This window comes from Coprococcus sp. AM97-35, from assembly GCF_027697525.1.
In the GTDB taxonomy this organism is placed as follows: domain Bacteria; phylum Bacillota; class Clostridia; order Lachnospirales; family Lachnospiraceae; genus Allocoprococcus; species Allocoprococcus comes.
In genome coordinates, this window is the sequence record NZ_JAQESL010000002.1 from 92,165 (window position 1) to 149,835 (window position 57,671).

General features: G+C 38.4%; 51 protein-coding genes (1 of these 51 cut by a window edge). 43 read left to right on the forward strand and 8 right to left on the reverse strand.

The features are described from left to right. The 3 genes from PG840_RS02230 to PG840_RS02240 all read left to right on the forward strand — a co-directional run. Positions 1-976 (forward strand): N-acetylmuramoyl-L-alanine amidase family protein (locus PG840_RS02230; protein WP_270613341.1); only part of this gene is annotated, 976 nt, incomplete at its 5' end. Between the two features lie 197 nt (positions 977-1,173). Further along, entirely contained in the window at positions 1,174-2,136 is a 963-nt protein-coding gene (locus PG840_RS02235) for a glycosyltransferase family 2 protein (RefSeq protein WP_118199104.1), read from the forward strand. Positions 2,137-2,283: 147 nt separating this feature from the next. Next, positions 2,284-3,873 carry a hypothetical protein gene (locus PG840_RS02240; protein ID WP_270613342.1) on the forward strand — a complete coding sequence of 530 codons (1,590 nt, stop codon included), beginning with the start codon at positions 2,284-2,286 and terminating at the stop codon, positions 3,871-3,873. A gap of 193 nt (positions 3,874-4,066) precedes the next feature. Here the strand turns inward: PG840_RS02240 and PG840_RS02245 are convergent, their stop codons facing one another. Then, positions 4,067-5,368, reverse strand: a complete 1,302-nt coding sequence (locus PG840_RS02245) for a transposase (protein ID WP_270205981.1) — start codon at positions 5,366-5,368, stop codon at positions 4,067-4,069. Positions 5,369-5,508: 140 nt separating this feature from the next. Here PG840_RS02245 and PG840_RS02250 point away from each other — a divergent pair, with 140 nt between their 5' ends. The 11 genes from PG840_RS02250 (at position 5,509) to PG840_RS02300 (ending at position 19,122) form a co-directional block, all read left to right on the forward strand. Continuing rightward, positions 5,509-7,464: a polysaccharide biosynthesis protein gene (locus tag PG840_RS02250; RefSeq protein WP_118199106.1), complete on the forward strand. Its 1,956-nt coding sequence runs from the start codon at positions 5,509-5,511 to the stop codon at positions 7,462-7,464. A gap of 28 nt (positions 7,465-7,492) precedes the next feature. Then, positions 7,493-8,431, forward strand: coding sequence for a glycosyltransferase family 2 protein (locus PG840_RS02255; protein ID WP_270613343.1), 939 nt, complete (start codon positions 7,493-7,495; stop codon positions 8,429-8,431). Between the two features lie 7 nt (positions 8,432-8,438). After that, positions 8,439-10,130: a hypothetical protein gene (locus tag PG840_RS02260; RefSeq protein ID WP_270613344.1), complete on the forward strand. Its 1,692-nt coding sequence runs from the start codon at positions 8,439-8,441 to the stop codon at positions 10,128-10,130. Between the two features lie 51 nt (positions 10,131-10,181). Then, on the forward strand, positions 10,182-11,213 hold the full coding sequence (locus PG840_RS02265) for an acyltransferase family protein (RefSeq protein ID WP_270613345.1): 1,032 nt from the start codon (positions 10,182-10,184) through the stop codon (positions 11,211-11,213). A 210-nt stretch (positions 11,214-11,423) separates the two neighbouring features. Beyond that, on the forward strand, positions 11,424-12,428 hold the full coding sequence (locus PG840_RS02270; protein WP_195602193.1) for a glycosyltransferase family 2 protein: 1,005 nt from the start codon (positions 11,424-11,426) through the stop codon (positions 12,426-12,428). 14 nt (positions 12,429-12,442) lie between these two features. Beyond that, on the forward strand, positions 12,443-13,231 hold the full coding sequence (locus PG840_RS02275) for an ABC transporter permease (RefSeq protein WP_195602192.1): 789 nt from the start codon (positions 12,443-12,445) through the stop codon (positions 13,229-13,231). An 11-nt stretch (positions 13,232-13,242) separates the two neighbouring features. Further along, positions 13,243-13,977, forward strand: coding sequence for an ABC transporter ATP-binding protein (locus PG840_RS02280; RefSeq protein ID WP_195602191.1), 735 nt, complete (start codon positions 13,243-13,245; stop codon positions 13,975-13,977). Between the two features lie 15 nt (positions 13,978-13,992). After that, positions 13,993-15,798 carry a glycosyltransferase gene (locus PG840_RS02285; RefSeq protein ID WP_195602189.1) on the forward strand — a complete coding sequence of 602 codons (1,806 nt, stop codon included), beginning with the start codon at positions 13,993-13,995 and terminating at the stop codon, positions 15,796-15,798. A gap of 10 nt (positions 15,799-15,808) precedes the next feature. Beyond that, a complete protein-coding gene (locus PG840_RS02290; RefSeq protein ID WP_195602188.1) occupies positions 15,809-17,008 on the forward strand; it encodes a glycosyltransferase in 1,200 nt (399 codons plus the stop codon). Further along, positions 16,981-17,940, forward strand: coding sequence for a glycosyltransferase family 2 protein (locus PG840_RS02295; RefSeq protein WP_270613346.1), 960 nt, complete (start codon positions 16,981-16,983; stop codon positions 17,938-17,940). The genes PG840_RS02290 and PG840_RS02295 overlap by 28 nt, the downstream gene beginning before the upstream one ends. A 27-nt stretch (positions 17,941-17,967) precedes the next feature. After that, entirely contained in the window at positions 17,968-19,122 is a 1,155-nt protein-coding gene (locus tag PG840_RS02300; protein ID WP_270613347.1) for a LicD family protein, read from the forward strand. A 52-nt stretch (positions 19,123-19,174) separates the two neighbouring features. Here the strand turns inward: PG840_RS02300 and PG840_RS02305 are convergent, their stop codons facing one another. From PG840_RS02305 to PG840_RS02320, 4 genes are read right to left on the reverse strand one after another with little or no spacing between them, the layout of a single operon-like run. Continuing rightward, on the reverse strand, positions 19,175-20,524 hold the full coding sequence (locus PG840_RS02305; RefSeq protein ID WP_195602248.1) for a Gfo/Idh/MocA family oxidoreductase: 1,350 nt from the start codon (positions 20,522-20,524) through the stop codon (positions 19,175-19,177). Positions 20,525-20,540: 16 nt separating this feature from the next. Continuing rightward, a complete protein-coding gene (locus PG840_RS02310; protein WP_270203971.1) occupies positions 20,541-21,605 on the reverse strand; it encodes a pyridoxal phosphate-dependent aminotransferase in 1,065 nt (354 codons plus the stop codon). Between the two features lie 12 nt (positions 21,606-21,617). Further along, complete coding sequence (locus tag PG840_RS02315; RefSeq protein WP_195602019.1) at positions 21,618-22,841, reverse strand: Coenzyme F420 hydrogenase/dehydrogenase, beta subunit C-terminal domain; 1,224 nt, start codon at positions 22,839-22,841, stop codon at positions 21,618-21,620. A gap of 2 nt (positions 22,842-22,843) precedes the next feature. Further along, on the reverse strand, positions 22,844-23,983 hold the full coding sequence (locus PG840_RS02320; protein WP_270613348.1) for a polysaccharide pyruvyl transferase family protein: 1,140 nt from the start codon (positions 23,981-23,983) through the stop codon (positions 22,844-22,846). Between the two features lie 173 nt (positions 23,984-24,156). On the opposite strand from PG840_RS02320, the gene PG840_RS02325 reads away from it, so the two are divergent. The 14 genes from PG840_RS02325 (at position 24,157) to PG840_RS02390 (ending at position 38,738) form a co-directional block, all read left to right on the forward strand. Then, the gene (locus PG840_RS02325; protein WP_044999221.1) at positions 24,157-24,615 is read left to right on the forward strand and encodes a GtrA family protein; all 459 of its coding nucleotides are present in this window, start codon (positions 24,157-24,159) and stop codon (positions 24,613-24,615) included. Positions 24,616-24,748: 133 nt separating this feature from the next. After that, positions 24,749-25,942, forward strand: a complete 1,194-nt coding sequence (locus tag PG840_RS02330; RefSeq protein ID WP_270613361.1) for a DegT/DnrJ/EryC1/StrS family aminotransferase — start codon at positions 24,749-24,751, stop codon at positions 25,940-25,942. Between the two features lie 9 nt (positions 25,943-25,951). Continuing rightward, the gene (locus PG840_RS02335; RefSeq protein ID WP_270613349.1) at positions 25,952-26,632 is read left to right on the forward strand and encodes a sugar transferase; all 681 of its coding nucleotides are present in this window, start codon (positions 25,952-25,954) and stop codon (positions 26,630-26,632) included. Positions 26,633-26,655: 23 nt separating this feature from the next. Continuing rightward, positions 26,656-27,654 (forward strand): glycosyltransferase family 2 protein, encoded by a 999-nt coding sequence (locus PG840_RS02340; RefSeq protein WP_270613350.1) that lies wholly within the window; start codon positions 26,656-26,658, stop codon positions 27,652-27,654. A gap of 18 nt (positions 27,655-27,672) precedes the next feature. Beyond that, a complete protein-coding gene (glf, locus tag PG840_RS02345; protein ID WP_270613351.1) occupies positions 27,673-28,770 on the forward strand; it encodes a UDP-galactopyranose mutase in 1,098 nt (365 codons plus the stop codon). A gap of 272 nt (positions 28,771-29,042) precedes the next feature. Then, positions 29,043-29,744, forward strand: a complete 702-nt coding sequence (locus PG840_RS02350) for a hypothetical protein (RefSeq protein ID WP_270613352.1) — start codon at positions 29,043-29,045, stop codon at positions 29,742-29,744. Next, positions 29,711-30,088, forward strand: coding sequence for a hypothetical protein (locus PG840_RS02355; protein WP_270613353.1), 378 nt, complete (start codon positions 29,711-29,713; stop codon positions 30,086-30,088). The genes PG840_RS02350 and PG840_RS02355 overlap by 34 nt, the downstream gene beginning before the upstream one ends. A gap of 142 nt (positions 30,089-30,230) precedes the next feature. Further along, positions 30,231-32,213 (forward strand): LTA synthase family protein, encoded by a 1,983-nt coding sequence (locus PG840_RS02360; RefSeq protein ID WP_270613354.1) that lies wholly within the window; start codon positions 30,231-30,233, stop codon positions 32,211-32,213. Positions 32,214-32,392: 179 nt separating this feature from the next. Further along, positions 32,393-33,850, forward strand: coding sequence for a hypothetical protein (locus PG840_RS02365; RefSeq protein ID WP_270613355.1), 1,458 nt, complete (start codon positions 32,393-32,395; stop codon positions 33,848-33,850). Between the two features lie 123 nt (positions 33,851-33,973). After that, the gene (glmS, locus tag PG840_RS02370) at positions 33,974-35,812 is read left to right on the forward strand and encodes a glutamine--fructose-6-phosphate transaminase (isomerizing) (protein ID WP_270613356.1); all 1,839 of its coding nucleotides are present in this window, start codon (positions 33,974-33,976) and stop codon (positions 35,810-35,812) included. Positions 35,813-35,972: 160 nt separating this feature from the next. Then, on the forward strand, positions 35,973-37,256 hold the full coding sequence (locus tag PG840_RS02375; RefSeq protein ID WP_118217309.1) for a S1C family serine protease: 1,284 nt from the start codon (positions 35,973-35,975) through the stop codon (positions 37,254-37,256). A 262-nt stretch (positions 37,257-37,518) separates the two neighbouring features. Beyond that, positions 37,519-37,836, forward strand: coding sequence for a spore coat associated protein CotJA (locus PG840_RS02380; protein ID WP_243002763.1), 318 nt, complete (start codon positions 37,519-37,521; stop codon positions 37,834-37,836). 5 nt (positions 37,837-37,841) lie between these two features. Beyond that, positions 37,842-38,114: a spore coat protein CotJB gene (locus PG840_RS02385; RefSeq protein WP_270205277.1), complete on the forward strand. Its 273-nt coding sequence runs from the start codon at positions 37,842-37,844 to the stop codon at positions 38,112-38,114. A gap of 3 nt (positions 38,115-38,117) precedes the next feature. Next, positions 38,118-38,738, forward strand: a complete 621-nt coding sequence (locus PG840_RS02390; protein ID WP_117556337.1) for a manganese catalase family protein — start codon at positions 38,118-38,120, stop codon at positions 38,736-38,738. A gap of 176 nt (positions 38,739-38,914) precedes the next feature. On the opposite strand, the gene PG840_RS02395 is transcribed toward PG840_RS02390, so the two are convergent. Beyond that, positions 38,915-39,250 (reverse strand): sporulation initiation factor Spo0A C-terminal domain-containing protein, encoded by a 336-nt coding sequence (locus PG840_RS02395; protein WP_117556335.1) that lies wholly within the window; start codon positions 39,248-39,250, stop codon positions 38,915-38,917. A 203-nt stretch (positions 39,251-39,453) separates the two neighbouring features. Here PG840_RS02395 and PG840_RS02400 point away from each other — a divergent pair, with 203 nt between their 5' ends. From PG840_RS02400 to PG840_RS02410, 3 genes are read left to right on the forward strand one after another with little or no spacing between them, the layout of a single operon-like run. Further along, a complete protein-coding gene (locus PG840_RS02400; protein ID WP_270205184.1) occupies positions 39,454-40,443 on the forward strand; it encodes a leucine-rich repeat protein in 990 nt (329 codons plus the stop codon). A gap of 24 nt (positions 40,444-40,467) precedes the next feature. Then, positions 40,468-41,772, forward strand: coding sequence for a vWA domain-containing protein (locus PG840_RS02405; RefSeq protein ID WP_117835315.1), 1,305 nt, complete (start codon positions 40,468-40,470; stop codon positions 41,770-41,772). Beyond that, positions 41,769-43,277 (forward strand): ATP-binding protein, encoded by a 1,509-nt coding sequence (locus PG840_RS02410; protein ID WP_270205185.1) that lies wholly within the window; start codon positions 41,769-41,771, stop codon positions 43,275-43,277. The genes PG840_RS02405 and PG840_RS02410 overlap by 4 nt, the downstream gene beginning before the upstream one ends. Before the next feature lie 519 nt (positions 43,278-43,796). On the opposite strand, the gene PG840_RS02415 is transcribed toward PG840_RS02410, so the two are convergent. Next, entirely contained in the window at positions 43,797-45,017 is a 1,221-nt protein-coding gene (locus tag PG840_RS02415) for an argininosuccinate synthase (protein ID WP_008374664.1), read from the reverse strand. Between the two features lie 816 nt (positions 45,018-45,833). On the opposite strand from PG840_RS02415, the gene PG840_RS02420 reads away from it, so the two are divergent. Together PG840_RS02420 and PG840_RS02425 are read left to right on the forward strand one after the other, a co-directional pair. Continuing rightward, a complete protein-coding gene (locus PG840_RS02420; protein ID WP_173685029.1) occupies positions 45,834-46,019 on the forward strand; it encodes a hypothetical protein in 186 nt (61 codons plus the stop codon). Positions 46,020-46,288: 269 nt separating this feature from the next. Continuing rightward, positions 46,289-46,795 (forward strand): methylated-DNA--[protein]-cysteine S-methyltransferase, encoded by a 507-nt coding sequence (locus PG840_RS02425; RefSeq protein ID WP_270205186.1) that lies wholly within the window; start codon positions 46,289-46,291, stop codon positions 46,793-46,795. 81 nt (positions 46,796-46,876) lie between these two features. Here the strand turns inward: PG840_RS02425 and PG840_RS02430 are convergent, their stop codons facing one another. After that, on the reverse strand, positions 46,877-48,208 hold the full coding sequence (locus PG840_RS02430) for an MATE family efflux transporter (RefSeq protein WP_270205187.1): 1,332 nt from the start codon (positions 48,206-48,208) through the stop codon (positions 46,877-46,879). A gap of 584 nt (positions 48,209-48,792) precedes the next feature. Here PG840_RS02430 and argC point away from each other — a divergent pair. The 10 genes from argC to PG840_RS02480 all read left to right on the forward strand — a co-directional run. After that, entirely contained in the window at positions 48,793-49,833 is a 1,041-nt protein-coding gene (gene argC, locus PG840_RS02435) for an N-acetyl-gamma-glutamyl-phosphate reductase (RefSeq protein ID WP_022220715.1), read from the forward strand. 43 nt (positions 49,834-49,876) lie between these two features. Further along, positions 49,877-50,326, forward strand: a complete 450-nt coding sequence (locus tag PG840_RS02440; protein ID WP_044999341.1) for a GNAT family N-acetyltransferase — start codon at positions 49,877-49,879, stop codon at positions 50,324-50,326. A gap of 15 nt (positions 50,327-50,341) precedes the next feature. After that, complete coding sequence (argJ, locus tag PG840_RS02445) at positions 50,342-51,565, forward strand: bifunctional glutamate N-acetyltransferase/amino-acid acetyltransferase ArgJ (RefSeq protein ID WP_173686423.1); 1,224 nt, start codon at positions 50,342-50,344, stop codon at positions 51,563-51,565. A gap of 12 nt (positions 51,566-51,577) precedes the next feature. Continuing rightward, positions 51,578-52,465, forward strand: coding sequence for an acetylglutamate kinase (argB, locus tag PG840_RS02450; protein WP_270205188.1), 888 nt, complete (start codon positions 51,578-51,580; stop codon positions 52,463-52,465). 29 nt (positions 52,466-52,494) lie between these two features. Then, positions 52,495-53,676, forward strand: a complete 1,182-nt coding sequence (locus PG840_RS02455) for an aspartate aminotransferase family protein (RefSeq protein ID WP_118217300.1) — start codon at positions 52,495-52,497, stop codon at positions 53,674-53,676. Between the two features lie 78 nt (positions 53,677-53,754). Then, the gene (locus PG840_RS02460) at positions 53,755-54,186 is read left to right on the forward strand and encodes a DMT family transporter (RefSeq protein WP_008374687.1); all 432 of its coding nucleotides are present in this window, start codon (positions 53,755-53,757) and stop codon (positions 54,184-54,186) included. A gap of 81 nt (positions 54,187-54,267) precedes the next feature. Then, on the forward strand, positions 54,268-54,930 hold the full coding sequence (locus PG840_RS02465) for a helix-hairpin-helix domain-containing protein (protein ID WP_022220712.1): 663 nt from the start codon (positions 54,268-54,270) through the stop codon (positions 54,928-54,930). 13 nt (positions 54,931-54,943) lie between these two features. Further along, positions 54,944-55,633 carry a response regulator transcription factor gene (locus PG840_RS02470; RefSeq protein WP_008374691.1) on the forward strand — a complete coding sequence of 230 codons (690 nt, stop codon included), beginning with the start codon at positions 54,944-54,946 and terminating at the stop codon, positions 55,631-55,633. Further along, positions 55,578-57,059, forward strand: a complete 1,482-nt coding sequence (locus tag PG840_RS02475) for a sensor histidine kinase (RefSeq protein WP_270205189.1) — start codon at positions 55,578-55,580, stop codon at positions 57,057-57,059. The genes PG840_RS02470 and PG840_RS02475 overlap by 56 nt, the downstream gene beginning before the upstream one ends. 5 nt (positions 57,060-57,064) lie before the next feature. Further along, positions 57,065-57,671, forward strand: the 5' portion of a protein-coding gene (locus PG840_RS02480) for a GerMN domain-containing protein (protein ID WP_270205190.1). Its footprint extends 320 nt past the window's final position; only the first 607 of its 927 coding nucleotides appear in the window; the start codon lies at positions 57,065-57,067; its stop codon lies beyond the right edge, outside the window.

Here is a 57,671-nt window from a genome sequence, read left to right on the forward strand (position 1 = left end):
AGTAAACGGAAAAACAAGGTATTATCAAAGTAATGGACAAAGTAAGATCGGCGAATATTGTGAAAACGGAAGATGGTATTATTTTGATAAGAATGGAGTCATGCAGAAGGGATTCGTCCAGTTACCAGGAAAGACTGTGTACTATAATGGAAGTGGTGTCATGCAGTATGGAGAACAGAAGATCAGTGATGCATGGTACTATTTTGATACGATAACTGGAAAGATGGCGACGGGATTCTATAATTTGCCGGGAAAAACTGTATATTATGGAACGGATGGAAAAATGCTCTATAAAGAACAGAAAATAGGAAATTACTATTATTATTTTGATGCTGTGACAGGTGCAATGGTAAAAAATACTACCATAAATGGACATTATTATGATAATACAGGTAAAAGAGTAGAAAAACAGCAAGAAGCAAGCCATCTGATTGTAAATACATCTACCACAAATGTGACGCAGATGGTACAGTTTTATAAAAATACAGGCGAAACGTATCCAACTGAAAAATTAAAAAAAGGTGGAGCGGAAAGTATAGAAAAATTTGCCAGTATTTATTATGAAGAAGCAACAGCGGAAGGTGTAGATCCAGCGGTTGCATGGTGCCAGAGTATGAAGGAAACAGGATGGTTACAATTTGGCGGACAGGTGAAAATAGAACAGTTCAATTTCGCTGGTTTAGGAGCTACTGATAACGGAGCTTCCGGAGCTGATTTTAGTAAATATGGAGAGAATGGTGTAAGAATGGGCGTCAGAGCTCAGATTCAGCATCTTAAAGCATATGCAGTTTCAGGTTTAACAGAGAAAGATTTAAAATATACATGTGTTGATCCTAGATTTCGTTTAGTAAACAAAGGCTCAGCAAAATACGTGGAATGGCTTGGCACCCATGAAAATCCGATAGGAGCTGGTTGGGCAACAGGAGTAGAGTATGGCCAGGGGATTATTAAATTAATGAACCAGCTTGAAAAGTAAGTACATATTGTAAAAGGTGAAAAATGAAGAAGCTCTTTGGAATCTTGGTGAAAATCGGGATTTCAAAGGGTTTTTCTAGATAATTGAACTAAAAAGTATAAAAATTTATTTTTAGGGTATCAGCAGAAGATTGTAAAATATACCTCAAAGTGTTAGAATAGTTGAGTAATTACAGTAAGATTGAAAGGATAAAAATAATGAGAAAAGTACCAATTTTATATATTGTTATTCCTTGCTACAATGAAGAAGAAGTGTTACCTATTACAGCGCCGCTTTTTTTGGAAAAAATTCATCAGTTAGTCAATGAAGGAAAGATTCTTGATGAAAGCCGTATTTTATTTGTTAATGATGGAAGCAAAGATGGTACATGGGAATTAATTAAAAAATTATCAAAGGAAGAATATCATTATAAAGGGATTGCACAGAGCAGAAATCGTGGACACCAAAATGCTGTTCTGGCTGGATTGATGACAGCTAAAGAAGCAGCGGATATTACAATTTCGATTGATTGCGATGGACAGGATGATATTAATGCAATGGATGCGATGGTAGATGCATATATGGCAGGGGCTGAAGTTGTTTACGGAGTACGAAGCAAGAGAGAAACAGACACATTTTTTAAGCGATTTACAGCAGAATCTTTTTATCATTTGTTAAATTGGATGGGAGCAGAAGTTGTATTTAATCATGCAGATTACAGACTGATTTCTTCAAAAGTATTAGATGCATTTTCTGATTTTAAAGAAGTAAATATCTTCTTACGTGGATTGATTCCGTTAGTTGGTTTTAACAGTACTTCAGTATATTATGAACGGCATGAACGAATTGCGGGTGAAAGTCATTATCCGTTGAAAAAAATGTTGGCACTTGCATTTGATGGTATTACCAGTTTGAGCATTAAACCTATCCGAATGATTACAGCAGCTGGAACAATTATTTCATGTCTTGGATTTTGTGCTATTATATGGGCAATTATTATGCAGGTTATGGGAAATACGGTTGCTGGCTGGGCAAGTATGGTTTGCATAGTAGCGTTTCTCGGAGGGATTCAGTTACTTTCGCTTGGTGTTATTGGGGAATATATTGGGAAAATATATTTGGAAACAAAGGCAAGACCAAGATATATTATTAGTGAAACTACAGATGATGTTCAGGATTAAATATGTATGTTGAAAAATCCTTTTCCGTTAAGAGACAATAAGAATTTACTTAAATGTAGACTTGAGTAGTGGAAATATTGCGATATTATGTGAAACATGTTATATTACATAAGGCGTATGCTGTGATAAATATTGGAGGAATCATTTATGGAAAGGGTTGAAAATAAAAGAAAAGTCTATAATTTTAGAAAACTTATTGTGAATATTGCGGGAGATATTATAAAAATTGTATTAGGAATAATATTATTTATATTATCGATAGCTTCAATTGTATATACTTGCAAGTTATGTGATACGGACACTTTATGGGAATTTACTTTTTACAATAAAGATAATATTTTTAAGTATGTGATTATCATAATAGGAATGATAGTTATGTATAAAATATATATTGTTTTGAAAAGGAACAATAAAATTATTAAATATAAATCTCAATATGGGAAAAAAATAGACATATATAAACTTTTAATCTGCATGCATTGCATATTAGGAATAGGATGGGTTGTTTGTACGCAATTGACACCTAGAGCAGATCAAGGATTTTGTTCAGCAATAGCAGCTAATCTTTTTTCAGAAACGTATGATAAAGCAGATTTTCTTAAGGGTGGATATTTGAATCAATACCCATTTCAATCAGGAATTATTTTAGTATTTAAGATAATATATAGCCTTTTTGGTATAAATAATTATATGGCATTTCAAATTTTGAATGTTGTTTCTGTAGTATTGATTGACATATATTTAATGAAAGTTTTGAAAAAAATCACAGCAGTTCATGCGGAAAAAATAGGAATTCTTTTTTTGATATTATTTTTTCCGATGGTATTTTATACATCTTTTTTGTATGGAAATTTAATGGGATGTGCGTTTTCAACGATGGCTATGTATTATGAATTTGAGTATTTTGAAAATCATAAAGTCTGCAATATGATATTAAGTACGGTATTTATTGGAATAGCTCTAATGATTAAGTCAAATTATTTGATTGTGTTATTGGCAATGTTGATTTTTTTGGGCATAGATTGGATTATATCTTTAAAAAAGAAAAATATTATTTTTGCAGTAATTGTAATCTGTTCCTATATAATAGCAACATCTGGTCCGGTTAAATTGTTGAGTATTCAGGAAAATGTGTATTTAGGAAAAGGAATTCCTAAAATTGCTTGGATTGCTATGGGAATGCAAGAAACAGGTATGGCACCAGGCTGGTATAATGGATATAATGCAGACACATACTTAAATAATGATTGTGATTCTGAAAAAACAGCTGAAGAGGCTCAGAAATATATTAGGGAAAGAATGACATATTTTGCTGAAAATCCTATATATACAATAAAGTTTTATACAAAGAAAATGCTGTCTCAATGGTGTGAACCTACATTTGGAGGAATTTGGATTAACCAGTTTGAAAAGAATGTTACTATTTCTCGATATTTGGATAGCATATTAAATGGTGGAAAACTACAAAAAATAGTAATTGAAGTACTGGATGTTTTGCAGTCGTTTGTATATTGGCTGGCATTTTTGTATGTGATTACTAATAGAAAACGAAAAAATATATTTATTTGGTTTCCAGGAACAGTCTTTATTGGTGGATTTTTGTTTCATATGATATGGGAAGGTAAAGGGCAATATGCATTTACATATTTCTTACTTCTGATTCCATATGCTGCGATTGAAGCGAAAATGATTGTAGATTATTTGACAAATAAAGCGGATGAAAAATATGGAAAATAATTTTGATAAATTATAATATAAATTTCAAATTTAGATTTGAAATTTATATTATTAGAGATGAGCAAAACACATTAATTCAAAAGTAGGACGTGGCAGTTAGTTTCCATAAAGTTTGAGGTTACGATTTTATGGCATAGCAAAGCTAACGTAAGTCCAAAACTTACGAAATCATAAGACTATGAGAATTTTTTAATCAAGCAATTCGTTTTATTGTTTTTAGTTTGCGATAAGACTGACCGGAATGTCTAGTGATTGCGGCAACGGCAACTGCCAGTAAACTGATATGGGCAAGTGTGTTTAAGTTTGTAACAGACGCTTTATTTCTCACCCACATCCGCTCCTGACCAGTATTTTTAAAACGCGAATTATAGCGTTCACATTCTGTGCGGAGTGAATAATTACTTTCAAAATATTTGCTGTCCCTATCAATGGAAAGTCTTAAATCATCAGGAATGGTGAGATATTTCGTACAGCCACGATGCTTTTTACCATTATAGAAATTTTTGTGGTGGCATGGGCAAACGGTATCTTTACTTGATTTTAGAGGACAACAAAACTTTTGACGGGTACGACCACAATCGGAAAACTTACCATCCTTCCACATGGCAAGCCCTGCTTCGCAAATGGGATTCCCTTGAGGAAGAAGTTTCGGATTTTTGGAATTACGTTTGTTTAATGGAATGATACATTCTCCATTGTAAAGATCCTTAACCTGATTGTAGATATTTTTGACATCGTAACCTTTGTCGGCAAGGAATGTGCAGTCCGTTATTGGTTGAAAGGAATGGGTAGCAGCAAGGATATCTAAAGCGACGATAGCATCATGAACTTCCGCGGTTGTGGTCATTTCATAAATAGGAAGACCTGAAATACAGTCTACAAGGACATGATTTTTATAGCCCCAATAGAATTCATATTTTTTCTCGTTCGTTTGATTGGATGCAGTGTGGACGCCGAGTCTACAATCCGAATCCGCCCTTGGTTGATTTCCGGGGTTAAACTTATTTGAGAGAAAAGATTTCGGATTATTCTGTGAAGTATTTGCAGAGACAGGGGTTGAATCTAAGCCAATAAAAGAAGTGTCTACAATACCTTCTTTAGAAAGGAATAACACCTGAGTTTTCATGATTTCAGAGAGAACTTTGTTATCGAAATTTTTCAGGAAGCGATCAAAAGTCCAATAAGAAGGAAGTGGACGAGAAATATCAAAGCCACAAAAATGCGCAATCAGAAGATTATTGTGAAGATAATCGACAAGATCGGAAATCATGGAGAAACCTTCGCATTTCATGACAATAAAGGAACAAATCATAGCGTGATTTGAAAAGCCTTTCCTTCCTGTCTTGGGGAATTCCGGAACAAAGGATAAATCAAGATTCAGAAAAAGAGAATCATAAAACTTTGCAACTGGTTGTGAAGTGAAAAGACGAATGTCTTTCAAAATTTCTTGACGATAGATAACAATCAGCTCCTTTCGGTGAATTGATTTTGACAACTTAATTATACCATTTGGAGCTGATTGTTACTATAAATTTGAAGTGATTAATGAGGTTGCCATGCCTCGCAAACCCGCATAAATACTGAATGTGTGGAGTTTTGCTCATGGCTATTATATTATAAAAATGGAGGTTAGATATGAAAAAAGGATGGGGACTTCAAAATTCCAGAAGCAGAATGATTGCTTTGTTTATCGTGGACATGCTTACTGTGGTTTTGGATTCTTATTTAGCGATTATATTGCGCTTTAAATTGGATAACATCTGGGTACCAGAGGAGTACATGAGCAGTGTAGAACACTACATGATTATAAATGTGATTACGACGGTAATTATCTTTTTACTGTTGAATCTGTATAATCGTGTCTGGTCTTATGCCAGTTTATATGAGATGCTATTGATTGTGTGTGCCGCAATGCTTTCGACAGCATTTCAGGCTTTTGGATTCAGTTTATTATATTTGCCGATTCCAAGAAGTTATTATTTCTTCTACTTTATTTTGCTTAGTATTACTACGTTGATCACTCGTTTTTCATATCGGATTTTGCACACGATGCAGAATGGAATCAAAAAATCAGCGAAGCATTCCCGTAATACGATCGTAATCGGAGCTGGTGAAGCGGGAAATATGATCATTAAAGAACTGAAAAGCAGTAAGTATCTGAATCAAAAGGTTGTATGTGTTATTGACGATAATCCGTCGAAAAAGGGAAAATATATTCATGGAATTCGGATTATCGGTGGAAGAGATATGATTCAGGAAGCAGCAAAAAAATATGATGCAGAAGAAATTATCCTTGCAATTCCGTCAGCAGGAAATAAGGCTACCCGTGATATCTTAAGAATTTGTAATCTTACAGATTGTAAACTTAAAATTTTACCGGGCATGTATCAGCTTATCAATGATGAAGTTGGAGTATCAAATCTGAGAGAAGTATCGATTGAGGATCTACTTGGCAGAGATGCAATAAACATTGATATGGAAAGTGTTGGACAGTATGTAAGTAATAAACGAGTACTGGTTACTGGTGGAGGGGGATCAATAGGCAGTGAGCTTTGCCGTCAGATTGCTGCGCATAATCCGAAGCTTCTGATTATATTTGATATTTATGAGAATAATGCATATGAGATTCAGCAGGAACTGATCCGAAAATATCCAAATCTGAAGTTGGAAGTATTAATTGGATCTGTCCGTAATACGAGTCGAATTGAAAGTGTAATGGAATATTATCGCCCGGAAGTTGTATTTCATGCAGCGGCCCATAAGCATGTACCGCTTATGGAAGACAGTCCGAATGAGGCGATTAAAAATAATGTGTTTGGAACATACAAGACTGCAAGAGCAGCGGACAAGTATGGAGTAAAGAAATTCGTACTTATTTCTACTGACAAGGCTGTAAACCCTACTAATATCATGGGAGCTTCAAAGCGTATGTGTGAGATGATCGTGCAGACATTTAGTAAGTATTCCAGAACAGAATATGTAATTGTACGATTTGGAAATGTACTTGGAAGTAATGGTAGTGTAATACCACTTTTCAAGAAGCAGATGGAAGCAGGTGGACCAGTTACGGTTACACATCCAGATATTATTCGTTATTTTATGACGATTCCTGAAGCTGTATCACTGGTGTTACAAGCAGGAGCCTACGCACATGGTGGAGAAATCTTTGTGTTGGATATGGGAGAACCGGTAAAGATTGCCGATCTTGCAAAGAATTTGATCCGGCTTTCCGGCTATACACTTGGTGTGAATATGGAAATTAAATATACTGGTTTAAGACCGGGTGAAAAGTTGTATGAAGAATTGCTGACAAAAGAAGAAGGACTTCAAAAAACAGCGAATGACTTGATCTTTATTGGGAAACCATTGGAGTTTGATGAGGTACATTTCTTAAGCCAGTTAAGAGAGCTTGAAAAAGCGGCGATGGAAGAAAGTCCGGATATTAAAGAAAAAGTTGCTGAAATTATTTCAACGTATCATATCAGGCCGGAAGACAAGAAGAGAGATAGTGAGGCTTTTCAAGAACTAGTGAGTCTGGGAAGAATCAGTCATGAAGGGCCAAGCGTAGAAAAAGAACATACAACTATTTAACAACAGTAGTAGTTTGGAGAACAGAATTATGAAAATGTCATTGGTAGTACCTTGTTACAATGAAGAAGAAGCAATTCCTATTTTTTACAGAGAAGCTTTGAAAGTAATAGAACAGTTGAAAGATGAGTTTGAATTTGAGTTTTGTTTTGTAGACGATGGGAGTAAAGATGGAACATTGCAGTGCTTCAAAGATCTGCGGGCAAAGGATGAAAGAGTTCATTATGTTTCATTTTCAAGAAACTTTGGAAAAGAATCTGCATTATATGCCGGATTACAGCTTTCAACAGGGGATTATGTTGCAACATTGGATGTGGATCTGCAGGATCCACCGTCACTGCTGCCGGAAATGTGGAAAACAATTAAAGAGTCAGAAGGTAAAGAAGATTATGATTGCGTTGCTACGAGAAGAGTTAACCGGGCAGGGGAACCGCCTATCAGGTCTTTTTTTGCGAGAATGTTTTATAAGATAATCAATAAAATGTCATCAACAGAAATTGTAGATGGCGCAAGAGATTTCCGATTAATGAAACGAAAAATGGTGGATGCTATTTTGAGAGATGCAGAATATAATAGATTCACAAAAGGAATTTACAGTTGGGTGGGATTTCATACAAAGTGGATTGCCTTTGAAAATGTGGAAAGAAGCGCAGGAGAGACAAAATGGTCTTTTTGGAAACTGTTTTTGTACTCAATTGAAGGGATTTTAGCATATTCTACAGCACCTTTAGCGATTGCATCTGTGTTTGGAATTGTATTTTGCGGAGTTTCATTTATTTCTATGTTAGTAATTATTATTAGAGCATTAGCGTTCGGAGATCCAGTTGCGGGATGGCCGTCATTGGTAACAATAATATTCTTTTTAGGTGGAATCCAGTTGCTATGTCTTGGAATTATAGGATTGTATTTATCGAAGACGTATTTGGAAACGAAAAAGAGACCTATATATATTGTGAGAGAAAGTGAGTAAAAAATAAATGCAGATAAAGAAGGGATTAAATAAGCTTGTAGATAGAGTTGAAAAGACAAATATATATATCATATTTGTAGTGATTTTATGCATTCAAGTTTTGTTTATGCTATATTATTGCAATATGAAAAAAGGATATTTTGTGGATGAAATATGGTCATATGGATTATCGAATAGTTATTATCATGCTCAATTAGAGGATAATAATTCATTGGAAAATGTGAAAATATCTTCAGAATTATTCAAAAAATATTTAACTGTTGATGAAGGGAAAAATTTTAAATTTGGCTCAGTGGTGAATAATCAAATGCATGATGCACATCCACCTTTATTTTATATGGTATTGCATAGCGTTTCGTCACTTTTTACAGGGACTTTTAGTAAGTGGTTTGGCTTAATACCTAATATTATATATTTTGTAATTGTGATGTTTTTGCTGTTGAAGATATCGCAATGTGTATCTGATAATAATATTTTCTTTATTGCAGTACAAGTGTTATATGGATTTAGTATAGGAGCAATTAATTCAGTAACATATATTAGAATGTATATGTTACTGACTTTATGGTGTTTATTATTTTTGTTAGAAAATATCTATTTATACCAAAAAGAAAAACTGAAATTAAGCAATTATATTTTGTTGGGGATAGCAACTTTGGGTGGAATGTATACACATTTTTTCTTCATAATATTTGCTTGTCCTGTAGTTTTACTAAATTTATTATATTTGTATAAAGAAAAATCGGGAAAAGGTTTATTGAAGTATATATTGACAGGAGCTATAGGTGGAATAAGTGCGATTCTCTTATTCCCGACATATATACAGAAAATAAGTGGAAACGACGGAAATTCTAATAGTGCACAGACACATGCAAACATGAGAAATTTTAGTGATTGGTCAAATCGATTAAAAGCGTATTGGGCTGATGTGAGTTCAGAATTGTTTGGAAGCGTGTGGGGAGTTATAATAGGTATATGTGTTATTATTATTATCAGCTATATATTTTCAAGAATGATTTTTAATATTAAATTAAAGAAAACTGAAAAAGGTTTAATTTGTATTATTATTGAAAAAAATGACTTTGAAAAAAAGGAAATAGTAATTAGAAAAAATGTTTTTATTATTGTAGGAATATTGTTTATCTGCGCATTTTACTATATATTGGTATGTAAAATAACACTTTTCATTTCAAATAGATTTATGATGTGCATTTATCCGTTACTTGTTTTGCTAATGTGTTTATTACTAGAAATAACTGTGAAAGTTTGCACTAAAAAAAAGGTAAAACGAGCTTTTGCAATGGGAATTATTTCCATTCTTATAATAGGTGTAACATTTTATGCAAACGATCCAGAATATATTTATGAAGAAAAAGGAGTGATTGCAACTGAATTAGAAAATTATACAGATGTTCCGTGTTTATATGTTTATACGGCCCCATACAGAATGCTGAATAATGCATTAAACCTTATGAACACAAAAACTATTTATCAGTCTAATTTGGATAATTTGAAAAAAAATATAAATTCAGTAGACAATTCTTCTGAACAACTAATTTTATATGTGGATACATTAGTGTCTGATCAAGGAATGGAAATGGATGATTGTGTTGAATATATAAAATCTAGTCTGAATTATAATAAAGTTAAATGGTTGGGGACGGATGATATGAGTGTCATATATTGTTTGGAACGGTGATAATAATTAGATTGAGTAAATGAAAAGAACATACGAGGGGATGAGATTGGTATGCAAGAAAAAATATTAGATAATAAAAGACTACAATATATAGATATTGCTAAAGGAATTGCAATGATTTGTATTATTCTGGGACATATGGGAAATGCAAATATTAACCGAGTAGTATTTACATTTCACGTACCAATTTTTTTCTTTATAACAGGGTATTTTATTAGTGATAAATGTGAAGTTAATATTTTTGTTAGAAATAAAGTAAGAACGTTGATTATTCCGTATTTAATAACGTGTTTTGCAATAGTTATAATTGCAACGTTACAAGGAGCAATTTGTGGTGATGCTATTGTGGAAATAAAAAAATGGAGTTATGCTTCGGTATATGGTGCAGGTGATTCATATACTAATCCGTTTTATATTCCGGGAATCGGAGCAATATGGTTTTTGTTGGCGACGTTCTGGGGAAGTATTTTTTTGAGGATATCTCTAAATTTTAATAAATATATTAGATTGTTTTCTATTGCTGTGATATTTGCGATAGGTTATTATTCTAGGAAATTGTTTTGGTTTCCGTTGAGTATACAAGCAGGGGCATGTGCAACATTATTTATGTATATGGGAAATCTTTTGAACTTAACAAAAGATATACTAAAAGAAATTCCGAACGAAGTGAAAAAATTTGGAATTGGATTTGCAATGGTTACATGGTACTTTTTTATTAAAGATTTTCAGTCATTCTGGTTAGTCCATTGTGATATAGGAAGAGGAATTGTGGATATCTTTGGTAGTATGTGTGCATGTGCAATGGTTATTTTAATATCAAGGACTATAGAAATTAAAACGAAAAAGATTAGTAATGTGCTTGCATACTTTGGGAGATATAGTTTGTTAATATTGTGTGTGCATGTTATAGAACTTAATTTAGTTCAATGGTGGAAGATAACAGATAAAATTATTATAATGGGAGGAACTGAAGAAGTTCGGTTGGTGGTAATAATTATTTGCAAGCTGATATTGGATTTGGGAATTACATATATTTTGTCTAAAATTACTTTTGTAAGAAGAATATTTGGGTATAAAAATTAAATACTTTGTTATAATAGACATTTTGTAAAGATATAAGAATAATAGAAGTTTGACAAAAAAACAAGCATTTGATATAATCTTTCCATCTAAAGAAAAGTGTAGTATAATAATCAAGTAATCAAAATAAAAGTTGGTGATTCAGATAGAACTAAATATCTGTAAAACCAACTTTTTTTGAGAAAAATATTATTTATATAAGTTAGGAGAACAATGGACGAGAAGATATTAACAGTAACGATACCAAGTTACAATGTAGAAGCATATCTGGAAGACTGTCTGGAATCTTTTGTGAATTCCGAGGTTATGGATGATATTGAAGTATTGATCGTGAACGATGGTTCAAGTGATAATACTGTCAAGATTGCACAACGATATGTAGACAAGTACGAAAATACATTCCGGTTGATCAATAAAGAGAATGGGGGACATGGTTCTACGATTAACACGGGTGTCCGTGAAGCAAAAGGAAAATATTTCAAAGTGGTTGATGGAGATGACTGGGTAGATACAAGAAGTTTTATTCATCTTGTGAAAGTGTTAAAAGAGAGCGATGCAGATATTGTGGCGTCTAATTATACCTGGATCAATCATACAACGAGAATGCCAGAGAAGAGGCAGGAACATCCGTTTGAAAAAATAGAGTATAATAAGCTGTATCAGTTTGAAGAGATTGTCGGTAAAACGATTATTGATATGCATGCGACAACTGTGAAGACGGAATTGTTCAGAAAGGCTGATGAACAGATTGACGAACACACTTTTTATGTGGATGTGGAATTTATTGCATTTCCGATTCCGTATGTGCGGACAGTGTATTTCATAGAAGAGCCGGTTTATCAGTATCGCCTGGGACTTCCGGGACAGAGTATGTCTATTCAGAAGATGCAGAAGAATCTGAAGAATCATTTACGTGTGCTTATGCGGCTGAACAGCTATTGCAAGAAAGCAGAAAAGATTGCTCCGGTAGCGAATCTGGAGTATATCCGTGAGCTGACAGCAACAATTCTTACCAGTCAGATGAAGATTTATATAAGTTTTCCTCTTAAGAATGGTATGAGAAAAGAAGCAATGAAATTGGATGCATATTTTTATCATAAGAACCGGAAAGTCTATGACAGAGTAAAGAATCCGGCTGTTCTGGTTTTGAGGAAAACTCGATATGCTGCATTCCCGTTAGCGGTTCTTGCTTTTAAGGGACGAAGAAATTCATATTAAGATGGAGAAGAAAAATGAGTGTGACAAGAGATAGGATAAATACATTTTTTAGGTATAAGGATTTATTAAGAGAACTGGTAGTCAGAGATGTGAAATTAAAATACAGAAGAAGTTTCCTGGGATATGTATGGAGCATTTTGAATCCGTTGCTGATTATGTTAGTAATGACGCTTGTATTTTCACAGATGTTTCAGCGTGGAATAGAAAACTTTCCAGTTTATCTGCTTACTGGACAGGCACTGTTTGATTTTATGAATAATGCAACCCATATGTCCATGTATTCAGTATTGGATAATGGAGCACTGATTAAGAAAATTTATGTACCAAAATATATTTTTACATTGTCGAAAGTAACAAGCTCATTGATTGATCTTATTTTTTCAATGGGTGCATTGATTTTGGTGATGCTGATTACAAGAACACCATTTTCACCATATTTTTTATTATTTCCGCTGGTAGTTATACCGCTTTATATTTTTGTGTGTGGAATGGGATTCTTCTTGTCAGCAGCAAATGTTTTCTTTAGAGACATTCAGTATATTTATAATGCAATTACTGTAGCATGGATGTATGTGACACCAATGTTTTATCCAATTGATCTTCTTCCGGACGGGCTGAGAAAACTGGTAGAATACTGCAATCCGATGTATTATTATATCCAGTTTTTCAGAGATCTTGTTTTATACAGACATTTTACAACACCTAGAATTTTTATTGGCTGCTGGGTGATGGCATTTATTATGCTGGCAATTGGACTTGGTGTGTTTAAGAAAACACAGGATAACTTCATTTTGTATATCTAGGAGAAAAGATAATGAGCGAAGAATATATTGTTGATGTTGACCATCTTACGATTCGGTTCAACATGGCATCTGAAAAGGTGGATAATTTAAAAGAATATGTGATTAAGTTGATTAAGCATGAATTGATGTTTCAGGAGTTTCTGGCGTTAAAAGATGTAAATCTGAAAGTAAAGAAGGGAGAAGCGTGGGGACTTATTGGAACAAATGGTTCTGGAAAATCCACTCTTTTAAAAGCATGTTGTGGGATTTTAAAACCGTATAAGGGAACTGTTACAACGAAAGGTACAATTGCTCCATTGATTGAGCTGGGTGCTGGATTTGATATGAATATGACAGCAAGAGAAAATGTGTTTTTAAATGGGACAGTACTGGGACATTCCAGAAAATTCATGGAAGAGCATTTTGATGAGATTATTGAGTTTGCGGAACTTTGGGATTTCCTGGATGTACCGATTAAGAATTTTTCATCAGGTATGCAGGCTCGACTTGGATTTGCGATTGCTACGATGGTAAGGCCTGATATTCTGGTTGTTGATGAAATCTTGTCTGTAGGAGATTATCAGTTTCAGGAAAAATGTTATAAGCGAATGGAAGATATGCTCAGTGGAGGAACAACACTTTTATATGTATCGCATGATGTCAAATCTGTAAGAAAGCTGTGCGATCATGCAATTTGGATTGATAAAGGTGTGGTAAGAAAAAGCGGTCTGGTTGAAGAAGTAACCAATGAGTATATGAATGAATAGTTTGATGGGAGAAATATGATACTACAAAAATTTGCTTTATATCCGTATTCAGAAGAGACGACTCAGCTTTATATGAAAACAACTGATAATGTTGTGACCGACAAGGAAAAAGTTGAGTTAAAGACTTTGGCAAAAGTAAATCTGGAAACATATTTTAATTTATTTTCATGCCTGAAGTGGAAAAAATATGTTGGAGTTGAGTCTGTTTATCTTAGATTAAAGCTGAATGGAATTGTAAAAGTAAAAATAGATCATCTTCAGGTGAAAGATGGAGATGTAGAAAGACATGGTGTACTGGACGAGGAAATCCAGTCGGATGCTTCGGGATATGTAACTTCAAATGAATTTACGCTTCCTGAGAAAGGAATGCTTGGAGTTATAATTGAGGCAGTGTCAGAGTCAGTGCTTTATGAGGTTGATTTTTCAACAGATCAGACGGGTATGGAAGAGAATGATATTTGTATAGGAATCGGAATCTGTACGTTCAAGAGAGAAAAATATGTAGAGCGTAATATGAATCTCCTGAAAGAGGGAATCTTGAATAATCCGGCTGCAGAAGCGTATGATCATATTAAAATTTGTATTTCGGACAATGCGGGTACGTTAGAACCAGAGAAAATCGAAAATCCAGAAATCCATGTCGTAAAAAATAAAAATTTGGGTGGAGTAGGCGGGTTTACCCGCACCATGCTGGAATATTTAAATGGCGAAGAAAAAATAAGTCACGTTCTGTTAATGGATGATGATGCAATTATATTACCGGAAACAATTGAAAGAAATTATCTTTTCTTAAAACATTTAAAGAAGAAATATTATAATTATGTAATTGGTGGAGCTCTGATGCGACTGGATCATCCAAGTATCCAGTATGAAAGCGGAGCATTATGGAACAATGGAGATATGATTGCACATAATCATGATTTTGATATGACTTCATTGGCAGAATGCATTACAAATGAAGTCGAGATTGAACATGATTATGTTGGATGGTGGTATTCCTGCATACCAGTCACATTTATTAACAAAAATAAATTACCGCTTCCGTTATTTATTCATCGTGATGATATTGAATATGGATTACGTGCAAATGGAGAATTTATTTTATTAAATGGAATTTGTGTATGGCATGAAGCGTTTGAAAATAAATGTCCGGGAACAAATGAATATTATGATATTCGAAATCTGGCAATACTGAATGCGATTCATGATGAAAAGTTTACGGCTAAACAATTTAAAAAGGTTTTATTTAAAGAGATTAGCAGCAATATAGGAAAGTATCGCTACAAGTATGTGGACTTAAATCTACTCGGAACACTTGATTTCTTAAAAGGAGCAAAATGGTTCAGCGAGCAGGATGGAATAGAGATTCACAAAAAACTGGCGGCATATAACTATGAAATGAAATCAAAAGAAGATTTTATCGGTTACAAAGGTTTGACGGAAGAAGATCTTAGTCCATATGGAAAAGAACAAAGAGAGCATGTTCCATTTATAGAAAAAAGCTGGAAAATGGCTACGATGAATGGACATTTTTTACCGGCAAGACATGGAAAGCCAAAAGCAGAAATTCCCTATCCGAATATTTATGATTTGTATCGATACAAAGAAGTGTTGTATATAGACAGTACAGATCATGTATTAGATGCAAAAAGAAGTGTTATTGCAATGATAGCATCTTATATTAAATTTTTTAAAGTATGTAAACATATTGACCAGAGATATGATAAAGTATGTGAACAGTACCGAGATATGTTTGGTACCTTTACGTCAAAGGATTTTTGGAATCATTATCTGGAATTAGATAAAAACATGGATTTATAAGGAGGAGCATATGGGATCACCAAAAGTAACAGTAGTAGTACCAATTTATAACGTAGAAAAATATCTTCGCCAGTGTCTGGACAGTATTGTGAATCAGACATTAAAAGATATTGAAATTATTTGTGTAGATGATGGCTCAACGGATTCATCACCGCAGATTATCCAGGAATATATGGACAAGGATTCACGTGTAAAGGTAATTACAAAGCCAAACAGTGGTTATGGAAATTCCATGAACCGTGGATTTGATATGGCAGAGGGTGAATATATCGGTATTGTTGAGTCGGATGATTATGCGGATCCGGAGATGTTTGAAGAAATGTATAATGTAGCTTCAAGCAATCAGTTGGATGTGGTGAAATCAGGATTTTACTATTATTATTCGATTCCGAAAGAAAGAAATGAAAAAGAAGAAATTGTATCTAAAGTACGTGCAAGAAAAACATTCTGTCCGGCTACAGATTTTAATGCACCGATGGAAATGGTAGAATTTTTTAATTTGAAGCCGACGATTTGGTCTGCTATTTATAGAAAAGATTTTATTCGAGAAAATAAAATCCGTTTTAATGAAACACCAGGAGCATCGTTTCAGGATACGAGTTTTAGCTTTAAAGTAATGTGTCTTGCTAAACGTGTTCAGCTGTTACAGGAAGCATATTTGCATTATCGTCAGGATAATGAGAATTCTTCAGTAAATTCTCCGAAGAAAGTTTTTTGTGTATGTGATGAATATGAAGAGATGCATAAATTCTTGGAAACGAATCCTTTACATCGTGGAGTATTAGAATGTGTATGTAATCGAATAAAATATGATACTTATATGTGGAATTTGGGGAGACTTAGTCCTAAATTTAAGTATATCTTTTTAGAAAGAGCAGCTCAGGAATTTAAAGAATGCTTTGAAAAAGGTACAATGGATTCACGATATTTTGAAGAATATAAGTGGGAAGGTGTAAAAAAAATGGTTGAAGATCCTATAGGTTTTTATAATGAGTATGCACTCAATCAACCGGGATATTCAATGAAAGAATTAAAGGAAATTAAAGAATCCTATTCGTATCGCATAGGAAGACTTATTACATTTCTCCCAAGAAAGATTTTGGGTGGAATTCAAAGTGTTAAAGATGATGGGGTTGTATATACTTTTAAATTAGGTTGTAAGAAGATTATTGGAGGTATATCATGGTTAAAGGACCGAAGATCTCGGTAGTTATACCGGTATATAATGTGGCGGATTATTTGAGTAGATGTTTGGAAAGTTTGAGACGTCAAACTCTTTTGGATATTGAAATCGTATGTGTTAATGATGGATCAACAGATAACTCAGATGAAATAATTCGGGAACAGATGAAGATAGATTCGCGCATTCAACTTATTGATAAACAGAATGCTGGGGTTGCGGCAGCAAGAAATACTGGAATTGATGCGGCAACAGGGGATATGATTGTATTTTTAGATCCGGATGATTATTTAACAACTAATGCGTGTGAGAGAATTTATGAAGAGAGAATTAATCATTATGCAGACATTATTGTATATGGATCGAAACCGTTTCCTGAAATACCAGAGCCGGACGCCTGGGTTGCATGGAAATTAAATAGTAGAGATATATATTATCCAGAACCGAATGAAAAATCTTTATTTGGCGAAACTAATAGTGAACCCTTTATTTGGAATCATGCGTATTCTCGAGATTTTTTAAATGATAATCAGTTACGATTTATTGAATCGATTAAATTTGGAGAGGATATTGTATTTTTGTTTCAAACAGTTCCTATGGCAAAACGAGTACAGTATATTTCAGATCAACTGCACTATTATCAATGCTATAGAAGCGGGTCGTTTATGCAACAATATAATGATGAAACGGAAAAACGTTTAGTTCAGCATGTGAAAAATCTTAGAACAATAACAGCATTTTGGAATGAAAAAGGATTTCTAAATAAATGGGGGCGAGCTTATTTTGAATGGTTTATTAATTTTATTGTTCCGGATTTGATTCAGTTTAATCCGAAAAATAAAAAGAAATTAGCATTAGAAACAGTTAAAATTATAGAAAAATTTAATTTGAAAACATTTTATAAGCATTCAAAACTTGAAGTAAAAGAAAAAACAAAGAGATTATATAAAATGGCTAGATAGATAATAGTTCTAAGGGGAAGGAAAGAAATGAGAAGAGTATGGGAATATATTTACTGGCGTCTGCCAGTAGGAAAAAGGCAATTTTTTGATAAGGCAAATGATTTAGTAAAAAAAGCAGATTCATTAAGACAAATTTTAGAATCGGGAATTAAAAATAGTTATAATCATCAAAACGAGCTTTATAATCAGATGAGTGGAAAAATAGATGGATTATCAAATGAAGTGAGACATCTGCATGAGGAAAATGCTCGTTTGGAAAGAATTATTACACATTATCATAAGCAGGATATGCAGATGTTTTGGGAAGAGTATCGAAAAGATGGAGAGTCTACAGCAGATGCTCAAAAAAGATTTTTTCTTGCATTACCTAAAGCGAAGGGAGTAAGCAGAAATTTGCAACTTCTGGAGAAAGATTTACTAAGAGCTTTTGCTAGAATTTGTGAGGAGAATAAGTTATCTTATTGGCTTTATGCAGGTACTTTGTTAGGAGCAGTGAGACATAAGGGATTTATTCCATGGGATGATGATGTAGATACTTGTATGGCAAGAGAGGATATTGAAAAATTAAGAGAAATATTAAAGGATCATCAAGAATATAGACTTACAGTAAGATATGATGCAGGGGGATTTTGTAAGCAGATTCGTTTTACTTATAAAGATACGACTATTCCTGTTTTTATTGATATATTTCCGTTTGACTGGATTAGTGAGGCATCATATGAAAAATGGGAAGAAAATCAGAAAATTAGAAAAGAGTTAAAAACAGAAATTACAGATGAAGGAAATCCATTGATTCAGGAATTTCGTAGGGCAGGATGTGTTGATGATGATTCGGCTATTGGAATTCAGATTGCAGAGATTTTTAATAAATATTATAAGAAACTTTATGATAAAAATATTATTTGTGCTAAAGAAGATGCAAAAGGGTGCTTATACAGTTTTGATAGTTGGAGTTATTGTAATGATAATAATTTAATATCAAAAGAGATTTTTTATCCATTACAGAAAATCGAATTTGAAGGCGATGAATATTATGTGCCAAATAAGTATATTTACGTTTTAAAAGAAGTGTACGGTGAAGATTTCTATACATTCCCATGTGGAGAGCCTCATTTTATTCATGCAGATTGGAAAAAAAATGAAAAGCTTCTTGAAGAAGAGGTAAAGAAAAGAGTTAAATAGAGAAAAGCAGACAAAACAATTATAGAAGGATAATTGTAGTTGTCTGCTTTTTTTAAGAAGGTGAAAGATGTACGACTTTAGAATCAGTTTCCCAAATGTTTATAACTTTTGAAATATTTGCAGAAATTTGCATCGGAATATTATTTGGTAACTGATTGGTTTTTATGGCTCTTAAGAATGCAACTAATTCATAACGAATCCCTTCTCCTTCAAGTGGATAAAAGTATCTTCGATTATCATTTTGATTTTCAAACCTAACTTCAAAATATTCAGTTTTCCACCAGGGTGCGGGTACATAAATATAGCCTTTTGTGCCAGAAATAACTAACTCACCTTCTGATTTTACTCCTTTACCCACTTTTAATGAAGCAACAGCATTTTTGTAAGTAAAATTTATTTTTGTAAATAAATCAAAAGTAGGAATTTTGTCTAACATAAGAGAGGTAATATTTATATCTATCCAATGTGTACCTAAGATATGAAAGATAGGTAACATAGCTGTAGGACCCCATGCACAAATACTGTTCCAATAATGAGTTGCTTTTTTTGTTGTATCAATTTTGATGTTTTTAAGACTTGTACAAGTTGATTCAACAGAAAGTACTTGACCGATTTTCCCGGAATTTAAAAGTAAAAGCAAGCGGTTATAAGCTGTAGAATAAGCTGTTTTAATGGCATCCATTAAGATTAAGTTTTTACTGTTTGCCAGCTGATAAAGCTCATTACATTCAGCTTCAGAAAGTGCAATCGGTGATTCACATAAAACGTGTTTACCAGCAAGTAAAGCCTGTTTGACATGATTATAATGTTTAGTAGGGTGTGAAGCAATGTATACAGCATCTATTGAAGAGAGAAGATCTGTATAACTGTTGGTTAATAACAGACTGTTATCAGCTTTTATTTGTGCAGAAGTTGAGGAAGAAGAAACGGCTATTACTTCTGCACCATTCACAAATTTGCTTTCACGAAAATATTTTGCTACAAGGGTAGAATTGCCTATTAATCCAAGCTTTAAATTACTGTCTTTTGCACGAAGCTCGGAACTGGATATACCTTCTGTACGGTCTAAGTAGATGACGTTGCAATATTTTTTCAGATAGTCAAAATGACCAATCCAATCAGAGCCAACAGTAAAAATATCGACATTATAATGCTGGATGTCATCAATTTTTTGCCCTTCATATTCTTCGATAATTATTTTGTCAGCAAGTCCGGTAGATCGGACGTTTTCGATACGTTCCATTAGAGACTGTTGTACATTTATTTTTCCACGTGTTTTATCAAAATCATCTGAGGTTACCCCGACAATCAAATAGTCCCCAAGAGCTTTTGCTCTTTCTAGTAATCTGATATGACCGTAGTGGAGTAGATCATAAGTTCCATATGTTATAACTTTTATCATTTAAAAAGCGACTCCTTTAATTGGTATTGTCTAATTCAAATAAAGCATCTAAAAAACGTTCCATATATTGTTTGGCACCAATGGTAACGCGTAGGCAGGTGCCAAAATTTCCGACATTAGAATAAGATTTTATTAAAATTTGTTTTTGCGATTTCATTTTTTCAACAATGGTTAGCGCATTTGTTTTAGGCTTTATAAAAATGAAATTTCCTGCATCCCCCTTATGCAAATACTTATGGGAATTTAATTCTTTTATCAAATAATCACGTCCAAGAGTGTAGTCTTCAATTAAAGAAGATAAAATACCAGGCGTTTCCAAAATTTTTTGAGCTACTAACATGGCGAATGCGTTTGTATTATGTGGTGTGCATAATTTCTGTACCATTTTTATCTCATCAGGATGTCCAACCACATATCCAAGTCGACAACCGGCCATTGAAAATAGCTTGGAAAAGGTTCTTGTAACAAGGATATGTTTGGAGGTCAAAGCATATTTGATGAATGTTTTTGGATAAAAATAATGATAGGCTTCATCAACAAGGATAGTGATTTCAAGTTGTTCACATACTTTAATGATTTCTTGAAATTCGGTTTCTGAATATACATTTCCCATCGGGTTATTTGGGTTAAGTAATATAAGTAATTGTGTATCAGGCGTTAAGGTGGAAATAATATTTTGAATATCCATTGAAAGGTCATCATTATATGGAACCTTTACAAAAGATCGGCCATACATTTCAGAATATACTTGAAACATGAAATAGGATGGAACTACTCCAACAATTTTTCCGCTTTCTGAGGTAAAAGCCTGAATAATATAGCGAATTCCCTCAGCGGATCCATTTACAAGGCAAAGGTGTTCTGGTGTAGTATTCAGATGTTTTGCAAGGACTTCCGAAAAGTGATGGGTTTCTGGATACTGTGCAATTAATTGAGGAGTTATTTCAGGCAGAATAGAATCAATGAAATCTTGAGGAAGCCCTCCAGGGTTTTCATTTAAGTCAAGTCGTAAATAATTTTTGCGTTCATTTTGATCAAAAATGCGAACTAAATCTTTTAGATTATTATTTAAGTAATACATAGTGAATCTCCTTTATTGAATATGATAAAATCCTTTAGTTAATTTCCAAAATAATATTTTTTGTCTGTTTCCCCAAACATATTTTTGCCATAGCAATTTTATTGTTGGAGGAGAGGACCATTTTTTACAAAGAGCTGTATAAGGCATAGTTTTTAGATCTTGTATAAATGATGCACGGTTTGGATTTGAATTAATATGATTCTTTAGAGGCCCCTGATATTTTAGAGCCTCTTCATAATTAAGTTCATGTCCGATAAAAATATCTTTGGTACTTAGAAAAGCCTTTTTGCCTTTGATAGAATTACATATAACCAGAGAAGCACCTTTATTGTGATTATATAATTCAGGACAATATAAATGAACACCCCACAAATCTCCGAGTGAAATATCAGCAAAACGTTCTTTGGTTGCATATGGACATTGATAACAGGATGGTCGACTCATTAAATGACTGATCCAAATTGACCAGAACGGGTTAAACCATCTGTCAGTTTTAAGCTTTCTGCTGTTTTTTAAAGAAAGCTGCATAACTTCAAAATCCCATCGCCCAATAGAATGGTTAAAATAGGATTTGAAATCTTTGTAACGATAATCAATTGATTTAATACGTGAATGATATTTTGTAGTAATATACTTATTATAACTTTTTAAATAAAGAGGAGTAGGAACACCTTCGCAAATAACCTCGACTGTCAGCAGATTTGTTTGATTGCAATTAAGGAGAAAAGATTTTAAACCGGCAATTTGGCAAGGCGTACCGGAAAATAAAACTTTTTTTCCATCCTGTAAAAACTTTTTTGCATCAGCATAGGAAGTTCCAATATTACTTTGTGTATATTTTGATTTTCTGAATTTATCTAAATATTTTTTGTCAAAAATATGATCATGATATACATTTAAACCATCTGATACAGCTCCGAAAATTACATAATTTTTATCGCACCATGCATCAACGATTGCAGAGAAAGCTCCACCAGAGGTGCTTTCTGATAAAACTTTTTGATTTTTTATATGTCCTCCAAAAGTATAATTCATTCCGGAACATTTTTGAGGAGATAAATTATAAGGACAAACTTTACGGCATAATCCGCAATTCGTGCATAAATCTATATTGATTTTTGGATAGCGAAATTCTTCTGAATCAGGAATCATACAGATAGCTTTGTGTGGGCAAATATTTGCGCAGGCTTCGCAGCCGGAACAGGTAATTTTATCATTTGTATCAAGGTAACACATGCTTAATGATCTCCATTCAATAAATTAAGTTCTTTCGTGAGAAAGTCCAGAGAAGTTTCTCTTGCAGTATTTATACGTGCATGCACAGCATCGTAATCGTGGATTTGTGGAATTACTGAAGGTGCTTTTGTGAGAAGGCATTCTTTTAAATCAAATAACTCCAGAACTTCGGCAATTTTATTGTCACCGGATTCTCTGGAAAATACTGCCAGTTGTTTTCGGTATTGTACAGCAAAAATCAAACCATGGAAAGAGTTCGTTATAACGTATTCTGAATATTTTACCAGAGAAAGAAATTCTTCCACACCTGCTTCATAAAACATTTTATGTCCTTTGGCTGAGTTTGTACTGCGTAAGCTGATTTCAACAATTGTCCATCCGTTATCACGGGCTATTTTTTCTGCAAAAGCTTCCATTTCTTTGTTGTATCGTCGTGCATATAATAATAAATATTTCTCAGTTATAATACGAGATGCGGCTATGGTATCATAATCTTCAGTGGTTAGCAAAAGAGTTGGATCGATTGTTCTAAAAACTTGAATTCCATTAGAATTAATATGTTCTTTTAGATAAGGTATAAATTTATTTTCCCGTAAACCAATTGCTAAAAAGTTTTGAAGCCGGTTATTTAATATCTGGTAGCTATCTGTGTCAAAATGGGCATCACCAAAACTTGCAGCATAAGATACAGAATTTCCTTTCATTACATCGTAGTTGGCAAAATAACCATCATCAAATCCGTTGAATTCATTAATACAGAAAATGGTATCACTGCCACATACAAAATGGTTAATATCATCAAAATGGGCAATAGAATTAAAGTTTTCTGAAGTATATTTTTGAGAAGTTAAACCAAAGTATGTGTGATAAAAATGATCAAATTTCTGATAATTAATACGAATGGCAGGAAGAGACAATTCACACATTTTTCTGGATTCTGGGTCCTGATCCCACATATTGGAAAAAGGATTTAAAGGATCTTTGTCAGAGAGAGAATCCGGGCAATAGTCAACTAAAACTGGTTGATACAAATCCGGAGAAATACGCTTTATAGATTGGTAAAGTGCCCAGGATTGTAGAGCAGATCCATAGTTTGTAAAATTGCAATATATATTATAACTGACTATACCTATTCGAATCATAAAAATACTCCTTGAAATTATATAAAATAAGTTGTTAAATATACTAATCATGTTATCATGGATTTTAGGAGACAACAAGTGATATTGTAAAGAAAACGTTGTTATATAAACAAAAATATAGTATAATAGCACGGTTTGAAGAAGAGAGATTATTTTACGAAAGGATAACAGAAATGAAAAAAGAAAAAGATATATTTGATCGTATCATGGAATTTCCGGTTTTAAGGATTTTTAATCCATTTTACAAAAAAAACAAAGAAATATTATTGTATTTATTTTTTGGTGGTTTAACTTTTTTAGTCAGTATCATCTCGTATGCATTTTTGAATATTCAGATAGGATGGAATGCATTAATAGCGAATATTGGTTCATGGATTTTGGCTGTTTCATTTGCTTATGTAACAAACAGAGTCTGGGTATTTGATTCCAACGCTGAAACTACGGCTGATTTTATCAAAGAAATCACCAGTTTTATAGGCGGCCGAGTAGCAACGCTGGTAATTGAGGAACTGATCTTATTCATTTTCATCACGAATCTGGGAATGAACAGTATGCTGGTTAAGATAGTGGCACAGGTGATCGTAATTGTGCTTAATTATGTGATCAGCAAGCTGATTGTGTTCAAAAAATAGCAGAAAAGTAGTTAAGAAATAGTTTTAATTGTATTTTATGGAGTTTTTTGGTAGTATATACTATGTAATAATTTTGTAATAATTGTTACATAGTATATTTTATTTTAAAGAAAGAAGATTTTTTATGGAGAATATGCATATCGCTTTTTCTCCTCCGGATATCACGGAAGAGGAAATAGCAGAGGTTGTAGATACGTTAAGAAGTGGCTGGATCACAACAGGACCAAAGACGAAGCTTTTTGAAAAGAAACTGGCAGAATATATGGAAACAAACAGGGTGGTCTGTCTGAATTCAGCAACAGCCTGCCTGGAGATGACACTGCGTCTTCTGGGAATTGGACCGGGAGATGAAGTAATTACAACTGCCTATACTTATACTGCATCAGCCAGTGTAGTAGAGCATGTAGGTGCAAAACTGATTCTGGTGGATGTGGCAAAAGATTCTTATGAGATGGATTATGAGAAGCTGGCAGATGCGATCACAGAGAAAACGAAAGCGGTTATCCCGGTAGATCTTGCCGGAATTATGTGTGACTATGATAAGATATTTGAAATTGTAGAAGCAAAGAAATCACTTTTCCATCCGGCAAATGAACTTCAGGAGAAGTTTGGCAGAGTGATTGTGGTGGCAGATGCAGCGCATGCATTTGGCGCAGAGCGAAAAGGAAAGAAATGTGGACAGGCTGCAGATTTCACAAGTTTTTCCTTCCATGCAGTAAAGAATCTTACCACAGCGGAAGGAGGAGCAGTCACATGGCGTCCGATCGAAGGTGTGGATGATGATGAGATTTATAAAAAATATATGCTTTTTTCACTGCACGGTCAATCCAAAGATGCGCTAGCAAAGACGCAGCTTGGCGCATGGGAGTATGATGTTGTGGCACCTTATTTCAAATGCAATATGACCGATATCATGGCTTCTATTGGATTGGTACAGTTAAAGCGCTATGATGCATTATTAGCACGGCGCCGGGAAATCATAGGAATGTATGATAAAGCACTGGAAAGTTTTCCTGTGAATGTACTGAATCATTTTGATACAGATCATAAGTCCAGCGGACATTTGTATCTGATCCGTGTTCAGGGAAAAACACGGGAAGAATGTAATGAGATCATTACGAAGATGGCAGAGCATGGCGTAGCAACGAATGTGCATTACAAACCGTTACCGTTGTTATCTGCATACAAAAATATGGGATTTGATATCAAAGATTATCCAAATGCTTATGCATTATTTGAAAATGCAATTACATTACCGCTTCATACGAAACTCACCGATGAAGAGGTAAAATACGTGACAGATGTATTGAAGGAATGCATCGGATAGGAATGCTGTATGAGAAAATGGGACGAACTTCCGAAGTTTATGAGAACAGACGAAGTAAAACAATACTATGATATTCTGATCAAACACGAAAAAGAATTAAGATTAAAGAGATATTTTGACATTCTGCTTTCGATGATTTTACTTATCATTTTATCACCGATCATGTTAGTCATCAGTATTGCAATCAAGCTGGATTCACCGGGACCTGTGATTTACAAGCAGGTGCGTGTGACACAGTATGGAAAGAAATTTCACATTCTGAAATTCCGTACTATGGTGCAGAACGCTGATAAGATGGGAACACAGGTTACAATCAGTCAGGATTCCAGACTGACACGGGTTGGAAAAGTGATCCGTGGCTGCAGGATTGATGAATTTCCGCAGCTTATCAATGTTCTTCGCGGAGAGATGAGTTTTGTTGGAACCAGACCGGAAGTTGTGAAGTATGTAAAAGGATATACGAAAGAAATGTATGCGACTCTTTTGTTACCGGCAGGAATCACTTCCAGAGCCAGCGTATGCTACAAAGATGAGGGTGAAATGCTGGAGCATGTAGAAGATGTGGATTATGCTTATATTCATGAAGTGCTTCCGGAGAAGATGAGTTATAATCTGGAAGATCTGCGCAAATACAGTCTGTGGAGAGATTTTATGACCATGTTTATGACGGTATTTGCAGTATTACGATAAGAACTACAGTATAGGAGAAATGTATGTTAGTATCAGTTTGCACGATTGCGCGCAATGAAGAAGAATATCTTCCACACTTGCTGGAGGATATCACAAAACAGGATTACCCGGCAGAGCAGATCGAAGTTGTGATGGTGGACAGCAGTTCAACAGATGGAACCAGACGGATTATGGAACGTTTTGCCGAAGAAAATCCGCAGTATCATAACTGCTTTGTTACGGAAAATCCGGGGAACAATCAGGCCTCCGGATGGAATCAGGCAATCCGTAGTTCAACCGGAGATATTATTATCCGTCTGGACGCACATGGGCGCATTCCGGAGGATTTTGTTTCCAAGAACGTAGAATGCATGGAAAGCGGAGAATATGTCACTGGTGGACCAAGACCGAATCTTCCGGAGAAGGACACACCGTGGCAGAGACTTCTACTGAGTGCGGAAAGTTCGATGTTCGGAAGCGGAATCGCAGGTTTCCGGAGAGAGAATGAAAAGAAATATGTAAAGTCCATGTTCCATGCAGCGTATCGGAGAGAAGTATTTGAAAAGGTTGGACTTTTCAATGAAAATCTGGGAAGAACGGAAGATAATGAGATGCATTACCGGATCCGGCAGGCAGGATACCGCTTATGCTACGATCCGCAGATTCATTCCTGGCAATATGTGAGAAGTTCGATTCCGGGAATGATGAAGCAGAAATACGGCAATGGAGACTGGGTAGCAAGAACTGTTGGCGTATGTCCTGGATGTCTCAGCATTTATCATTTTGTGCCGTTTGCTTTTGTGATTGCGATTCTTGTGACATCCATTTTGGTAGCACTAAAGAAGCCATTTCTGGCGATTGCCATGTGGATCACTTATTGGTGTGGCGCAATCGGAATGGCAATTCTGTCTGTAAAAAATGAGGCGAAGCATATATGTCAGCTTTTGCTTCCGGGAATCTTCTTTTTACTTCATTTAAGTTATGGAGTGGGAAGTGTCGTCGGAATGGGAAAGATGATAAAAGATAAAATTACAAAGAAATAAAAGAGAGGATTTAGTATTATGAAGTATGATTATTTAGTAGTAGGATCAGGATTATATGGGGCAGTATTTGCTCACGAAGCAAAGAAAAAAGGAAAAACCTGTCTGGTAATTGACAAGCGTCCGCATATCGGTGGAAATATTTACTGTGAAAATATTGAAGGAATCAATGTTCACAAATATGGTGCACATATTTTCCACACATCCAACAAACAGGTTTGGGATTACATCAACCAGTTCGCAGAGTTCAACAATTACATCAATTCACCGGTAGCAATTTACAAGGATGAGCTTTACAATCTGCCGTTCAACATGAATACATTCAGCAAAATGTGGAATATCAAGACACCACAGGAAGCAAAAGATATGATCGCAAAACAGGTTGCAGAGACTGGAATCACAGAGCCGAAGAACCTGGAAGAACAGGGATTATCTCTTGTAGGAAAAGATGTATTTGAGAAATTGGTAAAAGGTTATACCGAAAAACAGTGGGGACGTGCCTGCAAAGACCTTCCGGCATTCATCATCAAACGTTTACCGGTAAGATTTACATTTGACAACAACTATTTCAATGACAGATATCAGGGAATCCCGATCGGAGGATATACAAAGATCATTGAAAAGATGCTGGACGGAATTGAAGTAAAGACAGATACCGATTACTTTGAATTTATCAAAGAAAATCCGGATATCGCAGAGAAGACACTGTTTACCGGAATGATTGATGAATACTTCGGATACAAGCTTGGAGCACTGGAATATCGTTCGGTAAGATTTGAGACAGAAGTACTTAATACAGACAATTATCAGGGGAATGCAGTTGTAAACTATACAGAAAGAGAAGTTCCGTACACACGTATCATTGAACATAAGCATTTTGAATTTGGAAAGCAGGAAAAGACTGTCATTTCCAAAGAGTATTCCTCAGAATGGAAAGTAGGAATGGAACCATATTATCCGGTAAATAACGAACAGAACAATAAGCTGTTTGAAGAATACAGAAAGCTTGCAGACCAGGAGAAGAATGTGATCTTTGGTGGACGTCTTGGAAATTATAAGTATTATGATATGGATAAGGTAATTGAAGCGGCACTGGAGATGGTGGCTGAGGAATTATAGGAAAATATAGCATAAAAAACAGGGTATGAATGAGGATATCCTGTTTTTTATGTAATATGTATGGGAAGAAGTTGAAGATGGAGAAAATAATTGAAATAAGAAATAAGATCGAAATGAAATGGGAATCTATTCCGTATGAAAAAATGTGATATGTCGGAAAAAATTTTTTGTGTGCATTAAGTGTATGGATAATCTATGCGTTTAATTGGATAACGATGTTTCATATACAGTGACCTGAACATTTATATTTTTATATACAGGTTTTTGTTGGTATGGCAGTGTTGTTTAGATACACGGTGCTGAGTTCTGAGAATATAGATGCTTTGGTTTTAGCTCTTATAGTTTTAGCTGTATTTGTAATTTCAAAAGATAGAAATGGAACAGGATTATTACTTGAAACAGGATTGTTTATTATCGGAGCTAGAAAAATTGATTATAAAAAGATTTTAAAAGTATATCTTGCAATTGAAATTCCGTTAACGCTTATCACTTTAATGGCTGCACGTTTGGGAATAATTGAAAATTTAGTATATCACCGTGGAGAACAAGTGAGAATGACCTTTGGATTTGTATATCCTATAAATTTTGTGTCGTATCTTATGTTTATAATTGCTGCATGGATTGCAATAAAAGAGGTAAAATGCATATTTTTAGAGTTAGGTATGATTACGATACTTGTAGTTTTCCTGGACAAGTATTGTGATGCAAGGTGTGGAGAAATATGTATTATTCTTATTGTGCTTTGTACTGCATATTTAAAATGCAGAATGTATTTTGCAGAGAAAAAAGGGAAAAAGTATAAGACATCTAAGCTCTTAAATTTTTTATGTTTATGTGTGCCGTTTTTAGGTGCAGGAATAATGATTCTTTTGTCCAGATTTTATGATCCAAGTAAAGGCTGGATGGAAAAACTGAATAGTATTACGTCAACAAGACTTTTTTGGGAAAGAAAACTTTTGATTTGTATGATGTGAAGTTGTGGGGACAGTATATTGAAATGCATGGAGACGGTGGAACGACAGATCCTGTCCCAGATTACTTTTTTATTGATTGTTCGTATTTAAATATACTAATGAGATTTGGATTTGCTGTTTTTGTGATAGTAATGTTGTTATTAAGTATTATGATTATTAAGAGCTTTAATAAACCGTATTTGATGGCGATGATAGTTGTAATATGTATACATTCGGTAATAGAGCAACATTTGTTTGAATTGCATTATAATATATTTTTAATGTTAGCATTTGAAAATTTTAATGTACAAGATAATAGGAAAAAGGCGTTTATAAAAAACAAGAATAATAACGGTCTAGAATGAATCAGGATATGGGATAAAAACATATCCTGATTTTTACATTTTGATGATTTTGTAGTTGTTGTCAATCTTGCATTTTTCCAATATTTATGCTTTACTATACTATGTATGTTTGTAAATACTAAGTAAAGGAAATGAAAGGAAAATGAAAAAACCAAAGATAAAGAGTATCGGATATGGATTCTATTGTATTCTAATGATCATAATATCGGTTCTTGGATTTATTCTTTATAATCTGGGAAACTGGGTATTAGACACGTGGGGGCTGTTGTCTATCGATGAAATTATTTTTCATCTGAAAGTACCGCTTGATGGGACAAACTCAGACGTAGTACTTGATGGGATCAATGCATGCGTACCATTGGCAGTATTAGTATTATTTTTATCTATTTTCCTGATTATAGGATTAAGGAATAAGCATGGAAAATGTATGATTGCGTTATTTCTTGTAGCTGTGATTGCCTGTGGAAGCGCAGGAAGGGCGGCTTATGAAGTATATGATGAATTGGATGTAAAAGAATATTTGGTAAGTCAGAAGAAAGAATCGCATTTTATTGAACAGAATTATGTGGATCCACGTACAACGAAGATTACATTTCCGGAACAAAAAAGAAATCTGATTTATATTTATCTGGAGTCAATGGAATCCACCTTTGCGTCAAAAGAAGATGGAGGAGGACTGGATTTTAACTGCATTCCGGAACTGACAAAGCTTGCAGAAGAAAATACTAATTTTTCTAATACGGATAAATTGGGTGGTGGATATCCTGCTTATGGAGGAACCTGGACAATGGCAGGTATTTTTTCACAGACTTCAGGAATACCGATCAAGAATTCGGAACAGACGGATGATGTAAATGCAACACTTGCAGAACAGTCTTCTTTCTCTTCGCAGGCAAGAAACTTAGAGGATATTTTTGCAGATGAAGGATATAACCAGTGTTTTATGATTGGCTCTGATGCGACTTTTGGAGGAAGAAGAGCTTACTTTGAGAGTCATGGAAAAGGACAAACAGAAATCTGTGATTATAATACGGCAAAAGAAAACGGACAGATACCAGAAGATTATTATGTATGGTGGGGATATGAGGATCAGAAGCTGTTTGCAAATGCGCAGGAAAAACTGACCGAATTAAGTTCAAAAGATGAACCGTTTAATTTTACTATGCTGACGGTAGATACCCATTTTGAAGATGGATATGTATGTGAACAGTGTCAGAATGAATTTGGTGATAACCAGTATGCAAATGTAATGGCATGTTCGAGCAGGCAGGTAGATGCATTTGTAAAATGGATTCAACAACAGCCATTTTATGAAAATACAACGATTGTAATAAGTGGGGATCATTTGACGATGGATTCTGATTTCTGTAATGATGTCAGTGAAGATTATGAACGTAGTGTATACAATGTATTTATCAATCTTCCAGAAGGTCTGGACACTTCATTTGAAAAAACACATAGCAGAGAGTTTGCAACACTGGATATGTTCCCGACCACGTTGGCTGCGATGGGAGTAACAATTGAAGGAGACAGGTTAGCACTTGGAGTGAATCTGTTTTCTGATGAGCAGACACTTACCGAGCAATATGGAAGAAAAGGCCTTGATAAAGAGCTGATGAAAAAATCAAAATTCTATGATATGCTGATCAATGATGTGGATATTGATGCACTACAGAAAAAGCGAAAGGAAGAGGCCGAAAAACAGCAGGAGGAAAATGCAGATAATCAGGAAAATACAGATAATCAAGAGCAGCAGACGAATCAGCCAGATGCAGGTGTAGATACAAGTGGTATTGAAACGCCGGATGCATGGCAGGGGTATACGCAGGATAATTATCAGTATAATTATAATGACGGATCGAATGATTACTGGTATGACGGAGGAAATTCCTGGGACAATTCATGGAATGGAGGATATGATGATAATACTTATGTAGAACCAACTCCAACGCCGGAACCGACTCCAGCTCCAACGCCGGAACCAACACCAGATCCAACGCCGGTACCGGATCCAGCGCCAGAGCCGACACCAACACCAGATCCGGCACCGGATTCAACACCAACTCCGGATCCCGGTGGAGGCGCAGAAAGCAATGCAGGCGGAACAACAGAAAATGTAAATTAGAGAAGAACTCCGGTTTATGCCGGGGTTTTTCTTCGGATAAATAAAGTAGAACGGAGTTGTCCGTAAATTGATACAATGAGAAATTCTACAAACAAGTAGACATTTCCCCATAAAAAGTGTAAGATAGAGTCTAAGAGTATTTATACTTACAATTAATATGGTTAGAAAGAGGAAAGTACATGAAGATGAAGTTTACGAAAAAAATAGCGACAATTCTTTTGTCTGTATGTCTGATCGTACCATGTTTTTCTGTGATGGCGCTAGCTGCAAATGGTGTGATATTCTTTTCTGATCTTGAGACAAGTGTCGGGGATGAATTTACGATCACAGGTACAGCAGTTGTCAGCGGAGATGTAATCGGAGACGCAACGATTCATATGACTTACGATCCTTCTTATATGCGATTTGAAGAGGGAGACGGAGTGAATGCAGACACGGATGGTAATCTGACATTTAAAGGTTCAGGTGACGGAAGTAGTGACCGGATTGAGTTTACAATGAAATTCCAGGCTCTCCAGGAAGGAAGTACAAGACTTGAACAGGGAGATGCGACGGTTACAGACAGCGCTGGATCAAGTGTGGCATGTGAAGAAGGATATGCGGATGTTACGATCGGAGCAGGAGATCCGAGCAAGATCAAGGATGTTGCGAGTGGAACAAGTGTTACGATTGATGGTCAGGAGTATACCTTATCCGGTGATTTCTCAGACAGCATGATTCCAGCTGGATTTACAGCAGGAGAGATTACTTATAATGATTCGACGTATAAAGGTGCTGTGCAGGAAAAGACAGGACTTCAGATGGCTTACCTGGTAGACGGTGACGGAAAAGGCGATTTCTGGATGTATGATTCATCTGACAGCAGCTTCTCACCGGCAGAACAGGTTGTGATTTCAGATACTTATTCGATCGTAATTTTTGATGCAGGCAGTAAAGTGTCTATGCCATCAAAGTATTCAAAAGGAAATCTGGAGATCAACGGCAAGACTTTTGAAATCTGGGATGAACCGGACCGCGATGGTTTCTATGTATTATATGCAGTAAATAATGATGGTGAAGAATCCCTCTATTTATATGACTCTGTAGAGCATACTTATCAGAGAATGGAGACTCCGAAGTCTGCGACTACACCGGATAAGAAGAGTGCAAGCAAATTTGACGCAATTTTAGAAAAGATTTCCGATCATCTGATCTGGTTTGTAGCAGCGGCAGCAGTTATCGTTATTCTTCTGGTAATCTTCCTTCTTGTTTCCGTTGTGAAGTTACATAACCGCAACAGAGAGTTGGATGATCTGTATGATGAATATGAACTGGACGATGAGCCGCAACGTAATCCGGTAAAACCGATCCAGCCTGTTAAGGCAGAAAAGAAATCACAGTTCAAAAAGAGACAGGATGATGATTTCGAAGATGATTATGACGACTTCGATGATGATTTCGACGATGATGATTATTATGATGATGACTTCGACGATGATTATGATGACGAAGGAATAAGTGATGATACTCGCAACGTTGATGAGTTTGATGACTATTTTGATGATGACGACTTTGATTCGTTCGATGATTATAATATCAAGAAAGAAAAGCGTAAAAAAGGTGATACTTTCGAAATGGATTTTATTGATCTGGATTAAAGAGAAAGGCGGGGATGACGATTGTTATTCCCGCTTATTCTTTACAAAAAGTCCCATATTTGCTACAATGTAACGAAAAGAGTAAAATTTATTTTCGCAAAAAAGACTGGAGGATATAGATAAATGTGTGGAATCGTAGGATATGTTGGATCGCAGCAGGCGGCTCCGATCTTACTGGATGGACTGTCAAAGCTGGAGTATCGTGGATATGATTCAGCAGGACTTGCTGTTCGTAATGGAACAGAAGAGACAGAAGTTATCAAGGCGAAAGGCCGTTTGAAAGTACTGTTTGAGAAGACCAATGGTGGTGCAGCCGTTCCGGGAACCTGTGGAATCGGTCACACCAGATGGGCAACACACGGGGAACCGTCAGAGAACAATGCGCATCCGCATATGAGTGACGATGGCAATGTAGTTGCTGTACACAACGGTATTATTGAAAACTATCAGGAGTTAAAGAACAAGCTGCTCCGCAAAGGATATACATTCTACTCTGAGACGGATACAGAGGTTGCTGTTAAGCTGATCGATTATTATTATAAAAAGTATGAAGGAACACCGGTAGATGCGATCAACCATTCTCTGGTCCGTATTCGTGGATCTTATGCGCTTGCTGTGATGTTCAAGGATTATCCGGAAGAAATTTATGTGGCAAGAAAAGACAGTCCGATGATTCTTGGCGTAGGAGATGGAGAGAGTTTTATTGCATCAGATGTGCCGGCTATTTTGAAATATACAAGAAATGTATACTATATTGGCAACCTGGAGATGGCAAAGGTCAGCAAAGAGGAAATTACCTTCTACAATCTGGATGGTGAAGAAATCCAGAAGGAGATGAAGACCATCGAATGGGATGCGGAAGCAGCTGAAAAAGCCGGTTATGAGCATTTTATGATGAAAGAGATCCATGAGCAGCCAAGAGCGGTTAAGGATACTCTGAATTCTGTATTAAAAGACGGAAAGATTGATCTGACAGATATCGGATTAGCGGAAGAGGATATCCGGAGAACAAGCCAAATTTACATTGTAGCATGTGGTTCTGCTTACCATGTAGGTATGGTGGCACAGTATGTGATCGAGGATCTGGTGAAGATTCCTGTTCGTGTGGAGCTGGCTTCTGAATTCCGTTACCGCAAGCCAATTCTGGATCCAAATGGTCTGGTGATCATTATCAGCCAGTCAGGAGAGACTGCAGACAGTCTTGCAGCGCTCCGTGAGACAAAAGCGCAGGGAATCCGTACACTTGGAATTGTCAATGTAGTCGGATCTTCTATTGCAAGAGAAGCGGATAAGGTATTCTATACTCTTGCAGGACCGGAGATCTCTGTGGCAACAACGAAAGCGTACAGTACACAGCTGATGGCTTCTTACATCCTTGCAATTCAGTTTGCCAAAGTAAAAAATGCAATCACTGAAGAGCAGTATGAAAATTATATTGCCGAATTACAGGCAATCCCGGAGAAGATTGAAAAGATTATTGAAGATAAAGAAAGAATCCAGTGGTTTGCAGCAAAGCAGGCAAACGCAAAGGACGCATTTTTTGTCGGACGTGGAATTGATTATGCAATCTGTATGGAAGGCAGCCTGAAGATGAAAGAGATCAGTTACGTTCATTCAGAGGCATATGCAGCGGGAGAACTCAAGCACGGAACCATTTCTCTGATAGAGGATGGAACGCTTGTGATCGGTGTGCTGACACAGCCGGAATTATATGAAAAGACGATCAGCAACATGGTAGAGTGCAAGAGCCGTGGTGCATATCTGATGGGACTTACAACTTATGGCAATTACAGCATTGAGGATACTGCTGATTTTGTGGTTTACATTCCGAAGACAGATGAGCATTTTGAGGCATCGCTTGCAGTGATTCCGCTGCAGCTGATGGGATATTATGTATCCGTTGCAAAGGGACTGGATGTAGATAAGCCGCGTAATCTGGCGAAATCTGTAACGGTTGAATAAAGTGATGCAAGAAGTTCCAGCGGAATTTCCTGTTGAATAAACGAGATGGACGACATAAAAATGTGCCGTTCATCTTTTTTTTCATATTTTATCACACTTTCATCACAATTATGGGCTAAACTCTTAACTATAGAAAAGGAAAAGAAAGGAGTCTTGAATGATGGACAATCAGTACAATTATTACAGACCAGATTCAGATGAAAATAGAGGAGCAGGCAATCAGCAGGGATTCGGAGCAGGACCACAGAAGGATCCGAAGACTTCAAAGCCGAAAAAAGGTTACATGAAAAAAGTAGCACTTGTTGTAGGAGCAGCCGTATTATTTGGGGCAGTCGGCGGTGTGACGATGCAGGGAACCAGTTATCTGACTGGTAAGCTGCTTGGAAAGAATACAAAGAGTACCGTAGGCACAACAAAGACTGTATCGAACGCAAAGCTTACAACATCTACCAGTACAGTGACATCTGATGTATCAGATATCGTTGAAAATACACTTCCGTCAATTGTTTCTATTACCAATATGAGCGTACAGGAAGTACAGAATTTCTTCGGAGGAATCAGCCAGCAGGAGAGTGAAAGCGCCGGATCGGGTATCATCATCAGCCAGAATGATTCAGAACTCCTGGTTGTTACCAATAACCATGTTGTAGAAGGAAGCGATACACTTACTGTTACATTTAATGATGGTAACAGCGTGGAAGCGCAGATTAAAGGAACAGACTCCGCAAGGGATCTTGCAGTCGTAGCCGTTCCGCTTGATAAAATTTCAGACGATACAATGAATGCGATTAAGGTTGCAACACTTGGAGATTCAGATTCTCTGAAGGTTGGAGAACCTGCTATTGCAATCGGTAATGCGCTTGGCTATGGGCAGTCTGTTACAACTGGTATCGTCAGTGCAACCGGACGAACAATTGATGGATTTGACGGAGAATACATCCAGACAGATGCAGCAATCAACCCTGGTAACAGTGGTGGAGCTCTTCTGAATGCAAATGGTGAGGTAATCGGTATCAACTCTGCAAAGATCAACAGCTCGGCAGTAGAGGGTATGGGATTTGCGATTCCGATTTCTGATGCAAGTGATGTTATCCAGAATCTGATGAATAAAGAGACAAGAAGCAAGGTTTCAGATGAAGAAAGAGGATATCTTGGAATCAAGGGATACGATGTATCTGAAGAAGGTGCACAGATGTACAATATGCCGACCGGTGTTTATGTCAAAGAAGTTATGAGTGGTGGCGGAGCTGAGAAAGCCGGTCTTACAAAAGGATCGATCATTACTGGTTTTGAGGGAAGTTCCATCAGTGGTATGAGCTCTCTTCAGGAACAACTTCAGTATTATAAAGCCGGAGAAGAGGTAACGCTTACCGTACAGATCCCGGATAAGAATGGTGAATATACAGAGAAAGATATCAAGGTTACACTTGGTAAAAATTCATAAAATGATGTGAACACGCCGTTTTATGGGAGTATGAGGTGTTCGAGGATTGCGGGAATTGCATAGCAATGGAGCAATCCGGTTACATCATAAAATACTAAAGAAAGATGCCGTCAGATCAGAAATGGTCTGGCGGCATTATTGATGTTACGACCTGTTTGAAACGGAAACGGGCATCAGATTATACCGGATGCAAAAGTCAGAACCCTTTTTAAAAAATTACCATACAATAATATTGCAGATATAAGAAAGGGGAGCCAAAACAATGCAAAATTGCAGAAATAATAATCCATATATGAGACGTGCAAATTGTGGGTGTGGCAATAATAACAATAGCTGTAATAGTAATTCATGTATGGCGAACAATGATGGAAGAAATCCATCGATGGCAGTACCTGTTTACCGAGAACGATCTGGATGTAGCGACCGGGACGATGCGTTAGATGGAATGCCGATCGCAATGGCTTATGTGCCATGGCAGAGCTGGAGACACATATACGAAGCCGGAAAAGGATTCCACAGAGGAACCATATTCGAAGAGCTTGATCTTCCGTTTAAGGGGAAAGGAGGATGTAACGCATGAATGAAATGCCAAATTCCAAACCTTGTAGAAAAGATCTCCTGATGCAGATTGGTCATGCGAGCTTTGCGGTAGATGATGTGAAGCTTTATCTGGACACTCATCCTCGTGATCAGGAAGCACTGGACTATTTTTATGAATATAATAAAAAAAGGAACCAGTTGTTGAAAGAATATGCAAAACATTATGGACCACTCACAGTAGATACCGCTGTTCCTTCCTGCTCAGACAGATGGAACTGGATCAATGAGCCATGGCCGTGGCAGGAAGGAGGGTGTTAGTTTATGTGGAATTATGAAAAACGTTTACAATATCCCGTAAAAATTACCCAGACCAATCCGAAGATGGCCCAGGTAATCATCAGTCAGTTCGGTGGACCGGATGGAGAATTAGCTGCGTCCATGCGTTATTTATCACAGAGGTACACCATGCCGTACAAAGAAGTGACAGGAATTTTAACCGATATTGGCACAGAGGAACTTGCCCACATGGAAATGATATGTGCCATTGTTTACCAGCTTACCAAGGATTTATCTCCGGAGGAAATTAAGGCTTCTGGTTTTGATAAATATTATGTGGACCACACACTTGCACTTTGGCCGCAGGCAGCCAGTGGAACACCGTGGACAGCAACTTATTTTCAGTCCAAGGGTGACCCAATTACAGATTTACATGAAGATATGGCTGCGGAACAGAAAGCCAGGACGACGTATGACAACATTTTAAGGCTTGTAAAAGACCCGGAAGTATGTGATCCAATTCGGTTTTTAAGAAAACGGGAAATTGTACATTACCAAAGATTTGGAGAAAGTTTAAGGATCGTTCAGGATAATCTGAACAGTAAGAACTTTTATGCAATCAATCCGGAGTTTGATAAGGATTCAAATTGTAGCTGTGGCAACTAAAACAGCGAGTATGGAAAAACGTCCCCAATTATAAAAATTATGTTATAAAAATCCGGTTCGATAAACAAGGTGCAACCTCATAGGCTGCACCTTGTTTAATGCCGGCCTACTAATGTTATTCTGTATATACCATGCTGATATGCGATAATGCATAAATTCTACGCAGTATCTTATAATTAACGAGGGGAATGATCCTGGATATAATCCGCCAGCATCGAAATAAATTCGGATGCGGTCGGTTTGTCAAATACAGGATAACCAAGCAGCGGGCTTAAAATTTTATTAGAATTCTGATTCCAATAACTGTTGATCATTGTGCGGATGGCGGCTTCAACGCACATGTTGGAAACGCCATACTGCTCGCCGACAACACGGTAGAGATTAGAGGTTACGTTCTTCATATAAAATTCCTGATCTTTGAGAACGAGAGCGACTGCTGAAGCAAGATAGTTATAACCAGAGTAGGTGGAACGGAGACCGGCTTTTCTTAATACATGCCTGACGTCATACATAAGTACCTCCTTCAAATATTCATACCGACTATCTAACTATAGAATAAAGGAATTCTATAGATATGTAAATAATTTTGTTCATAACGATACATTTCGTGAAATTTCGATATATTGTGTGAAGTGGATAATGGAAAAATCTGCTTTTTTTTGCTATAATCCTTAATTGGATAGAACAGACAGAATCAATTTCAGGAGTGAAATTTATGAAGATACAATATCAGAAAATAGAAAACGGACTTGAAATTCTCAGGATCTGGCAGGATTCAGGAATCATAAAAGTACCGGAGCAGATAGAGGGAATTCCTGTCATCCGCATTGCTCCATATACATTTTCACTGCATAAAGATGAAGAAGAGAAAAATGCATCTGTTTATCAGACAGAGACAGATGAAGAGGATGATCGTTTTGCGCAGCCGGAAGAACTCTGCTGTGGTGGAATAGTAAGGGAGATCCATCTTCCGTCTACCGTACAGTCAATTGGAAATTATGCGTTTTATGGATGTATGAATCTGAAACTTTTCCATGGGACAGATGCAATCGTGCGGATGGGGAGCGGGGTATTTACCGGATGCCGTCTGGAGAAGGTGGAGATTGATTTTATGGATGGAAATAAGTCCTGTCTTAAGGAAATTCTGACGGAGATCCGGTATCAGATCATTGCAACACTGTGTTATCAGGGAACGGAGACGAAGATCCTGTTTCCGGAATATTACGCAGATGCGGTGGAAAATACGCCGGCGCGGATCGTGGAGACGCATTATTATGGTTCCGGTGGAGAGTACAGAGAGTGCTTTTACCGGCGGGAACTGGATTATGGAAAATACGACCGGCTGTTTGCACTTTCTGAAGCAAGAGATTCGGAAGAGGCAATTTTCAGTGTGGCTCTGACGCGTCTGCGATATCCGTGGAAGCTGGAAGATGCGGCAAAGCTGCGCTATGAAAATTATGTAAAGGCGCATATGGAAGAAATTGGAGAAAGCTGTATCCATGCGGTGAAAGAAAGACGCGAAATCGCCGCCGGAGATCCGCAGGAGGTTCTGCTTTTTTGCTGCAGAGAGCATTATTTTGATGAACAAGCGTTGGGAAAAACGATTACTTATGCGGCAGATGCAGGACAGGCCGAGATTTCAGCTATTTTGATGGACGAGCGTTACCGTAGTTTTCCAAAAAAGAAGAAAAAGTTTGTATTGTAAAAGAAGGTGGAAAGATTGGAAGAAATGTCATTAGAACAGGGTCTGGAAGAAATCGGACATAAAATACTGGTTCTGACGAGGAACGAACTGTATATGAAGATGAGATTTATGGATGTGGCGCTTTCGGCGTTTTATTATGTACAGGATTTTTCGGTAGACCTTCTTGCTACAGACGGAGAGACAATGTATTTTAACGGGCAGATGCTGGGAGGTGAGTACAGGCAGAACCGGATCGGGGTAAACCGCGCCTATCTACATCTGGTTCTGCACTGCATTTTCCGACATGTATTTCGCAGAAATGGACGGGAAGAGCTTGTATGGAACCTGGCGGCGGATATTGCGGTAGAATCTGTGATTGATGACTGGAACCTCCAGAATATACGAAAAAGCCAGTCCTGGATCAGACAGAGAACCTACCGGGATCTGAAAGAGGAAATCAAGGTATTTACAGCGGAAAAAATTTATGGAGTACTGGTAAGATGGAAGCTTTCGGACAGAGAGATGGAGCGCATGGTCCGGGAATTTACCGTGGATGATCACAAGTACTGGGCAAAAGATGAAGATGATGAAAAACAAAGCGAAATGAACCAGAGGTGGCAGGATATCAGCGAGAAAATGCAGACCGATATGGAAACTTTTTCGAAAGAAGCAGCATCAAATACCGGGCATTTTTTGGATCAGGTCCGGGTAGAGAACCGACAGCGATATGACTACCGCAGCTTTTTGCATAAATTTGCTGTACTGAAGGAAGAGGTTACCGTGGATGATGACAGCTTTGATTATGTATTTTACAGTTATGGACTGCGCCTTTATGGAAATATGCCTCTGATCGAGCCACAGGAATGGAAAGAAGTGAAAAAAGTGGAGGATTTTGCAATCGTGATCGATACTTCCATGTCCTGTTCAGGAGATCTGGTAAAAAAATTCCTGGAGGAGACCTATGGCATTTTAAGTGAAGCAGAGAGCTTTTTTCAGAGAGTCAATATCCACATTATACAATGTGATGACCAGGTGCAGTCGGACAGGAAGATTACCTGTAAAGAAGAATTACAGGAATATATGGAAAAGCTGGATCTTGCCGGGGAAGGTGGAACGGATTTCAGACCGGCGTTTGCCTATATTGATGATCTGATCGCGACGCACCGGTTCACTGAACTGAAGGGTGTGATCTATTTTACCGATGGACAGGGGATTTATCCGCAGAAAATGCCTTTGTACCAGACCGCGTTTGTATTTATGGACGACGGGGCAGAAGAACAGGAAGTTCCGCCGTGGGCGATGAAACTGGTTCTGGATGAAGAAGATTTGAGAGGAGTGAGAAATAGATGAATATTAAACGTGCAAAACAGGAAATCAAGGATGCGGTGCAGGCATACCTGATGAAGGATGAATATGGAGAATATCAGATTCCGGCAATCCATCAGAGACCGATCCTTCTGATGGGACCTCCGGGAATTGGAAAAACACAGATCATGGAGCAGATTTCAAGGGAATGTGAGATCGGACTGGTTGCGTATACGATCACGCACCATACCAGACAGAGTGCGATCGGGCTTCCGTTTATTCAGACAAAGATCTACGGTGGAAAAGAGTATTCGGTAACCGAGTATACGATGAGTGAGATTATTGCTGCTGTATATGAAAAGATAGAGCAGAGCGGCATGAAAGAGGGAATCCTGTTTATTGATGAGATCAACTGTGTTTCAGAGACGTTGGCGCCGACTATGCTGCAGTTTTTACAGTGCAAGATGTTTGGTAATCAGAGTGTGCCGGATGGATGGATCATTGTGGCGGCAGGGAATCCGCCGGAATATAATAAGTCGGTGCGGGAATTTGATGTGGTGACACTGGACCGGATCAAGCGGATCGATGTGGAAGCTGATTTTGATGTCTGGAAGGAATATGCGTATCAGGTTGGAATCCATCCTGCAGTGCTTTCTTATCTGGAACTTCGAAAAGAGAATTTCTATCGTATGGAAAATACAGTAGATGGAAAAATGTTTGTCACAGCCAGAGGATGGGAAGACCTGTCAAGGTTGATCCAGGTTTATGAAAAGCTTGGTAAAGAGGTGGATCGTGAGGTTGTGCATCAGTACCTCCAGCACTGGAAGACAGCGAAGGATTTTGCAAATTATCTGGAGCTTTACCGAAAGTATCAGAAGGAGTATGGACTGGAGCGGATCCTTGCAGGATATTATGAAAAAGATACCTTAGAACGTTTGAAATTTGCGTCGTTTGATGAGCGGCTGAGTGTGGTAAATCTTCTGGTCGGAAAGATGGCAGAACTTTTTAAAGAAGAATATGAGATGGAAAAATTTGTGGAGGGACTGTTTGCTCAGCTGTGTGCTTATAAAGAGGAATTGCAAAAGGAAGGTGCAGTTCCGGGAGAGGTCCTTGCTGCGAAAATTCAGTCTCTTAGGCGGGAAGTTGAACAGAAGAAGGTCGCCGGACAGCTTACAAAGGCGGAAATGCACCGTATGGAGCGTATTTTATGCAAATTGGAAGAATACCAGAAAGCTCCGGAATTTGAGTCTGTAAAGGCCACATTTGACAGCGAAGAAGAGCAGAGAGAGCAAATGGAAGATAAGACACTGGAAACGCTGAATCACTGCTTTGAATTCCTGGAATCTGCTTTCGGCGAGAGCCAGGAAATGGCAGTATTTGTCACGGAACTCAACAGTAATGTGTACAGCATTGCGTTCCTGCGGGAAAATGACTGTGCGATGTATTACAAATACAACAAAGGTTTACTTTTGGATGAACGCCGTGAAGAAATCCTGGAACAGATGGATGCCGTGGAAAATGTAGTGGAAAGAGGACTGGTTGAAGATTAAAGAGCAAGAACTGACAGAATAAGAACGACTATGCCTGTGGTATCATATAATGATAGAAAGCAGAAGAAATGGGAATGAAATTCATGCCAGATCTGCAATTTTGTAAGGAACTTCCCGAAATAAAACCAGGGGAGTATCGCCTGAAATATGATCTCACTTTGCGCGCGTCTCCCGGTCTTGGAACTGCGTTGTGCCGGGGAAACTATCACTGGGAGAGCTGCCTGAAAGCGGAAAGTAAGGTGTATATCTGCCGAATCAGATATTTGAGCAGATCTGTATGGGGATTGATAGAGAATACGGGGTGGATATGCCTTTATATGAATCATAAATGGCTGATAACTACTATAGCATAATTATAAAAATGACATTGTATGCCTGACGAGCCTGTTGGAGTGAAACTTACATTTCATGTAGACCCTCGCCAAAAGCGGAACCTTTTAAGCGTTGGCTTGCTCAGAAAAAGGACGCTGATAATTTCATATCAACGTCCTTTAAATCTGTCAGTAGGGGGATATACAATTATTTGTTGTTTACCTCAAGATTCTTCATCGCACGAACCTTCAGCGGAAGTCCGAACAGAGTGATGAATCCGCTTGCATCATGATGATCGTACATATCACCAGTTGTGAAGCTTGCCAGAGATTCATTGTAAAGTGAGTATGGAGAAGTAGTTCCGGCTTTAATGATATTTCCTTTGTAAAGTCTGAATTTAACTTCACCTGTAACATATTTCTGGGTAGATTTTACGAAAGCACGAAGAGCTTCACAAAGTGGTGTGAACCATTTTCCTTCGTATACAACCTGAGCGAGTTTGTTGCCAAGATCTTTCTTAACTTCCATGGTAGCACGGTCGATAACCAGTTCTTCAAGCTGTTTGTGAGCTTCCATCAGGATTGTTCCACCAGGAGTTTCATAAACACCACGGGATTTCATACCAACAACACGGTTCTCAACGATATCAACGATACCGATACCATGCTTGCCGCCAAGTTCGTTGAGTTTGCGGATGATATCAGAAACCTTCATGGCTTCGCCGTTGATTGTCTTCGGAACACCTTCTTCAAATGTCATAGTTACATATTCATCTTCATCCGGTGCATTTTCCGGTGTATTTCCAAGAACAAGAAGATCAGCGTAATTTGGTTCGCAGGATGGATCTTCAAGTTCCAGTCCTTCGTGGCTGATGTGCCATAAGTTACGGTCACGGCTATAGCTGTGGCTTGCGTCAAACGGAAGATCGATTCCGTGAGCTTTACAGTAAGCGATCTCATCGTCACGTGACTGAAGTGTCCACAGATCTGTCATTCTCCAAGGAGCGATGATCTTAAGATCCGGGGCAAGAGCCATGATAGAAAGCTCGAAACGGATCTGGTCATTTCCTTTTCCGGTAGCACCGTGGCAGATAGCAGTAGCACCTTCTTTTCTTGCTACTTCAACAAGTCTCTTGGAGATTGCCGGACGAGCCATAGAAGTTCCGAGAAGATATGCATTTTCGTAAACAGCATTTGCCTGTACACATGGCATAATATAGTTGTCACAGAAATCATCAGTGATATCTTCGATGTATAATTTAGAAGCACCTGCGAGTTTTGCTCTTTCATCAAGACCATCCAGCTCTTCGCCCTGTCCGCAGTCGATACAGCAGCAGATAACTTCGTAATCAAATGTCTCCTTTAACCAAGGGATCAGTGTGGTAGTATCAAGACCACCAGAATATGCAAGAACTACTTTTTCTTTCATTGTATATAAACCTCCTAAAAATTTTCTTTTGTATTCAATTCACAACCCACTATACACCATTTTTTATATTTATGCAATAATAAAATGAAAAAACTTTTAAAAATGTTATTTTATGCAAATAAAAGTAAAAATATACATAAAATATGCATAATTATGTATAAAAAAGGAAAGAGAGTAATAAGAAAAAAGAAGGATAGAAGAAGATTAAACAGAAAATATAAAGATAAATCAGAAAAATACCTGACATTTACACAAAAACCCGTAAAATATAACAAAAAGTAACAAGGTAACACGCTAAAGGAAGAAAGGAACCGGCGAGATGAGTGATATGCATAAAATGAATAAGAATAACATATTTGATTATGTTCTGACATTGCCGGTAGAAGGCAGTGTATTTTTCATTCCTACATTCCCGCATCGACCGTGTCCTTCAAGGGCACAGAACAGAAAATTCAATATTGCAGATCAGGGAATGCGTGTATCCAATATATACAGCTCAAAATGTTCATTTCGGATGGAATGAAAAAGTGATAGGTTTTGTTCAGTCATTGAAGTATTATGATTCGATAGTGAAAAAAGAAGCAGAAAAAGGTATCGCCGTATACTCTTTTTCTGCTTCTTTTATTTATACCTACTAAGAATATGAATTGAAAAGGGGAAAAACGAAATGGAATTAAGAGCCACTCTAAAGGAAAAGAAATAATCGTAGTATCTTCCGGTGCAGTCGGTATCGGAAAAAATGTCCTTGGAATCAGTGAGAAGCCGGCTGGTTCTGTCAAACAGGCATATATAATAGAAGAAAACCAAAAGGATATTATGCTTGCAAGAAAAAATAAGATGACAGAGCCACTGATCGACCGGCTTCTTCTAAATGAAAACAGAATCCGGAAAATTGCAGAGGAGGCGTTTCCGGTGATCTGTGACCGGCTTTCGGCAAAAGGGGTAGAGATCCGGGGAGACGAAGCGGCAAGGCAGATTGATGAGCGGATCGCTTGGGCATAGGAAAGCGACTGGGGGCAGGAAGCCCTTACCACGAAAAAGTATGTGATCTTTGGAAATGGACAAATTCGCGGATAAGAAGATTGACAGGAAAAAATCTCCATTTTATAATTTGAATGGTACAAAAGTTAAGGAATTTTGTTTTTATTTTTAAGATGTTGGGGTCCAAAGGTATTTTGACCCCTTTGATACCAGATTGCTACGTGCTTTGCACTCTCGCAATCCTCAAAAACATGGGTATCAGGACGGATGAAAAAGGGGAAGAATGAAAAATGCTGTATGTAAGCTACTATGATTCGCCGATCGGGAAAATTACGCTTGGAGCACGGGAGGATGTACTTGTCGGTGCATGGTTTGAAGGACAGAAATACTATATGGACAAGATTATAGAAGATTTTGAGGAGAAGAAAGACTTGCCGGTACTGGATCAGGCAGAGTACTGGCTGGATCGGTATTTTGCAGGGCAGGATCCGGATCCGGAAGAACTTCCTCTTGCACCTGCAGGAAGTGATTTCCGAAAAGAAGTATGGAAGATTATCGCAAAAATCCCATATGGATGCACCATCACTTATGGAAAGATCGCAAAGATCATTGCTGTAAAAAGAGGCGTGAAAAGTATCTCGCCGCAGGCAGTCGGAGGTGCGGTCGGACATAATCCGATCTCTGTGATCATTCCCTGTCACCGTGTCATTGGAAGTGACGGAAGTCTGACCGGATATGCCGGTGGGATTGAAAAGAAAAAATGGCTGCTTGCACATGAGGAAGCGCATATCAGATAAGTGATCATCAAAAATGGTGGCTCGTAGTGAGTCACCATTTTTGATGATCTGGAGAAATCCGTAAGAGTCCGATCATGTATTCTATTTTCCGGATTTTTCACATAACCATCGGTAAGCAATGATGCAGATGATCACAGACAATAAGGAGCCGGTAGCGGTTGCGAGTCCCATCGGAAACAGTGTATGCGGGAAAATTTTTGAAGTCAGATAAACACCCGGAATACGCACGCACAAAATAGCGATCAGGTTATGTAAAAATGAAATTCCAGATTTTCCGCATGCACAGAAGTATCCGCTGAAACTGAAATGAACGCCGGCAAAAATACAATCCCAGATATATCCGCGAATGTACTGCGCGCCGAGAAGAATAACGGCTGCGTCTGCAGTGAAAAGTCCGACAACCGGAGCTGCGATAAACTGGATCAATATAGAGACGACCAGACCAAATCCAATGGCGATCATCATGGCATAGCGAAGCGTCTGCTTTGCACGGTCATACTTTCCGGCACCGATATTCTGAGCTGCGAGTGCAGAAACAGTCGAAAGCATGGAAGACGGAACAAGAAACAGAAAGCTGATGATTTTTTCCACAATGCCGACAGCAGCGGCTGCGTTCAGTCCGCGCCGGTTGGCAATGATCGTAATAACAATGAAAGCAATCTGAATAAATCCGTCCTGAAGCGCTACCGGAATCCCAATATTCAGAATTTTGCCAAGCGGTTTTTTCTGTGGGCGGAAACAGTCTCCGGAAAGAGAAAGTCCGGTCTGCTTACGTTTAATGGCAATCAGTGCAAACAGAACACTGCACGCTTGGGAAAGTGTTGTGCCAAGCGCAGCACCGGAAGCTCCCAGATGGAAAAATCCGATAAACAGATAATCCAGTATAATATTCACCGCACATGCAACTGCGATGAAATACATCGGACTTTTAGAATCCCCCAGTCCGCGGAAAATCGAACTGATCACATTATACGCCGTAATAAAAGGAATCCCGAGAAAACAGATCGTCAGATAAGCTGCTGTCCCGGAAACAGCTTCCGCAGGCGTAGACATCACCGAAACAATTGGCTTTACAAAAAACAGAAGCAAAACCGCCAGCACCAGAGAAATCCCCATAAACAAAGTCACCGTATTTCCCACAAACACAGAAGCCCTTTTCTTATCGCCCGCTCCAATAGACTGCCCGATTGAAACCGTAGCCCCCATCGCAAGCCCCACGATCATCACCGTCAACATATGCATCACCTGGCTCCCAATCGAAACCGCTGTTGTACTGGCAACCCCATTAAACTGCCCAACAATAAAAAGATCCGCCATCCCATAAAGCGTCTGCAAAAAATAAGATAAAAAATAAGGTAGCGAAAAATAAATCACATTCCGAAAAACACTCCCTGAAGTAAGATCCCGTTCCATAAAATAACAACTCCTTTACAATCACTTTCTTAATATTAATTGAATTTTCCTAAAATAGTCAATAAAAAGAATACAGACCTAATGCATCTTATAATAATAAAAATGCATAACAATGCATAAAAATAAATATAAATGCATAAAAATAAGAAATTATACATAAAAATACACAGAAACATGCATAAAAATCAAAAAACCACTTGCTTTACCAAATAAAACCATGTATACTAAACCAATCGGAAAATGTTCCCATTCGTCAGTGCACAGCTCCTGCGCGAAATATCTTTGCTAAGCGACCCCTCGAAAACGCCGGCACTTGGCAAGGCGAGCGTAAGCAAAGCCGAGCCTAGTACCGCTGCGTTTGAGACGCGCCGAAGAAATATCCACTGGATATTTCTTTAGGCATGCATGGCAAGCGCAAGCGCGGTTGCGTGCAAAGATATTTCGCGCAGGAGCGTCCCCGCACCAATCAAAAAACATTCCCCCAATTCCCGCGAACCCCTTTACAATAGGGATTAATGGGTTTATAGTATTTATGATTATGCCTATCTATACACAAATACGGCATTTACGAAAGGATGGTTTACATGATTAAAGCAGGAATCATCGGTTCTACCGGTTACGCCGGAGGAGAACTGGTTCGCATTTTAACAGGACATAAAGACGTAGAAATTAAATGGTTTGGCTCAAGAAGCTATATCGATAAGAAATATGCAGATGTATACCGCAATATGTTTCAGATCGTAGATGCGGTATGTTTAGATGATAATATGGAACAACTTGCAGATCAGGTAGATGTGATTTTCACAGCAACTCCACAGGGACTGTGCGCATCATTAGTTAATGAAGAAATCTTATCAAAGGTTAAGATCATCGACCTGAGCGCAGATTTCCGTATCAAAGATGTCAAGACTTACGAAAAATGGTACGGTATTGAGCACAAGAGCCCGCAGTTTATCGAAGAAGCAGTTTACGGACTGTGTGAAGTGAACAGAGAAGATATCAAAGGCGCAAGACTGATCGCCAATCCTGGATGCTATACAACATGCTCCATCCTGACTGCTTATCCACTGGCAAAAGAAGGACTGATCGATATGGATACGCTGATCATTGATGCCAAGTCCGGAACATCCGGAGCAGGAAGAGGGGCAAAGGTTCCGAACCTGTACTGTGAAGTCAATGAGAATATGAAAGCATACGGTGTGGCAACACACAGACACACACCGGAGATCGAGGAACAGCTTGGATATGCGAGCGGCAAAGAGGTTGTGATCAACTTTACACCGCATCTGGTTCCGATGAACAGAGGAATCCTGGCAACAGAGTACGCGAAGCTTACAAAGGATGTTACCTGGGAAGAAGTAAAAGCAGTTTACGATAAATACTATGCAAATGAAAAATTTGTCCGTGTTCTGGAGAAAGATGTTTACCCGGAAACAAAATGGGTAGAAGGAAGCAATTATGTCGATATCGGATTTAAGATCGATCCGAGAACAAACCGTATCATTATGATGGGTGCGATCGACAACCTGGTAAAAGGTGCGGCAGGACAGGCTGTACAGAACATGAACCTGATCTTTGGACTTCCGGAAAGTGAAGGTCTTGATCTGGTTCCGATGTTCCCGTAGAACACGGCAGAAAAAGAAAAGGAATGGAAAATATATGACAACAATTATTCGTGCGATGACAGTAGAAGATTATGACCAGCTTCATGCACTTTGGATGCGGATCAAAGGATTTGGAATCCGGAGCATAGATGATTCAAAAGAAGGCGTGGAACGATTCCTGAAAAGGAATCCGACAACCAGTGTGATCGCCGAAATAGACGGAAAAGTAGTAGGAGGAATCCTCTGCGGACACGACGGAAGAACCGGATGTTTTTATCATGTATGTGTAGATCCGGCGTACCGCTGTCATGGGATCGGAAAGAGCATGGTTGCCTATGCAATGTCAGCTCTGAAAGAGGAACATATCAACAAGATCACACTGATCGCATTTACCAAGAATGATATCGGCAATACGTTCTGGAATACGATCGGATGGACCAAGAGACCGGATGTCAACTACTATGAGTTTGTTTTAAATGAGGAAAATATTACAGCATTTATCGAAGAGGGCTAAAGGAGGCTATATACGATGAAGATTATCGAAGGCGGTGTGACCGCAGCAAAAGGATTTGAGGCAGCATCAACAGCAGCAAAGATCAAATATCAGGACAGAACCGACATGGCAATGATCTACAGCCAGGTTCCATGTGAATGTGCAGGAACATTTACTACAAACGTTGTAAAGGCAGCATGCGTAAAATGGGATCAGCAGGTTGTAAAGAGCGGTGCGAAAGCACAGGCTGTGATCGTCAATTCCGGAATTGCCAATGCATGTACCGGTGCGGAAGGATTTGGCTACTGCAAGGACACAGCAGATGCGGCAGCAGAAGCTCTTGGAATTAATGCAGATGGTGTACTGATCGGATCGACCGGTGTCATCGGAAAGCAGCTTCCAATTGATCGCATCGTGGCAGGGGTAAAGGCTCTTGCTGAAAAGAAAAATGATACACTGGCAAACGGAACTGAGGCAGCAAAAGCAATTATGACGACTGATACCTGTGAAAAACAGATCGCAGTAGAGATCGAGGTTGCCGGAAAGACCGTTACCATCGGTGGTATGGCAAAAGGATCTGGTATGATTCATCCGAATATGTGCACCATGCTCAGCTTTATCACAACAGATGCAGCAATCACAAAAGAGGCACTTCAGAAAGCCCTCAGTGATGATGTCAATGATACATACAATATGATTTCCGTAGACGGAGATACTTCTACAAATGATTCTGTAGTTCTTCTTGCAAACGCAATGGCTGAAAATGAAGTGATCACGGTAGACAGTGAAAGCTATAAGACCTTTGCGGAAGCATTGCATGAGATCAACGAATACCTTGCAAAGAAGATCGCAGGGGACGGAGAAGGAGCAACTGCTTTATTTGAAGTAACTGTAGTTGGTGCAGATACAAAAGAGACTGCAAAGACACTTGCAAAATCAATCGTATGCTCAAATCTTACCAAGGCAGCAATTGCAGGACATGATGCAAACTGGGGAAGAATCCTCTGTGCAATGGGATATTCCGGAGCACAGTTTGACCCGGAAAAGGTGGATCTGTTCTTCGAGAGCAAGGCAGGAAAGATCCAGATCATCGAAAATGGTACAGCGGTAGATTACAGTGAAGAAAAAGCAACGGAGATCCTCTCACAGGAAGAAGTAAAAGCAGTTGCTGATGTGAAGATGGGAAGCGAAAGCGCAACCGCATGGGGATGTGACCTGACTCACGGATATATTGACATCAATGCAGATTACAGAAGCTAGGAGGTAAGCAAAATGGATCAGGATATGCAGCAGTATCTGGACAAAGCAGAAGTTCTGATTGAGGCGCTTACTTATATTCAGCGTTTCAACCGTAAGATCATCGTTGTAAAATACGGTGGAAGTGCAATGCTGGACGAAGAACTCCAGAAAAATGTCATCAAGGATGTTACATTCTTGAAATTGGTTGGATTCAAACCGATCATCGTTCACGGCGGTGGAAAAGAGATCAGTAAATGGGTAAGTAAAGCCGGAATGGAGCCGAAATTCATCGACGGACTTCGTGTGACGGACGCAGAGATCATGGAAATTGCAGAGATGGTACTGAACAAGGTTAATAAAAATCTGGTTCGTATGGTCGAAGAACTTGGTGTCCGTGCTATCGGTGTCAGTGGAAAAGACGGCGGACTTTTAAGAGTTGATAAAAAGCTTTCCATGACAGGACAGGACGTTGGATTCGTAGGAGATATCAAGAAGGTCAATGCAGAGGTTCTTCTGGATCTTCTGGATAAAGATTTTCTCCCGATCGTATGCCCGGTCGGAATCGATGATGATTACAACACTTATAATATCAATGCGGATGATGCGGCTTATTCGATCGCAAAAGCGGTTCATGCTGAGAAGCTTGCGTTCCTCTCTGATATTGAAGGGGTATACAGAGACTACGAGGATAAATCTTCTCTGATCACAGCTCTTACTGTAGATCAGGCGAATGAACTGATCGAAAGCGGAGCAATTTCCGGAGGAATGATCCCGAAACTGCAGAACTGTGTAGGAGCGATTGAAAACGGAGTGTCCAGAGTCCATATTCTGGATGGAAGAATTCCGCACTGCCTGCTTCTTGAGATTTTCACGAAGAAAGGTATCGGAACTGCAATTTTAAGAAACGGTGAAGAAGATTAAAGGGAAGACAAAGAAAGAAGGTAATTCTTATGGCAAATCAGTATATGCAGGAAGAGGACGACGCGATTTTAAAAACTTATAACCGTTATCCGGTTGTACTGGACCATGGAGACGGCGCATACCTCTATGATCCGGAAGGAAAGAAATATCTGGATTTCTCAGCAGGATATGCAGTATCTTCTCTGGGATATAACAACAAGGAATTTAATGATGCATTAAAGGCTCAGATTGACAAGATGATCCATACATCAAACCTGTATTATAATACAACCTGCGGTAAAGCAGGAGAAGATCTGAAAAAGATCACCGGTATGTACAAGGTATTCTTCACAAACAGTGGTGGAGAAGCAATCGAAGGTGCGATCAAAACTGCAAGAAAATATGCGTACACAAAAAAAACCGGACGTTATGAATTTATTGCAATGGAGAATTCATTCCACGGCAGAAGTATGGGTGCAGTTGCACTTACCGGACACAAAGAATACAGAGAGCCATTTGAACCGGTTATGCCTGGTGTACATTTTGCAATCTACAATGATCTTGACAGTGTAAAAGCACTGGTAAATGATAAGACCTGCGCGATCATTCTGGAAACAATCCAGGGCGAAGGCGGAATCAACGCAGCGACAAAAGAATTTATGCAGGGAATCCGTAAGATCTGTGATGAGAACGGAATCCTGATGATCTGCGATGAAGTACAGTGTGGTATGGGACGAAGCGGTGCATGGTTTGCATGGCAGCAGATGGGAATCACACCGGATATCATGACAATGGCGAAGGCAATCGGAAGCGGTGTTCCGGTCGGCGCATTTGCGATGACAAAAGAAGTTGCAGATAATTCGCTGGTACCGGGAGATCACGGAACTACATATGGTGGAAACCCACTTTGCTGTGCAGCGGTCAGCAAGACTATTGAGATCTTTGAAAAAGAGCATATGCTCGATCATGTCAATGAAATCGCACCATATCTGACACAGAAACTGCAGGAAATCGTGGATACCTGCGATGCAGCCGTTAAAGTAAAGGGAAGAGGATTGATCCAGGGACTTCAGATCACCAAGCCGCTGGGTGAAGTGACAGCCAAAGCGTTGGAAGAAGGACTTCTGATCATCGGAGCTGGAACAGATGTGATCCGAATGATCCCACCGCTTGTTATCGGTAAAGAACAGGTAGATGAGATGGCAGAGATCCTGAAAAAAGCACTTGCATAAAGTCGGTGCCTGATAAAAATAAGAGAATAAAAGAGCCGGTCATCGGATATACTTTCAGAAGAAAAGGAGGTATGAAAGATGACCGGATTTTTTATTGCCCTGCTGTCGGGAGCGCTGATGAGTGTGCAGGGGGTATTTAACACACAGGTAACAAAGACGACAGGAATGTGGGTGAGTAATGCCTGGGTGCAGCTTAGTGCATTTGCCATCTGTCTGGTAATGTGGCTGATCATGGGGAGGGACAGTATTGCCACGATAGGAGAGGTGCAGCCTAAATATATGCTGCTTGGCGGTGTGATCGGAGCAGGGATCACCTGGACCGTGATCAAAAGTATGGCGCAGCTCGGGCCTGCAAAGGCGGCACTTCTGATCGTTATGTCTCAGCTTATTGTGGCGTATCTGATTGAACTGGTGGGATTATTTGGTGTGGAAAAAGAGCCATTTTCCTGGAGAAAAGTGATCGGTATGGGGATCGCTCTGATCGGCACGACAATTTTTCAGTGGAAATAGGTTGTCTTTTGGAAAAAAATTCGTTACAATAATCATGTCTTGGAAGTACGAGGGGACATGCTCTGCGGAAAAGGAGTATGTATGCGGAAAAGAAGACGGATTTTATATCAAATATGTGGAATTTTCCTTGGAATCAGCTGTATGCTGTCAGCATGCCATGAAAAAGAAGAGACCTTTACCAGTGTGGCTGCTGCAGAAGCGGATGCCGGGGATAAGAAAAACGAGGCAGAATCAAAGGCTGCCGAAGAAAAGCCGGATAAGGCAAAAGCAGATCCGGGTGGTGAAGAAAAAGAAGGTTCGATCTGGGTGTATGTATGTGGCGAGGTGGCATCACCCGGTGTATATGAACTGCAGGAAGGAGACCGCATCACGCATGCCATAGAAGCAGCGGGAGGTCTGACGGAGGCAGCAGGACAGGTTTATCTGAATCAGGCAGCACATCTGACAGATGGACAAAGGATTTATGTACCATCCAGAGAAGAAGAACAGACTTTGAAAGAAGAAGGTTCACCATCGGATATGGCTGATGCCGGGATGGGAAAAGACACAGGAATAATAAACCTGAACACCGCGACAAAGGCTGAACTTTTAAGCTTAAGCGGGATTGGCGAGTCCCGCGCGGAAGCAATTATTGCTTATAGAGAGACAAACGGTGGATTCAGGAAGATAGAGGATCTGAAGAAAGTGGACGGGATCAAGGAAGGAATCTTTCAGAAGATCCGGGAGCAGATAACGGTAGAGTAGAGGAGTGCGCAAGATGGGCAGAAAAGTATTGGTAGTAGATGATGAAAAGCTGATCGTGAAAGGACTGAGATTCAGCCTGGAACAGGATGATATGGAAGTTGACTGCGCATACGACGGTGAGGAAGCACTTGAGATGGTAAAAAGAAAAGAGTATGATATGATTCTTCTGGATGTCATGCTTCCAAAATACGATGGATTTGAAGTATGCAGACAGATCCGTGATTTCTCAGATGTACCGGTCATCATGCTCACTGCGAAGGGCGAGGATATGGACAAGATCCTCGGGTTGGAATATGGCGCAGATGATTACATCACAAAGCCGTTCAACATTCTTGAAGTTAAGGCCAGAATGAAGGCAATCATGCGCAGGGTCGCTAAAAAAGACGGGATGAGCGCGAGCGGTAAAGTTGTGGTAAAGGGAGATCTGAAGATCGACTGTGAAAGCCGGAGAGTTTTTTCCGGGGACAGGGAACTGAATCTTACCGCAAAAGAATTTGATCTTCTGGAGCTTCTTGCAATGAATCCGAACAAGGTTTACAGCAGGGAAAGTCTTTTGAATATTGTCTGGGGATATGAGTATCCGGGAGATGCAAGAACGGTAGATGTACATATCAGACGACTGCGCGAGAAGATTGAAGTAAATCCAAGTGATCCGAAATACGTTTACACAAAGTGGGGAGTTGGCTATTATTTCAGGGGTTAAATTTTTTGTACCAAAATTCATAAAAAGTCTGCAAGTGCGGGTAACGGTGATCCTGAGCGTATTTGTCATATTATCCAGTGTGATCCTGATGAATGCGATTCTGCAAAGCTATGATCAGAGAACCGTATCCGTGCGCACAGCAGAGATTCAAAACCAGTGTACGATTCTGAGTAATCAGCTGGTCAATTCTGATTATCTGAAAACGGGAGTTTCTGATGTGATCGATACAGAACTATCACAGTTATCCAATATTTACAATGGAAGAGTGCTTGTTATTGATGATGAATTCCGGATTGTGGAAGATACCTATGATCTGGAGGAGGGAAAGACGATCATTTCCGAGGATGTAGTCAAATGCTTCCGCGGCGAGAAGCCGGCAAGTTATGACAGAAAGAGCCGGTACATTGAAGTGGCAGTCCCGGTCAAAAAAGGGGAAGAGCCGGTAAAAGGAATGATTCTGGTCAGTGTTTCTACAGACAGTCTGCGTGACAATGTAGAGGCATTGCAGACAAAGGCAAGAATTGCAACGGTTGCAATCAGTATTATCGGGATCTTTTTATCAGCAATCATCGGTATGCTGCTTGTAAGGCCGCTGAAAAGGATGTCTCAATCGATCGAGGAGATGGCAGGAGGCTATGGAGATAATTATCTCCATGAAAATGCTTACGATGAAACGGACCGGATTTCCAATGCATTTAATAAGCTGTGGGACCGCTATAAAGTACTGGATGCATCGAGAGAAGAGTTCGTGGCAAATGTATCCCATGAGTTGAAGACACCGTTGACCTCTATGAAGGTGCTGGCGGATTCACTGCTGATGCAGCCGGATGCACCGACGGAGATTTACCGGGAATTCATGGGTGATTTGTCCGAAGAAATCGAGCGGGAGAATAAGATCATCAATGACCTTCTGGATCTTGTAAAACTGGATAAGAAGGGTGCAAACTTAAATATTAAGAGTCAGGATGTTAATGAACTGGTAGAACGGATTCTCAAAAGATTACAGCCACTTGCGGCAAAAAGTAATATTGAGCTGGTATTTGAGAGTTTTCGTCCGGTGACAGCGGAGATTGATGAGGTAAAGATTGCACTTGTGATCACGAATCTGGTGGAAAATGCGATCAAGTACAATAAAGAGAACGGATGGGTACACGTGTCGTTAAATGCGGATCATAAGTATTTTTATCTGAAGGTTGCGGATTCTGGAATCGGGATTCCGAAAGAAGATGCGGATCATATATTCGAGCGATTTTTCCGTGTGGACAAATCCCATTCTCGTGAGATCGGCGGAACCGGTCTTGGGCTTTCGATTGCAAGAAATGCGGTTGTCATGCACCGCGGTGCAATCAAGGTCTACAGTGAACCGGGAGAGGGAACGACATTTACAGTCCGGATCCCGCTTACTTATATCAAGAGGGAAGGGTGAGAAGAATGAAAAAAAATTACCAGATCATAAGCATTCTTCTTGCGGTGTGTCTTCTTACAGGCGTTGTGGGATGCAGAAAAAAGGAGCAGAAAGCAGATGCAAAATACACGATTTACCAGATTAACCAGAGCGGAACGGCGCTGGTTCCGAAAGGCTATGATGGAACAGGAAAGTCGGCGGACGAAGAAGTAAAAGGAATGCTGTCTGCGCTGCAGAAGTGTGATGACGAGGTGAAGGCACAGGCGGCACTGCCGAAAAAGGTAAAATTGGAGAGATACACTCTGGAGGATGAAAAGCTGATCCTGTACTATAATGCTGCTTACGGAAAGATGGATACGGTAAGAGAGGTTTTGTGCAGGGCGGCACTTGTCCGTTCGCTGACGCAGATCGATGGAGTGGATCTGGTGATGATCTGTGTAGATGGAACGCCACTTACGGATAAAAAAGGGAATACTTATGGATACCAGCAGGCAGAAGATTTTGTACAGAACACAGGCTCTTCTATTAACTCTTTCCAGGAGATGAAGCTTACGCTGTATTATGCAGATTCATCTGGAGAAAAGCTGCAAAAGGAAGAGGATACGGTGCGGTATAACAGCAATGAGTCGAAGG

What these genes read in the sequence shown, in the direction of transcription:
- PG840_RS02360 (WP_270613354.1), top strand. Translation starts at nt 30,231, where the DNA reads ATGAAAAAACCAAAGATAAAGAGTATCGGATATGGATTCTATTGTATT.
- PG840_RS02380 (WP_243002763.1), top strand. Translation starts at nt 37,519, where the DNA reads ATGCAAAATTGCAGAAATAATAATCCATATATGAGACGTGCAAATTGT.
- PG840_RS02455 (WP_118217300.1), top strand. Translation starts at nt 52,495, where the DNA reads ATGGCAAATCAGTATATGCAGGAAGAGGACGACGCGATTTTAAAAACT.
- PG840_RS02460 (WP_008374687.1), top strand. Translation starts at nt 53,755, where the DNA reads ATGACCGGATTTTTTATTGCCCTGCTGTCGGGAGCGCTGATGAGTGTG.
- PG840_RS02320 (WP_270613348.1), bottom strand. Translation starts at nt 23,983, where the DNA reads ATGATTCGAATAGGTATAGTCAGTTATAATATATATTGCAATTTTACA.
- PG840_RS02240 (WP_270613342.1), top strand. Translation starts at nt 2,284, where the DNA reads ATGGAAAGGGTTGAAAATAAAAGAAAAGTCTATAATTTTAGAAAACTT.
- PG840_RS02430 (WP_270205187.1), bottom strand. Translation starts at nt 48,208, where the DNA reads ATGGAACGGGATCTTACTTCAGGGAGTGTTTTTCGGAATGTGATTTAT.
- PG840_RS02465 (WP_022220712.1), top strand. Translation starts at nt 54,268, where the DNA reads ATGCGGAAAAGAAGACGGATTTTATATCAAATATGTGGAATTTTCCTT.
- glf (WP_270613351.1), top strand. Translation starts at nt 27,673, where the DNA reads ATGAAGTATGATTATTTAGTAGTAGGATCAGGATTATATGGGGCAGTA.
- PG840_RS02285 (WP_195602189.1), top strand. Translation starts at nt 13,993, where the DNA reads ATGATACTACAAAAATTTGCTTTATATCCGTATTCAGAAGAGACGACT.
- PG840_RS02415 (WP_008374664.1), bottom strand. Translation starts at nt 45,017, where the DNA reads ATGAAAGAAAAAGTAGTTCTTGCATATTCTGGTGGTCTTGATACTACC.
- PG840_RS02405 (WP_117835315.1), top strand. Translation starts at nt 40,468, where the DNA reads ATGTCATTAGAACAGGGTCTGGAAGAAATCGGACATAAAATACTGGTT.
- PG840_RS02295 (WP_270613346.1), top strand. Translation starts at nt 16,981, where the DNA reads ATGGTTAAAGGACCGAAGATCTCGGTAGTTATACCGGTATATAATGTG.
- PG840_RS02420 (WP_173685029.1), top strand. Translation starts at nt 45,834, where the DNA reads ATGCTTGCAAGAAAAAATAAGATGACAGAGCCACTGATCGACCGGCTT.
- PG840_RS02400 (WP_270205184.1), top strand. Translation starts at nt 39,454, where the DNA reads ATGAAGATACAATATCAGAAAATAGAAAACGGACTTGAAATTCTCAGG.
- PG840_RS02300 (WP_270613347.1), top strand. Translation starts at nt 17,968, where the DNA reads ATGAGAAGAGTATGGGAATATATTTACTGGCGTCTGCCAGTAGGAAAA.
- PG840_RS02310 (WP_270203971.1), bottom strand. Translation starts at nt 21,605, where the DNA reads ATGTATTACTTAAATAATAATCTAAAAGATTTAGTTCGCATTTTTGAT.
- PG840_RS02275 (WP_195602192.1), top strand. Translation starts at nt 12,443, where the DNA reads ATGAGTGTGACAAGAGATAGGATAAATACATTTTTTAGGTATAAGGAT.
- PG840_RS02385 (WP_270205277.1), top strand. Translation starts at nt 37,842, where the DNA reads ATGCCAAATTCCAAACCTTGTAGAAAAGATCTCCTGATGCAGATTGGT.
- PG840_RS02325 (WP_044999221.1), top strand. Translation starts at nt 24,157, where the DNA reads ATGAAAAAAGAAAAAGATATATTTGATCGTATCATGGAATTTCCGGTT.
- PG840_RS02250 (WP_118199106.1), top strand. Translation starts at nt 5,509, where the DNA reads ATGAAAAAAGGATGGGGACTTCAAAATTCCAGAAGCAGAATGATTGCT.
- PG840_RS02280 (WP_195602191.1), top strand. Translation starts at nt 13,243, where the DNA reads ATGAGCGAAGAATATATTGTTGATGTTGACCATCTTACGATTCGGTTC.
- PG840_RS02255 (WP_270613343.1), top strand. Translation starts at nt 7,493, where the DNA reads ATGAAAATGTCATTGGTAGTACCTTGTTACAATGAAGAAGAAGCAATT.
- PG840_RS02290 (WP_195602188.1), top strand. Translation starts at nt 15,809, where the DNA reads ATGGGATCACCAAAAGTAACAGTAGTAGTACCAATTTATAACGTAGAA.
- PG840_RS02305 (WP_195602248.1), bottom strand. Translation starts at nt 20,524, where the DNA reads ATGATAAAAGTTATAACATATGGAACTTATGATCTACTCCACTACGGT.
- argB (WP_270205188.1), top strand. Translation starts at nt 51,578, where the DNA reads ATGGATCAGGATATGCAGCAGTATCTGGACAAAGCAGAAGTTCTGATT.
- PG840_RS02330 (WP_270613361.1), top strand. Translation starts at nt 24,749, where the DNA reads ATGCATATCGCTTTTTCTCCTCCGGATATCACGGAAGAGGAAATAGCA.
- PG840_RS02390 (WP_117556337.1), top strand. Translation starts at nt 38,118, where the DNA reads ATGTGGAATTATGAAAAACGTTTACAATATCCCGTAAAAATTACCCAG.
- argJ (WP_173686423.1), top strand. Translation starts at nt 50,342, where the DNA reads ATGAAGATTATCGAAGGCGGTGTGACCGCAGCAAAAGGATTTGAGGCA.
- PG840_RS02375 (WP_118217309.1), top strand. Translation starts at nt 35,973, where the DNA reads ATGGACAATCAGTACAATTATTACAGACCAGATTCAGATGAAAATAGA.
- PG840_RS02315 (WP_195602019.1), bottom strand. Translation starts at nt 22,841, where the DNA reads ATGTGTTACCTTGATACAAATGATAAAATTACCTGTTCCGGCTGCGAA.
- glmS (WP_270613356.1), top strand. Translation starts at nt 33,974, where the DNA reads ATGTGTGGAATCGTAGGATATGTTGGATCGCAGCAGGCGGCTCCGATC.
- PG840_RS02335 (WP_270613349.1), top strand. Translation starts at nt 25,952, where the DNA reads ATGAGAAAATGGGACGAACTTCCGAAGTTTATGAGAACAGACGAAGTA.
- PG840_RS02265 (WP_270613345.1), top strand. Translation starts at nt 10,182, where the DNA reads ATGCAAGAAAAAATATTAGATAATAAAAGACTACAATATATAGATATT.
- PG840_RS02395 (WP_117556335.1), bottom strand. Translation starts at nt 39,250, where the DNA reads ATGTATGACGTCAGGCATGTATTAAGAAAAGCCGGTCTCCGTTCCACC.
- PG840_RS02470 (WP_008374691.1), top strand. Translation starts at nt 54,944, where the DNA reads ATGGGCAGAAAAGTATTGGTAGTAGATGATGAAAAGCTGATCGTGAAA.
- PG840_RS02235 (WP_118199104.1), top strand. Translation starts at nt 1,174, where the DNA reads ATGAGAAAAGTACCAATTTTATATATTGTTATTCCTTGCTACAATGAA.
- PG840_RS02365 (WP_270613355.1), top strand. Translation starts at nt 32,393, where the DNA reads ATGAAGATGAAGTTTACGAAAAAAATAGCGACAATTCTTTTGTCTGTA.
- PG840_RS02270 (WP_195602193.1), top strand. Translation starts at nt 11,424, where the DNA reads ATGGACGAGAAGATATTAACAGTAACGATACCAAGTTACAATGTAGAA.
- PG840_RS02350 (WP_270613352.1), top strand. Translation starts at nt 29,043, where the DNA reads ATGGCAGTGTTGTTTAGATACACGGTGCTGAGTTCTGAGAATATAGAT.
- argC (WP_022220715.1), top strand. Translation starts at nt 48,793, where the DNA reads ATGATTAAAGCAGGAATCATCGGTTCTACCGGTTACGCCGGAGGAGAA.
- PG840_RS02410 (WP_270205185.1), top strand. Translation starts at nt 41,769, where the DNA reads ATGAATATTAAACGTGCAAAACAGGAAATCAAGGATGCGGTGCAGGCA.
- PG840_RS02340 (WP_270613350.1), top strand. Translation starts at nt 26,656, where the DNA reads ATGTTAGTATCAGTTTGCACGATTGCGCGCAATGAAGAAGAATATCTT.
- PG840_RS02425 (WP_270205186.1), top strand. Translation starts at nt 46,289, where the DNA reads ATGCTGTATGTAAGCTACTATGATTCGCCGATCGGGAAAATTACGCTT.
- PG840_RS02260 (WP_270613344.1), top strand. Translation starts at nt 8,439, where the DNA reads ATGCAGATAAAGAAGGGATTAAATAAGCTTGTAGATAGAGTTGAAAAG.